Here is a 40,659-nt window from a genome sequence, read left to right as displayed (position 1 = left end):
AAACTATCAGGATTTGATTTTCGCCAATATGCTCGCACATCTATTTATAGAAGGATTTGCAATAGAATGCAGCTCTCTAATATCCCTACCATTTCAAAATTAATTGAAAAAGTAATTCATGAAGAAGGGTTTTTAGAACAGTTATTAAATGATTTCTCCATTAATGTAACTGAGATGTTCCGTAATCCTGCTTTTTTTAAAGCGCTAAGAGAGCATGTTATTCCTGAATTGAAAAAACATCCTGAAATTAGAATTTGGCATGCTGGATGCGCAACTGGTGAAGAAGTATTATCAATGTCCATCTTACTTCACGAAGAAGGATTAAGTGAAAAGGCTGTTATTTATGCAACAGATATGAATACAAATGTGTTAGAAAAAGCAAAACAAGGCATACTTTCATTAAATAAAATGCAAACTTACACGAAAAACTATTTACAAGCTGGCGGTACACAAGCATTTTCTAACTATTATTCGACGGATAGTCGTTTTGCTTATTTCAATCCATCACTTTTACAAAACATTATTTTTGCACAGCATAATTTAGTAACCGATCAATCTTTTAACGAGTTTCATATTATACTTTGTCGTAACGTTTTAATTTACTTTACAAGTAAACTTCAAAACCAAGTGCAGCAACTATTTTATGAAAGTTTAAGTCACAATGGATTTCTATGTTTAGGGAATAAAGAAACTCTTCGTTTTTCAGATATAATGCCGCATTATACCCAATTTAATCCTAGCGAACAAATTTATCAAAAAATACAATAAAGTGAAACTTTAATCAGATGGGGGGATTCCCCACTGATTATCAGCCCTCACCAATCGGGCGTTTACGGACAGTTGATCTCCCACCTGCCTTCTTTGCTTCAGACTAAATTTTTTGGTGGGAGTCTTACTGCCCGTTAATGCGGGATAAAAAGCGTATGAAATCCTCTGTTTGGATTTCATACGCTTTTTATTTTGCATTCGTTTGTATCATAATTAGGCACATATCATCTGATTGTGCTTTCTTCTGTTCTCCCTTATAAAACCCTTCTATCTCGCCTTCTAAATCTCCCCATTTTCTTTCTGTAAAAGTACGTAATTTCTCTTCAGCCTCAAATTCATCATTTGCAATTGCTTCAAGAACACCATCTGTAAACAATACGATTTGAGCGTTCTTCTCAAAAGGTATAACTGTCTTTTCAACTTTTATTTCATCAAAAAATCCTACCGCACAACTCCCGCGATTTAGTTCAACCATATTTGTTTCATCAACTAAAACGTATCCAGAAGGATGCCCTGCATTTACATATTCAATCGTTCTCTTTTCTGTATCTACTACTAAATATATCGCTGTAAAATAATATGGAATATCGTCATTCTCATTATGTAAAAGAGTCATATATTTATTTAAGTCTTTAATGACAAGTTCTGGATCGATTAAAGATTTAATCGTTTCACGTAATACAGACGAAATAAACATACAAACTAATGAAGCAGATATACCATGTCCCATCACGTCTAATAATATAATACCGTAGCGGTTTTCATCGATTTTATACCAATAATACATATCTCCAGCTAATTTAAATGAAGGTAAGTAACTTGCTTCAATTTTTATATAATCTTCTCTTAATGGGCTACTTAATAAGTTTCTTTGTACTTGCGTAGCTAAATCTAGTTCATTCCGAAGATTTTCTTCTTGTTCTTTATGCCAATTTAATTCCGATTTCAAGCGTAACGCTACACGCATACGTGCTAATAGTTCAACTTTATTTATAGGTTTCGTAATATAATCCATTGCCCCCATATCAAGAGCTTCGGCCAACTTATTTGCATCCTCTAAAGCTGTAACAAAAATAATAGGAATATCTTTAAACTTCTCCTCTTTTTGTAATCGCCTACAAACTTCAAGTCCATCAATTTTAGGCATCATAATATCTAATAGTATTAAGTCAATTTCATTATGCCTGGAAGAATCTTTTCCAAACTGTATGTATTCGAAGAGCTCTTGTGCAGAATTGAGCGATACAAGATCATGATATCCGGCTTGTTTTAAAATTTTCTCAATTACAAATATGTTAACCGGATTATCATCAACAATTAAAATGGACACAAGTTATTTCCCCTTTTCTTATTTAAAATGTAAATCTATTATCATTTTCTATTTTTCTAGTATTACATACTCAGTTACAAAATGAAAATTTCGTACTCAAACATATTTATACAACAAAAGAACAAACCCCTAGAAATAGGAATTTGTTCTTTCACTGTATAAATTTCTACTTTTAATTTAACACCATTGCTTTATCATTTAAAAGACGATCTAATTCTTCCATATGATTTGTTTCATCTGCAATCATATCTTCTAGTTTTACAACTAACTCTGTCATATTTAATTTCGCTGCCTGTTCTTTTCTCGTTTCATAACGCTTAATTGTTTCATATTCTGATTGTCTAGCGGATTCTAACATTTCTCTAACATCTTCTACTTGTTTCACTGGTAAAGGGATCGTAGTAGGTGTACCACCTAACGTCTTAATTTTCTCCGCTAAATATAGGGCATGTCCTTGTTCATCACTAATTTCAGATTCAAAGAAAGGTTTCAATACTTGTCTATATATACCAGAAACTGTAGCTGCATTATGGTTATACATAATAATTGCTGAGTATTCTCCTGCTAAATCTTCATTCAATCCTTCGATTAGTTCTTTCACATCGTGTGACATTTTTATATCTCCTCCTATACTTAATAAGTACCCCTTTCCTCATGTTTTAAACATAATTATTTAAAATTTTTATGTATCTAAAAATGCAGCTTGCTTCAATTTACTTATCGCTTGTCTTTTAATACGAGAAACGTGCATTTGCGAAATACCTAACCGTTCTCCTGTATCTTTTTGATTTAAATTTTCTCCAAATATATAATGAATAACACTCTTTTCCGTATCATTTAATACGTTAAAAATATCCTCTAAAACGAGACGTCTTTCTGTCTGTTCATATCCTTGCTCTACTTCACCTACAGATTCAATTCTCGCTACCGAACTTCCATCAGATGAATTTTCAACTACATCATCTAAGGAAGATACTCGATAATTATTTTTCGCATCCATAATCTCTAGAACTTCCTCTTCCGATAGTCCTAAATGATTTGCAATTTCTATTATCTTCGGTGAACGTTGCAGGTGATCTGTTAACTCCTCTATCGCAAGTTTAATTTTCCCGCCTAAATCTTTAATTCGCCTTGGAACATGAATACCCCAAGTTTTATCACGTAAATACTTCTTTATTTCGCCTACTATTGTAGGTATTGCAAACGGCTCAAAAGCATTCCCTATCGAATAATCATACCTTCTTATTGCGCCTAAGAGCCCTAACATCCCTACTTGTATAATATCCTCATGCATCGGCCCGCCTTTTGAATAGCGATATGCAATGGAATATACGAGATTTTTATAATGATCAACTAACCTTTCCTGCGCTTCATTACATTGGTTTTGTTGGAATTCTGCAATTAGCTTAATAACGTCTTCTTTAGTAAGAGTTGTAGGTTGAGATTGGATTTCCATCATTCTCCACCTGCTCTCTTTGTATATATTTTGTCATTAAAACTGTCATGCCCTCATCATGCATGATTTGTATATCATCCATTAACGTATTGATTAAATATAAACCTAAACCATTTTCCGGCAAATGTTCTACTGGTTTATTAATATCATACGGACCGACTTTACTTTTTAAGCTACTGAAATCAAAGCTAACTCCATTATCCGCAGCCATAATTTCTAATCGATCTTCATATAGACCAAAGACAATTGTAATTTCTCCAACGTCTTCTTTATATGCATGTTGTACAATGTTTGTACATGCTTCACTAATAGCAATTTTCATATCTTCTATATCGTCATAAGCAAAGCCCATTCGATTCGCAACACCAGCCATTGTTAAACGAATAATAGCCACATATTCTGCCTTTGCAGGAATTTTCATTTCTATCTTTTCAAATCTCTCCATCATCCCTAGTCACCTTCTTTCTACTTTTTCAAAATCGGAATTCAAATTTAATATTTCTGTTAACCCTGTAATATCGAATAATCTTTTTAATCTTTTAGATACACCGATAAACTCTAGTTTTCCATCATTTTTCTTAACTGCTTTTAATAGCGCTATAAAAACACCTAAACCAGTACTATCCATATAATCTACGTTATGAAAATCTACTACAATATGAACCTCTTTTTCGCTTGTAATAGGCATTACCTTATTTTTTAAATCTGATGCCGTATACGCATCAATCTCACCATTAAGTTGTACCGTATAACCTACATCATTTTGCAAAATATTTATTTCCAAATTCATCATTTCCGCCCCCTTATCTCAAACTTTTACTATTTAATTACCCATAAAAATTAGTTTTAAACATATTTTTTTATTTTCATTATAAATAAATTTTCTACACCTTTCTCAGCTTAACACTAAAAAAAATACTACCGAATGTTTAAACCTTATAAATTTGTGTATGTATAATGTATAAACATTATTTTTAGGGGGATCTATCTATGGAAGAGCACAACTTTAAAAAGGGAGATTTCGTTCAATTTTCTTATCGACACGATCATGCTACAAAGTTAGTTGGTTCCATTATTAATATACTAACAAATACAATTGTAGTTGATATAGGTAATAACGAGGACTTATCTCATATAGAGCCAAGGCAAGTCGTAAGAATAAATAATTGTGAAAAAGTAACGATGGTTTAATACATAATAAAAAGTGTAATTTCAATGAGCGGGGGCCTTCATCCCCCCGCTCATTCCTATGCAGATTACATTAAAAAAGCATCCAAATTATTTTCATTGGATGCTTTTTTATGTATATTTATCAGTTCATTAACCCTATCGCTATATATAACAAACTTAAAATTACTATTCATTATCATACTTACGCTTTCCGTAGCATTCTAGAGAAGAATGTGACGATTAAAATAAAGACGATTGCGCCTAATAAAGCTGGAAGAATAAAGATGCCTCCCCATTCAGGACCCCAGTGACCAAATAATGCACTACCAACCCAAGATCCGATTAATCCAGCAATTACATTACCAACTATACCTAAAGGAAAGTCTTTCCCTGTAATCATTCCAGCTAACGCACCAATAAGTCCACCTACAATACACGTAATAATAAGTCCCACAATTAAACCTCCTATATTATTTTTATATTGGATTCATCAAGCTTTGGTATGTAACCAAAGCTTGATGAAAATGTATTATTCTTTATTATCCAACTCATCGCTTATCTTTTGTTTCACTTTTCCGACTTTTTCTTTTATAGTTCCCTTCGTCTTCTCCCACTTCCCTTCATTTTTCAACTCTCTATCTTCTGTAACTTCACCAATTCCTTCTTTTATTTGTCCTTTTTTCTTTTCAACTTTACCCGTAATTTGTTCTTTTAGCCCGCTCTCACTCATATTTCCCATCTCCTTTTCGTAATAGATTTATAGATTTAAAGGATACAAATTTAAATAGAATACATGCATCTTCTTTCTTGTAACCATTCACCGACTCTTTCTAAATCCTTAACGAATAACAAGATTTTCCCTTCATCCAGCTTTTCTTCATAAAAGTTCGCTTCTTCCTCATTAAGCCCTAACTCCTGCATCTTATTTCTTAACTGATCTCCTGTTTTTTGAAAGACGTTAATAATGCTTGTCCCAAGTCCCTCCTCTTTTATCCCAATTGTATTCACGTCTGCATTGTCTGCAATTCTATCTGTCCTATCTTTCTCATGTGTTAATACGTAAATATCTTTTTGTTCTATTCCTTTCTTCACTAGATCATTCGCTGCATTCATGACCTCTTTCTCCGTAATAAATTCATATACAAAAGGTTTACTATACTTCGTTTCCATCTTTAACTTCCTCCTTTAAAATGAATTATTTGTTATATTATATGTAGTACACCTATTTTCGAAATGTTAAACATAAAATTCAAAAAAAGTTATGTGAATTTTGATTTTAATAGAAAATAAACAACATCATTTACCACTTTAAAACATCTTCTACTTACAATAACCTCCTAAATTAACGGAAAATTGTTATAATTGAACGTAAGGAGGGATAATATGAAAAAAATCATATCTATATGCGCTCTAACCGCTCTATCTTTCACTTTAATAGGTTGTACAAGTACCTCGGTTACAGATAAATCTTCACAAGTTAAGCAAGAACATACACAAAATACCTTTCAATTAAACTCCGCAAATATTACCGACATTGAAATACTGAAAACAACAAATAATACTACTTCCAAATCTCAAACAGATAATGAAGAAATGATAAAATCTATCGTTTCAGCAGTTCAAAATGGAACACCTAAAACTATCACTTTAGATCAAAAAAAGAAACAATCTGTGCATTCTACTATAACCGTTACATATAAAGATGACGAAAAAGAAGAGTTTCTTGTTTGGGTTGATAATAAGGAACAAATTACAATTGCCAAAGATGAGAAGAAAGATAAGGTAGAAAGTGTGATAGTGAATATTAAAGATACTAAAATGATGAAGGATTTCTTTTAAAATTCTAGTTAACATTAAAAAAAGAGTAGGATTACATCCTACTCTTTTGTTTAATCATACCCAATAAATAGACTTTTATAAGATCTATTTAAGGTCTAATTTTGCTAAATCATGTTGTAAAACATTATTTCCTTCTTGTGGGTTAAATACGATTGCACTAAGACCAAAAACATTCGTAACAACATCTCTATCTTTCGGACGAATGATTCTTACTTCATAAGCAAACAGTGCTGGAGGAAGAGCTGCTGAACGAAAAGTAACATATCGATTAGGTGGCAATGTTTGTGTTGAAGGGTCTATTAATGGTAACAATACCGGAGAACCAGATGACCAATCAAACATTTCAACAGTTACTCTACGAGTATCATCTGGATCAACATTCATAGCCTCCACAGTAAGAAACAACGTAGCAGAATGTCTACGTAATACACCCGTTGATAAAGTCTCATTGTGATGTTCACAACATTTTTTCGGAGGGTGACCATAGCCATAACTCATACCAATTCCCCCCTTTCATTTACAATTAAGGACAAGTATTCCTTATAATATATAATGTTAGTATTCTTTTAGTGCAAGGTATAAAAGCGGATTTCCATCTATATTTTTGGATATTTTATTTTTCATTTATTCGCTTTTAAAGAATAAAGTGAAACTTTAATTAGCCCTCACCAATCGGGGTCTTACTACCCAGCAAATAGCGAGATAAATCTATTTTGAAAAGGACCTGCTCCATTCATTCGTAAAAGCATAAAGTAAATGGAATCCGTTAAAACACATGAGTGACCCCTTGGTTTTCCCTTCCTATTAAAAGGAGGAACTGTTATGGGCTTTGGTGGTAGTTGTGGCGGCTGTGGCTTCGCTGGAGGATTTGCTTTATTAGTTGTATTGTTTATTTTATTAATTATCGTTGGAGCTGCTTGCTTCTGCTAAAAAACTATCGGAAAAGACACTCATGTGAGTGTCTTTTCTTTATATGTAAAAAAAAGCCCGCCTATTTCCGTAGGCGGGCTTTATCTTTATTACACAATACGAAAGTATACTCTCTTTTTCACTAAAATTTTATGTAATTATACATATTCATGAAAATAGAAGACTTAAATTATGCCAAAATAAAGTGAAACTTTAATCAGTGGGGGGTGTTCATCCACCACTGATTATTAACCCCCACCAATCGGACTTTTACGGGCAGCCCGCCCCCCACCTAACTTCTTTGCTTACGCTGAATTTTGAGGTGGGGGTCTTACTGCCCGTTAATGCGGGATAAAAAATATAAAAAAATATCCAAAAAAACTGTCACAAAATCCGTTTTTCTGGTTTCTCTATAATACAGGTATCAAATTGAAAGTGAGGTTTAAACGGACATGTTAACCATAGAAAATGAAGAAAGTCATGCTTCTGATATGACCTTTGAAGATTTATTTAAGCAGTACTATGCTTACGCTGTGAAACAAATCATCTGGATTGTTAAAGATCAATCTATCGCTGAAGAGTTAGCACAAGAAGTATTTTTACAATTATATCGTAGCGATTGGAAAGGAATTGAAAACATACCTGGATGGTTGATTAAATCTTCTACTTATGTAGCTTATAACCATTTTCGATCTGAAAAAAGGCAGCAAGCGAAGATTGATAAAGAAATACAATACCATGAAGTACAAAATGTTTCATCATTAGACGATGATTGGATAAGAAAAGAAGAAATTACAAAGGTCCAAACGATACTAAATAAAATGAATGATCGAGAACGAACCCTTTTACTAATGAAATTCTCTGGTTTTCAATATAAAGAAATTGCAGAAGTACTTCAAATTGAAATATCTTCTATTGGAACATTATTGGTCCGAGCAAAAATGAAATTCCGCAAGATTTATAAACAAATGGAGGAGGCATAACAAATGAAATGTTATGATATCGGGTTTATTCAAACATATATTGATGGAGAACTTTCTCATGATATAAGAAAGGAATTCACAAAGCACCTAGATACATGTGAAGCATGCCAAGATTTATTAGTAGAAATTAGTAAATTAAATCAATGGGAAAACGTAATGCTAGATGAAGAATCTGCAAATTCACCACAAGAAATCAAAATTGATATAGAACAAGCATGGAAAACATTTGAAAGCCTTTCCAAGTTAGACAATGTTTCTAATATAAATCACAAAAAGCACCAAAAGAAGGGAATGTTTACAAACATGAGTAAAAAATCAAAACGTTTCATTTATACAGCAGTAGCTGCAGCTGCACTTTTTACAACAGCAATGATTCCACAAGTACAAGTGGCGGCTACAAATGTTGCTTCATATTTTTCTGATGCAATTACAAATGATAAAGTTGTAAATGAAGGAATAGGAGATGAAAATGGTGTCATACAAGATATGATGAAGAATGGTAAATATATTCCTATTGATGAAAAAATTACAGATCAAGGTATTACTGTACATCTCAAAGAAGTATTTATCGCAGATGCACGTATATCAGTTCATTATAGAATGGAAAAAGCTGATGGTAATTTAGTACCATTTGAATTTGATACATCAGGATTAAATCTTGAAAATGATGGTAAAATTAATGGGCAACAAGAGGAAAACCCTGAGATTAAAAATGACGGGAGACTATCATTTATCCATGATTCAGATGATCGTCTTCCTTTTGAACTTATGGCAGCAGGTAAAAAACTAAATGATGTAGGCATTCGTGATAATGATAAACCTGAAGGTGTTGCTACATTTGTTATAGATTCTAAAGGAAAAGACGCTTTTAAACAGCCCCTTACTTTAGATGTAAATATAACTAGAATTGGAAAAGTAATTGGATCTTGGAAAGGTCAAATTCCAATTGATACTTCACATTTGAAAAACAATACGAATTAACATGAAAAAAAGAATAGAACAATATGTATCTAATTCTCAGTTTATATGTTTTCTTGTTTTCGTTATATTTATTTCTTATATAGTTTTTACTCTATCTTTTATTTATGATTTAAGTTTATAACCTTAAATCAATCATTTAAAACCATTACAAAAAAAAGCCCCCTAAAAAAGTAGGCAAATAAATAACCGGTTTCTTAACGTATAAGGAATCGGTTATTTTGTATTTAAAATGCGTCTAGACGTACAATTTTTTTGATATGGTGACCTCTAATAAACCATATCAAAAAAAGAATAGACAGCCTAAGGTGCCTTTCTCCGACTTGAACCATGTTTAATTGTTTTGTTTATTGAGAAATACAATGGTTTATTTATGCTGATCTTCTATATTAGGTCCGTTTGCAGTCCATACAGCAATTAACAAAAGAACAATAGCGATGAAAAAGTTGATGAGCATTTTTACTAAACTACGCATAGGTAGAAAAGCATATATACTTCTCTACCTATCTTAATGTTACTTGATAAGTACTTGTTTTAATTATATATACAAGGAAATTAAACCAGCTATAACAATCAATGGAAGAATTACTGCAAGTTTATTTTGTAGAGGGACACGTTTGTCTGGGACTCCTGGATGGATAACAAAAGCCAGTAAAACAATTGCTCCAATAATACCTAAAAGTATATTAATGATAATCATCCTCCTAAGGAATATTATTAAAATTATATCAAATTTAAACACAAACAAAAGGAATTAATGTTAACAATTACCAAACAACCTATTTATACATAAAAAAACCCCCAAAGTATCTACTTTAAGGGGATCCATCCTATCACCTTCTCTCTTCATACAACCGATTTGCTTTATACGAGCAAACAAAATACATACATGTCACAACGGGGATAAATGTCAAAAAAAGTCCTCTCATTAATGCAAATGGCGTTTCAAATAAGAATGACCATAGAAATGATACACCTTGCTTATCCCATAATCCTGGCGTCAAGTATAGTTCTTTCGGATTTACAAAGGCTCCTAAATTCATTGTATTACTATACATAAATAAAAATAATATCGGCAAATAACAGATCGCTAATTCTAAAAATGTTTTAGATAGACGCTTATACTTCCCTGCTCGTGACATTGGATCTGAAAAAATGTCATCTTCACTTTCTTCATCTACCTTTTTAAAATATTGCGTACCTGACCACCTATTACCAGCTATATGCTCCCAGCCACTATCTTCAAATAATGTGCAGTAATTAATAAAATCACTTTTTCTACTAAATACTCTATGGTCTATTTTAATCGTCGCATCTTCCGGTTCTGTATATCTAAATGTATAACCAAATGTATTGCTTTCTAGTTGATAGCCTTTCCAAGCCATCTCCTCTAACCATTTTTCCTCTTTCTCAAAGTCTAAAAAGAATTTCAATCTCCACATCATCGTTTCCCCCTAACTATACGTGTAATAAACTTTTTGTAACCGCAATAATGTGCTGCATTCTCATAAAGTCTAAATGCAATACTTCTTTCCCGCGTTCCGTAATGACATACACTTTTCTTCGTTTATCTTCGCTTTTTACCGATTCTATTAACCCTTGTTTTAATAAATTTTCAACCGCACCATACAATGTACCCGCTGCGATTTTCACTTGATGATTACTCAGTTCCTCCACCTTTTGCATAATTAAATATCCATGAGCTGGCTCTAATAAAGCTAAAAGAACGTAATACGTTGTTTCCGTTAATGGTAAATTTTTATCTCTATTCATAAAGACCTCCAATGTAACGATAAGTATATAGCTAAACTATATAGTTCAACTGAATAGTTTCATTTTATACAGTCAAACTGTATATGTCAAATGTAGGAATAACTTTATAACCCAAAACAAAAACGCTACCTTTTTAAAAGATAGCGTTTTTGTTTTATCCTTGCTTATTCTTCGCCTTCATTTGCTCTTCATAAACAAACTTCGCGGTCATAAAGTCGTTAGAAAAATCTTTCAATGCATTCTTCATTACATTTAATTCTTCTTGTGATTTAATTTCAATACTGTTTAAGAAATCAAATGCTTTTGATTGTTCCTCCGCAACAAAGTTTTGTGTCATATAATCATCTTGGAAGTCTTTCTTCGCCTTTTCTTTTACTTTATTCATTGCCTCTGTTTTGTTTATGCTTTTCATTGGATTTTCGAATGCTCCAGTAGGTTGTTCTGGTTTTGGCTCTTCTTTCTTTTCCGGCTGTTGCGCTGGTGCTGGTTGTTGTGGTTCCTGCTTTGGTTGTTCTTGTTGAACCGGCTGCTGCGCTACTTGTTGCTCTTTTTTCGCTAACTCATCTTTTAACTTCTTCACTTGCTCATCAAGAGATTTTTTTTCAGTTTCTAACACACTCATATCACTTTTCAACTTTTGCGTTTCTTCAAAATGTTCATCTACTAATTTATTATATTCTTTCTCAGAGTACATTTTTTCACTGGTTGATGTCGTTTTCTCTTTCATAACAACTACATTAATAATTATAAATAAGGCTACAATTCCTATTAACGCAGCGGAAATCTTCTTTTTGTTCATGATTAATCCTCCAAAATGTAAAATTTAAAAAATTATCATAACAGACCAATTCGCTTTCAACTGTCATATTTTGTCGAATCAATATAATAAAAAAAAGCATCTGAAACAGATGCTTTTTCTCATTCTTAATACGTAAACGTAATCGTCACTAAAGAATACCCTTCTTTCGCATTGTAAGGCTCCGCTTTATAAGAAACTCGGTTTGCCCCTTGCGGATAATCGATTTCGCCAATTACCTTTTTCACATCTTGCAGTGCACCATTCATTGATTGCTTGTACAGCACTTCAATTTTCTCTGGTTTTGCACTATAACGCTGCTGCATTTTATTTTTTAATTCGGTATAGTTATTTGCAATATATTCATTTCCTAAATAGTTTAACTTTGTATCTTTTAATATTTGCTGATATGCAGGCGTTTTCTTACTACCTGCCGCAATTTTATTTGTCAGTGTACTATAATAGTTTGTTGTAGCTTGCGGGTAATCTCCGCGGTTCCACTCATGATTTCTTGTTATTTGCTCATCTGATAAGTTAAAATACGAATACGTTACGCGGCCCTGCTCATCTGGCACCGGATCATCGAATGTTGTATCAAGGTGATACCATTTGTTTTCGATTTTCACTAAATTCCAAGCATGAGGTTGTCCGTCCCCAGTTCCTGTCACGAAATGATTTTCAATTCCTGCTTCTTTTAACAATTGATAAGTTAATAGTGCGTAACCTTGGCAAACCGCAGAACGATTTACAAGTGCCTCATATGCTGTGTAAGCTTTATAAGACGTATCATAAGAAACATGTTTTACTACGTAATCATGAATCGCCTTCACTTTTTCGTGATCATCCATTCCAACTTGAGTAATAGAAGAAACGATTGCTTTCGCTTGTTTCATGACATATTCCGTCTGTTCTTTCGTTTCACGATATGTAATCTTAAGCGTAAATGTATAATTTCCAGGTGATCCAGAAAGTCCATATGAAACATTCGATCTATTATAATTTGTATACTCATTTTTACTTGCAACTTCTTTATATGCGTTAAAAAGTGTATTCATCACTTCGTCTGTATTATTATTTTTCGTTTTATATGGAAGTGTAATAGTCGTTTCATACGTATTAATACGCTTTTGTACTTCCTCTTTAAACGCTGTTAATAATGCCGCATCTCCTGTATCTTTCACATCGGCATTTTTATATTTCAAAGTTTTATATAAAAACTGCGCATACTGTTCACGTGTTACTGTGCCATACGGTTCAAAATTCCCGTTCCCTGTGCCATCTGCGATTCCATTTGACTGCACCGCACTAATTGCATTTTCTGCCCAAAATGGATTTGGAACATCCTTAAATGTATGTTTTTGTTTAGCCGCAAGATGGAAAGCATTTGTAAGAATTTGTGCCATTTCCGCACGACTCACAGAAGCTTTCGGTCTAAACTGGCCGTTTTCATCACCTTTAAAAACTCCTAAATTCGTTAAAGTTAATACCTCTTCTGGGAACATTGTAGAACTTTGATTAATATCACCGTAAGGATTTTTAATCGTAGATCCATCCTTTAATACGTAACGAGTTCCATCATTACTAAACGAACCACCTTGTTTATTCGGTACTAACACTCGATAAATTAAAGCCGCAACTTGCTCCCTTGTCGCAACATCTCCAAAACCAAATATCCCATTTCCATAACCTGAAATAATATTTTTACTCGCTAAATCTTTAATCGCAGGATATGACCAATGTGATGTCGGCACATCAGAAAAAACACCCACTTCAGCAGCTTTTACATCGCTGCCATTTGTATATAACAACGCACCACCAATAAGTGATAGTGATGTAATTGATTTTAATAGTTTTGTGTACATAATTTCTTCTCCCAATATGTTCTCTATTTTTGTTGGTTTATGTCGAAAAATCTAAAAATATGACAAAATATATTATACAATTAAAAGTTTTTGAGGGATATATCGAATTTTAAAATATGCAAAAATTCATATTGTTATAAGGATTCATAGTGATATTATGTTGTTTTACTTGCGAATATACAAATAAAAAAACGCTCATCTGAGCGTTTCATCTATATACCTAATAATTACTTTTTCTACACTTCGAACTCTTCTTCGGTAATAATCCTTTAATCTAACAACTCTTTATACTCCAATATTTCTTCAGCCCGATGGCCCTCCATGCGTATATTGTATAACACTTGTTGTATTAACCTTTGATTGGTCTGTTGAAACATTTCATCCATTTAGAAATAGTTCTATTAAATTTTTCACCACTAGCCATAAAAATATCTTATAATCTTTATATAATAAATTATTGTATTAGGAGTAGATAAAATGCCAGTTACACTCGAACTTATTCTTTTCATTCTTATAGCAATTAGTGCTGTTGGCTATTTAATAAAAGAATTTCAAAAAAATAGGAAACGAACACTTGGAATTTCACTAGAATTTTTAATTCTTTTCTGGTCAATATGGAGAATATCAACTATCATAATCTAATTTATAAAACATGAATTCCTTTGAATAAAACTCAATATTATGTCCATAATGTTGATAGGCTGTATGCCAGAATCCATTTAGTCTTCTCTGTATCTCCTTGTATTAAGCAGTTAGCCTTTGCTAGCTGCTTAATACAAGGAAATATTTTTTATTTAAATTAACTATTTTGTTCACTTTTTTGATACATTTACGAAACATTCATATGTTACGTTATATAAGTCCTTTTTTAAATCATATTCATTCTAGAAAAAAGTCCTAGTCCCCCTAGGGCTTTTTTCATTCAAATAAAGAGTTTTATTGTTTCTCAATAACCGCAACTATTTAATGTGGTAAAATAATAATTGGATTGGCATCCAATACCATATTACGATGGATCAAATCGCAAGAAGGCACCTTAGGGTGTCTTTTTTATAGAAAATCAGTTTAAAAACTAAAAATAAAAGAACCTCAATAAATGAGGTTCAAAAAATCTACTATTTTAAATTACCTTCGTAAAAAGCAACTCCATTTTGAACATGTTTTAAATACCACGTAATCGTCCCGCCACAAACATTTTCATTAAAACTATTAGCATATACTCCATTTGAGTAATAAAGAGTTCTTTTGAACTTACCGTTAGAATACTCATAAGGAATTGAGCATGTTGCTTGTTTCGGAGAGCTCACAGCTTTTTGCGTATCAGCTGAAGCTGCCCCAATTCCTCCTGTTAATGCAATACCTGTTGCCAATAGCCCTACTACTAATTTCTTGAACATAATAAATCCCCCTTTAATAGTTTTTATAACTTACAACTTAAATGTACCACTTTTGTAATTTATGTAAATATATTGAATATGTAGAAATATTTATTTAATTATTAGTAATATTAGGATTTTATTTTATCAAATGGAAAATAGAGGGATTAGGAAGGTTTGTAAAAATCCATACTAAGTAAACTAAATATCACGATATATCATTTATGGGCTGATCCAAAATTTTTTCTGATTGGAAAACTATAGTCTCATATATCAATTGCGAGGATACCTTAAGGTATCTTTTTTGTACATATAAAAGTCTCAGCATCTTATTCCTTTAAAACAATAATTGCAACTATATTAATTTTACATTACATTAAGGTTAGGGAATATTCTTATATTAATAAAGTGAAAGTGCTAAATAGTAGGTGGAAGAATGGAATTTAACGATTTGGGTATTACCATTAAAGAACTTAGAATCAAAAAAAATATATCACAATCCGAATTATGTCATGGAATATGTTCACAAAGTCAAATTAGCAAGATTGAAAAAGGTATGATTTATCCATCTAGTATATTGCTATATCAATTATCAGAAAGACTTGGTATTGATCCAAATAATATATTTGCACTAACTCAAAATAAAAGATTAAAATATGTAGAAAATGTAAAATACGTAATAAAAGATTGCTTAAAGCAAAAACAATATAAAGAACTTTATGAAATAGTGAAAAAAGAGAAAAACTTAAATAATTTTCAAACAAAAGAAGAGAAACAATTTCTAATATGGCATGAAGCAATTGCTATATTTATAGTGGATAAATCATTAAAAAATGCTTTAGATTTTTTAAATAATGCATTAAAACTGACTTTAACTAATTCTGATTTTTTATCAGAAAGAGAAATAGATATTATGCAAACAATGGCTATATTTTATGCGGAAAATAAAGAATATGAAAAAAGTATTAATATATTAAAAAGATGTTTAAGTAATTTTAATAAGTTAGATTTTCCTAGAGATAAAGAAATTAAGTTGAAAATCATGTTAAATTTAGCAAAATCTTTGGACTTCACATATCAACATGAAGAGGCAATAAAATACATTGATAAGGGCATCAAATTAGCAATTAATCTAAATACGTTATACCTATTAGGTGAACTCTTCTATTTAAAAGGTCAGTTTTTATTAAAAATTAAACAACATAATGTAGAAGATGTTATTTATAACTGGAAAAAAGCATTATTTATATTTGAACTAACAGAAAAAGAATATTATACAAAAATGCTACCAGATGAACTTATTGAATTACAAAATAAAAAACACTCATAATTTCGTAAAAACTACTTACAAATCCCACAGAAAAAATCCCTATAGCTTTTAAACTTAGAACGATAATATTAAAATAATTTAAGTCGGCAGAATGCTCCTTTTGGTATCTTTTCTTTATTTTTACAAGTACCTACTCAATTAATTCTTAAAAACATAATAGGAAACATTGTTTTATTTATCCTATTTTCATTCATGCTATATATAAAATTCGTTAATAAACCCACCTCAAATACTAGTTCCTTTTATAAGTCGTTTTTTTGATGTAGCTGATATTATTCTCAATACAATAGAATTAATTATTGGAACATATTTAGCAATATATATCAAAAAACAATAATAAGAAGATCCCTTCCACCTTAAGGTAGAAGGGATCTTCTTATTTCTATTTCAAACTACTCGCAATCTCCGTAAAGATAACCCCAAGTGCGTCAACAAGCGTTTTTTCACCAACTACCGCTCCTCTACCGAACGATCTTTCACCGATAGATTGTATGCCTTGAAGTGCTGCTTGCTACATTTCAGCGAACTCTTTCACTGTTAGCTCACGTTTTTCGCCTGCTGCATTTACGGGCAGCCCGTTAATACGGAATAAATGTTAAATCAACTCCTATTTAACATTTCAATTCAGATATACGACCGTAAAGAATGCATCATCACGGTGTCAGCAAGCAAAAGTGTATTCTGCATTTCTGAAAACAGTAGATGGCAGATTATGCCCTACTGAATCTGCTAAGAAAGAATATACAAGAACATCCTTAACATCATCTTTATTTCCACTAATGATGACATCAAGGAAATCTTCTATTTGGAATTCTGGAGTAAACAACACAATCTTAGTTGTTCTGTTTGGTTCTAAAGAAACAAAAGTACGAGAGATTTCAACTAATTCATTTTGAGTTGGGAAAAAAGTGTTTCGGCTTCTCTTAACAGTTACCGTTACATTACTAGTATGGCAGCGTGAATCATTGTTTAACATAATGTTGAGAGCAGTTGGAATAATCCCATTTTCAGAGACTGGAACTCGAAACACTCCAGTAGATTTATGGGCCATATAATCACATCCTTTCAAAATAAAATCTATTTACAATATATTAGATGCAAAAAACGTTCATTTTGATATGGACAAATTACATGATTAATATATCTATAATTACCCTCGGTATTACTAAGCCAATGTTTTAAAAGATTAACAAATATCGTGAGAACCAATCGAATGTATATTAAAAGTAAAAAGAATAAGTTGTTTAAAATACCACCTATTTTGAGCCAATAATGAGACATTATGTTAATCTTATATGTATAGCTGCACAAAATTGAGAAACTTAAGGAGACAGATAAATTTTATGAGAAAATTATCTATATTACTTACTTTCATTCTAGTATTAGTCAGTGTTACGGCTGCTTGCACACAAGATAAAACAGATAGTGCCGTTGAAAATGCTCCAATAGAAGAACCAAGCGCAAAAAATGTAAATGAAGAATTAATAAACTTTGAAGAAAAGGAAGATATGAGCCGCTTGGAACAAGGTATTTTATTAGTTGGCGAGAGTGTTAAGGGAGGCTATTACTTGGCCGCTGTTCAAAGTGCATATTTAAATGCTAGCAACGATTCCGTCATGGTTAATGTCTCTGTAAAAAATGTACGAGGTCAAACGATTGGACTATCAGAATTAAAATATAACTTAAAAGATGAAAAAGACGGAAAGATCTATAAAGGAAAGGTGCTTGATCAAAACCCTTCTGATATACAAGTTAAACCAAATGAAACGGTAGAATTGAAAATAGCTTTTGAAGCACCAGGTACCGTAGATGAATATATGTTTTATATTGAAAGCTCTTTAGACCCTCTACAAACATACTGGAAAATTGATAAGCTGCAATCACAAAAAAACTAAGTCTAAAATACAATTTGATTGAAGAAATCTCTCAAATAAGCAAAAAGTACCGGAAAATTTGATATAGATACAAATGAATAATATATAAAGTGAAACTTTAATCAGTGGGGGTTTTGTTCATCCCCCACTGATTATTAGTTGAACCAATCGGGCGTTTACGGGCAGTTGATCCTCCACCTAACTTCTTTGCTTCCGCTGAATTTTGAGGTGTGGGTCTTACTGCCCGTTAATGCGGGATAAACATAAGACCATCGATTTAATGAATCGTTGGTCTTTTTCAAAAAATGCCCCATTAAAAACTAAGAGATAAAAAAGAACTAATCTCTAGAAGAGATTAGCTCAATATATCCAAAGCTATTATGGTACATAGTTTTATGAGCAAACGTTATATAATGTTGTATGGGATACATAACCTGTCATCCCTTTATATGTAACTTTTAACCACTGTTTAGAATTACTGTAATGACCTTGAACATATTCACCAGTTACCCATGTTCCAGTAATTTTCGTACCATCATTAAATGTATGTAAGACAGGTGAATCGACAGTATAACCACTGCGCATCTTTGCACCATATACACCTACCGTACCTCCCTTTGCACAAGCTGCTACTACATTTTCATTTTCAGTAGCATTCGTAGCCGCGAAAGCAGAGCCATTAAATGTAAATAAAGTAAATATAAAAGCTGTTAGTACTGTACAAATAGATAAACGACGTAACAAAATAAATTCCCCCTTTTTTTATAATTTACTTCTTCACAAATGATTATCTTAAATATTCTAACTATTTTCAATATATTAATGTTGAAAAATATTAGTTGTATTTTTGAAATAAGATTTTATCAAAAATAGTAACAAACTCATATTTTACAGGGAGAGCACCGAAAGAAGTCTTCTACATATCAACTATATAAAAGTCCCTCCACCTTAAGGCAGAGGGACTTGCTAATTCCTATTTCAAACTACCCGCAATCTCCGTAAAGATAACTCCAAGCGCATGTGCACCTGCATCAGGGTATCCTAAACTTCTTTCGCCAACTGTACCAGCGCGGCTCTTTATGCAGCTACTGGCGATGCAATTCCGAAAAAAGGGAATTTTTTAGAGTAGATGACAGCAGGTTGGGCTGTACTTCACCTAATTAACTAAAGAATACTGCACGGGCCAATATTTGTGCATGATCTAAAATATAGAGGGCTCTATTTTGTCATAGATTACTACAACACTAAAACTCATCCCCATATTTTAGCAATCAGAGTAATACCCCAAAGGATATATGCCAGTTGTGATATTATATACAGTGTGATTTCAAAACTAGTAAGTTTTCTTGTTAATTTAATTCTCTTTAAATACATATAAAAACAAAATGCAGATATAACTAATAATAATTGAGATGCGTTGTTTATGTTTTCTAAAATATTCATACAAAATCAACTCCTTACAGTAATTGTATAAAAATATACTTTAAAAGTATCATAAAAACTATTTAAATAAAAAGACCATTTGCAAATTTAATAATGCAAATGGTCTTTTTATTTAATATTTCTTCAAATAAATTCAAGTTATAAAAACACTATTTATTTGAAGAAAATGATGCTGGAGCTGGGCCACAAGTTAATGCGAAAGCAAATAAAACCGGAACAGAAAAAGCATAACCTGATAATGCAAGTAATCCTGCTGCTCCCCAATAATCTTCAGCTTTTATATATTTTTTCAATTGATTCCAGAAAGATTGTCCTATTCCAAGTGCATCTTGCCAACATCTTTCCCAAGTATTACTAGAGTAAACATTACTTGATAGATCTTCATCATTTAACATTTTAGTACTTGCTAAAATACCTGCTTTTTCTTCATTGTTATACGGAGATTTTTCCAACTCTTCTTTATTAACTATGTATTTACCAGTTGCCTTATCTTTTACAACAATCTTTGTAAAAACATACTCAAATTCTTTTGCTAATTTTTCTATTTGTTCAGGGTTAGCACTTTGCGCTTGTCTACTATCAATTGTCGCTGCTGAAGACAACGTAGGAATAAGAAATAGAGTACAAGCCATCATTAAAGCAAAAAACTTTTTAAACATAAAACAATTCCTCCCTTTGGGATATTTTGTAATTCCATTACAGAATACAACATAATTTTCCAAAAATAAACACTTTTTTATCAATTTAAATATTAAGTTAATTAAGGACATTAATTAATTAACTTAATATTTTTAATAAGGTTTTCTTGCTTTTGGGTGGAATGGTGAAGACTGAGGTGAAGCGTAGCGAGGAGTTCACCACTTTATAGCGTTGATCATTAAAGAGGTAACACCACATCGCTATCAAGCTAAGATTATGCAAAGTCAATGTTAGGCGAGATTGTTTTTTTTCTAAAGGGCAAGTGCAGGTGATTGAAAGATTTGCATACGAAATAAACCCTAACGGGTTTCACTTTTTTGAATTAAGCGGCTTGATTATCAAACATGGTACAATTGTAAAAGACACCTAATATATCAAAGACCGTTTTTTCTCATATCGATGAGATTTCCGCTCATTTTGTTGTAGGAGATTGAACAGCCGAAGTAACACCTTTGATAGCTCTTGGGTGTGTTTTTGTATGGTTTGGAATATAAAAAAATAGTCTTTAATCATATATACAGCTTTATACTCATTAAGCTCTCGTTTTTTCTTCAAGAGGAGCAATTGGCGCATTTGAAACATAATAGAAGAACAAATAAGTAAATTAATAATTGGTATTTTTTCGAAGTGAACTATTGAGAAAGTTTATTTTACGAATAGGAACCGTAGTGTAATTGTTGTCGAAAAGGAAAATTATTAATAGCAGAACTTCCTTATTGAGAAACTTTTATTTTTAATATTTTATAAAGTTTTTTTATAAATAGTAATGCGATCAGCTCACAATTACAAATCTAACTATTCTGATTATTATTGATAAATAAAATATTAAGGTAAAAATATGGTAAAATTATGAAAAAGTTGTAAAATATTAATTAATCGCGATTAGTTTATAGAATAATAAATGGAGGTTTTTATTTATGAAAAAATCATTAATGTTATTAACGGGTGGTTTAGTATTAGCAAGCGGGATTGGTTTTGGGGCAGATGCATTCGCAAGGGACATTACACCTTATAGCGAAGTGACTTATGGTGGATGGCACGCTCAAGTAGCGGCGAAAAAATTTAGAGATAATGTAGACGGAATTGATAACAATGATCATATTTCCACTGGTTCTCAACGCTCTGTAATTCTTAACAGTGATGGTGAAGCTAGAAGTGATAAGATTACTGTATATAGTGGGAATCGTGAGCATTTAACTAATAATACTGGAAAAGGTGGTTATACTTACAGACTAAATATGACTCCTCCAACTACATGGGATCGTTTTAAAACATCAGGTAGCTTTAGCCCTGACGAATATTAATAATGTGTTAGGTTGATTAAATCCGAAATAACTAATTCAATAATCTTATATATTAAATATATAAGATTATTGAATTTAACTATTTATCTTTGTAAAAGGAGATTGGTTATGGGAATTATAGTTGCTGAAATGAAAAAGGGTATATGTAATAAAATGTTTTTATTATCTATCCTCTTGGGAATAATTATGATTTGTTATAGTGCTTATACTAGTTTAAAACCTTATTTATTTCTGTCTAGCGCATCTGATATCACTGAATCTCAAGTTAATTTATTAAAGGAATTGGCATTTAATAGATATGAGGTTTGGGTGTATGGTACAGATTTTTATGTGCTTATTTCACCTTTATTAGCATGCTTAGCATATTCGACATCATATCGATTGGATATTGAAACAAATTTTATCAACTGTATTCTTGTTAGAACGAAGAAAAAATATTATCAAATAGCAAAAATTTCAGCAACTGCCCTTTCGGGAGCACTTTCTGTTAGTTTTCCGTTGATATTGTTTTTTATTATTATTAGTATTTTTCTTCAAGGAGATATTACGAAACCTTTAAAGATTTATCCTTTTGGGGTATTAAGTGAGATTTATAATTATAATCCTAATCAATACATATTATTTTTTATAGTTGTACACTTTGTTTTTGGAGCGGTGTATTCTATATTTTCTTTAGCCCTTTCTTCTGTTATTAAAAATCGATTAATTGCGTTAATTACTCCTCTAATATTTTTGTATGTAGGTACTATTACATTTCATACAATTGGCTTACCTAGATTTTCACCTGGAGTTGTTAATTCATTTTATCAAATGAAAACTGTTACTTTACTAGACATTACACTACATTTATTGGGAATGTTAATTATTAGCTTGAGTGTATTTTTTATTTCTTCCAGAAAGGAGCTTGAAGAAATTTAATGGGAAAATCAATTCTTTGGCGATTAACGTATTACAATTTAAATCAAACATTATTCCAAACAAAATTGTATGTATTTATTAGCATTTCAATTTTTCTTGCTTTTATGTCTAGCAAATTAATGTCCAATGAACTGCCAGACAGTTCTACGCTTAATCTTTGGGATGGTGTATTTTCTTTTATAGGTAATTATCAAATCAATTTGTTTTTACTTGTTTTATATTTTTTATATTCTATTATTAAAGTTTTATACGACAATGATGAAGTAAATATTTTCATAAGACTTATTAGTAAAGAACAATGGTTATTCTCTAAGATAATAACTATTTGTATACATAGCTTGGTAGCAGTACTTTTATTTTACCTTATCCCTCTTGTAGTAAATCTGATTTTACTGCCATATGATGCATCTTGGAGTGAAGAAGTGGCAAATGTACTTGCAGGAAAATCACCATTAATTTCTTTACCACATATGGATTTTTCAAAAGCTTTTTCACCGATATTTGCTTTTATTTTATCTTTTTTATTAACCATGATGGTATTGAATATTGTTGGATTATTCAATATTGTTTTATTTATGATGTTTAATAAGAAAAAAACAGTTGTTATTGCAATTAATATTGTATATTTGATTTTTTGCTATATTTGTTATCATTATATAGATTTAGGTTTTTTAAATTTTATTTCAATATATGATTTTATGGTATTAGAATTCTTTTATTACAAACCACATCAATTGGATTTTTTAACAACTTTTATTATGCTGTATATTATTTACATGTTACTTTTTATTTTTGGACGTTTGTTGGCTCGAAAATGGTCCGTTTTATGAAGGAGAGATTTAATGTTTCAAAGTATATTATTTAGAATTACTTGGATTAATTTAAAGTCTTTTTGTAGAATTTGGAAAATTACACTTTGTTTCACTGTATTTTTTTTAATTTGTATATATAATAGGCAGGAAATGAATAATATGATGTATTCTTATCATAAGACGTACTCGTATTTTGATTTTGCATTTTTTATGCTAGGCAGTAAATATGATCCAATTCACTATAGATTACTTGAAACAATGGTAATGATACTTCCTTATGTATTATCTAGTTATCTTACGGCTATTTATTCTTTGGAAGAAGGTATTTTAAAATCTTATATGACCATTCCTAGGGTGAAATCATTATTCAAATGGTATGTTGGTCATATTGTTACTTTAATAATTACATGCTCTGTATATATAGTTATAGAGCATATTTGTATATTTATAGTTTCATTAGATTTACCAAAACATGTGTTAAATTCAGATAATGAATTATTACCTGTTATCACTAACCCAGTAACTACAATGTTAACTGTGATAGGTATACAAATTATCAGTATGCTTTTTTTTCAGATATTACAACTGGTAATAACGTTACTTACCCAAAATCCAATTTATGGGTTTTTATTCGCGATATTTTCTTATGTAATGGTATTTTTTACGAACACTTTAAATGCAGGAGCTTTAAAGTGGATTCCAGGTATCCAACTTATATTGAAAAATAATAGTGTTTCTTCAGATTTTGTTAATACTATTTCTCCATCTTGGTCATTTATGTATATGTTTATTTTAGAATGTCTAGTTATAGGGATTGGTTGGTTTTTTTATAATCGTAAGGAAAAATTACTTTATAAAATTATGTGAGATGTTTAAAAGGGGGGGTTATCATGAATGATAATACAGTAGTAGTACAAGTAGAGGGATTTAGTAAAAAAATAAAAGGAAACAACATATTGACAAATATTAATTTAAATTTATACAAAGCGAAAATATACGGGTTTGTGGGGCATAATGGATCGGGAAAGAGTATGTTATTTAAAGCCATATGCGGATTAACAAAAGGTGAAACAGGAACAATAACAGTAAATGGGAACATCTTAGGTGAAAAAACTGATTTTCCTGATCGAACAGGCGCTTTAATTGAACATCCTGGTTTTTTACAACAATTAAGTGGTTTTACTAATTTAAAATGGTTAGCAAGTATTCAAAATAAAATTAGTAACGAACAAATTATTAATGCAATTCAGCTAGTGGGGTTAGATCCGAATGATAAAAGAGCTGTAAAAAAATATTCATTGGGTATGAAACAAAGGTTAGGAATTGCCCAAGCTATTATGGAAAATCCAGATATCCTTATACTGGATGAACCAATGAATGGATTAGATTCTCAAGGTGTTTCTTCAATTAGGAATTTACTTTTACAATTGAAAAATAAAGGTGTAACTATATTATTAGCCAGTCATATACAAGAAGATATTAAACTCTTATGTGATGAAGTGTTTATAATGAATAATGGGGAAATAGTCAGAGAATAGTGTAAGAAAACTGATCTACTTATAACGATAATAGCATTAAAACTTATTATATATTTAATTTCTTATGCAGACGCTAAAAAAGATGGTATATTAATTTAGCAAAGAGTTATACAAAGTAACTCGGCCGATCTTAACCGCTGAAGAAAAAGAACTGATTGAGAACATGTTGTTATGTTCCTTATTATCTGAAGAAGAAATACTAATTACATATTACGAAGGTGGTTATTTACTCTCTAGCTATATGACTGTTGTTGGTATTGACCTGCAAAACATTGCTGTCATATGAACTGATGCTTTTTATAATAAAATGAAATTACAGTTTTCTAACATAATCGATGTAGAATAATCCATCTAAAGAAGCCAATTCCTTTCAGGAATTGGCTTCTTTGTTTTTTCTATTATATTTTTAGTGGAAAATACATTCTTTGCTTCCACTATAAAAATCCATTCTCCCCATTGTTCATCTTCCGTATTATAAATTTAACGTACTCTAAGGGCAATATAAGGCTTCATTCCCCAAGTAGTGGATACTGTCTTACCACAAACTATATTTTTACCAGCATATTTTATTGCACCTGCTTTAAAATCGATTGTACCAAATTTATGAACAGCTTCTAATGGATTTTTCCCTTGAATTGCTTACCTAATAACATCTGCCACTATTCCATTAGCTACTCTTCTCGCCTCAGCTGTGAACTTATTTGTGCATCTGTTGTTAACGATGATATAGTACGATTTACTAAATCATTTATCCAAGCTAGGAAAGAACCTGGATTAGCGCTAAATACAGATACACCTGGAGCTAATACTCCCTGTAATACATCTTTTTCTGAAATATCTTGAGACCAAGCTGCAACTCACCCACCATTTTGAATGCTATGTTCTAATTCAAACTTATTTGTCTTGTATCCAGAAAAACCGTGACACAAAGTTGGATGCACTGGATGTATTGGATTATGCTCTATCACATCACTCAACCAACTCATTCAGTCCAATTCTGAATTATAAATATCATTTTTTACCATTTTGGTGTATTCGCTATTCCCTCCTCCATAATTCCAATCACTATAATAATCATAATGATAAGCTAGATAAGGTAATGGATACAAATAGGTTGATCTAGTGGAGAGTAGTTACTAAATTGGCCAAACAGGTCTATATATGAACAATACGGATTAATGATTATGAAATTCCCCCCTATATTTCTATTTATAAAAGTAATATATGATATCAAAGGAATGTAGGTACTTGTCTAAATTTAAATAGGGGATTTATCACAAATTCTCTTTTTATATTCTTTATCCCTCCCAAACCACTCCATAAGGTGTCCAACCATAATTTTGAAGTACGAAATAATAAATACCGCCTTTTGAAGTGATTTCTATCGATTGGATAGTTTTGCAAAAATACAATTAAACAACCTGAATTCCATATTTATAGGAACTCACGTTGCTTCTTTTAAAACTATTATCTTAGTATTTATAAACATACATATCTTTACAGAGAAAACATCTAACGAAATTATATATTAATAAATTATAGAAAAATCCCTCCACCTTAAGGCAGAGGGACTTTCTAATTACTATCTCAAACTACCAGCAATCTCCGTAAAGATAACTCCAAGCGCATGTGCACCTGCATCAGGATATCCTAAACTTCTTTCACCAACTGTACCGGCGCGGCCCATGCGAGCTACGATTTCTTTCGTATACTCTGCTCCTTTAACTGCTGCTTCTGCTCCTTTTTCAAAAGCAGTTTTCATGTCTTCTTCGTTTGAAGCGCTATTTAACCAAGAATCTACACATGGAGCAAGCGCGTCAACAAGTGTTTTGTCACCAACTACCGCTCCTCTACCAAATGATCTTTCTCCGATAGATTGTATACCTTGAAGTGCTGCTTGCAACATTTCAGCGAATTCTTTCACTGTTAGCTCACGTTTTTCTCCTGCTGCTTTGCTAGCTGCGCGGAATGCACCACCCCAAATTGGACCAGATGCGCCGCCGCAATGTTCCATAATAATCATTGAACAACCGTCAAGGAATGACCCAATCGTTACGTTCTCTTGATCTACAATAGAATGCCACTCACGTTTTAATTGCTTAAATCCTTTTGCCACACTCATTCCGAAGTCGCCGTCACCTGCGTGTGTATCTAACTCACAGAACGGTACTTCGTTTTTAATAATAACGTCGCTCATTTTATCAACGAGATAAATCATGTTGTTTAATGTAATAACATTATCCTTAATCACAGCATGCTCTTCCGCTGTTTCTATTTCAAAGGAAACTTCCTTCTCTTCTTTCTCTTCAAGTACATTCACGTACTCTACACTTTCAACTGACCCATCTACTTTAAACGCTGGTGTATTACACTCTTTTGATAGTAATGTTTTTAACTCATCATCTAACTTCATCACTGTTAAAGACATGCCAGCCATATCGATACTTGTCATATAGTTACCGACGAATACTCTATTGATTTTAATGTTTCTAGCAGCTAATTCTCTCGTCACTGCGTTGTTAAATAAGTAAAGTTCTTGCAGTGGTGTTCCGCCAAAACCGTTAACTAGAAGTGCGATTTCCTCGCCATCTTTTACTCCTAAATCTTTTACAAGATCATTTGTCATACGGTTAGCTAGTTCATCTGCTGACAGCATTTTTTCACGCTTAATTCCTGGTTCGCCGTGAATACCTACGCCGTATTCCATTTCATCTTCCGCAAGTGTGAAAGTAGGTGATCCGCTCGCTGGAACTGTACAAGAAGTTAACGCTAAACCGATTGTGCGCACGTTAGCCGCTGCTTTTTCCGCTACAGCTTTCACCGCTCCTAAATCCATACCTTCTTCCGCTGCTGCGCCGGCAATTTTATGAACGAGAATAACTCCCGCAACGCCGCGGCGTCCTACTGTATATAGGCTATCTTCTACCGCAATATCATCATCCACTTTTACGTAGTCGACTTCAATTCCATCTTCCGTCGCTAAATGAGCTCCGTTTTTGAAATTCATAATATCGCCGCTGTAATTTTTAATAATTAATAACGTTCCTTTTTTACTAGCTGTCTCTTTAATCGCTTGATACACCTGAATTTGTGAAGGTGACGCAAACACATCTCCGCACACCGCCGCATCTAACATTCCTTTTCCGACTAATCCTGCATGTGCCGGCTCATGGCCACTACCGCCGCCACTAATTAACGTTACTTTGTTTTCGTTCATTTCTTTCTTCTTAATAACTTTATATTTTTTCAAAAGTTCAAGCTCTGGGTGAGCCATAACCATTCCGTTACACATTTCCATTACTAATGTTTCTGGTTTGTTTATAATCTTTTTCATTGTGATTATCCCTCAATTCCTTTAATATATTGTGATATATTTGAAATCTTCTTCTTACTACTCATGTTAAAATGAAAGCGTTTTATAGTAAACGGACAAAATGGACAATCTGTCTAAAGACACCGCTCTCATTTATAGATAGGATTTTTATATTACTAACATTCTAGGGATGATTCAGATGACCTCTTCTATAATTTCTAAAAAAATAATCGCGAACTCATTGAAATATTTAATGGAAACAGAGTCGTTTCATAAAATATCAGTGAGCGATATTATGTTACACTGTCAAATGCGTAGGCAAACTTTTTATTATCATTTTAAAGATAAATTTGAACTATTAAGCTGGATTTATAGAGAAGAAACGAAAGAAAACATTATCGACTTTCTCGATTATGAAACATGGGAAAACATTTTCGATTTATTATTTGATTACTTTTACGAAAATCAAAAATTTTACCGAAATGCTTTTAAAGTCATTGAACAAAACTCGTTTAATCACTATTTATTTGAGCACACGAAAAACTTATATATGAAGATTATTGATGAACTATCCGTGAACTGTGGCTTAACTCTTTCTATTGAAACGAAAAATACGATTGCCTCCTTTTATAGTCACGGCTTCGTTGGAACGATAAAAGATTGGATTGAAAGCAAGTGCGAAGTAAATCCATCCATTATGTCTTCTCTCATGAAAAATATGATAAACAATCAATTACTACTATTACTGGAGCAGTCAGCAAAGTAATTAAAGGGTGGCAAAAGCAATGAAAAAGATTATGAATGATGTACAAAATATTGTTCAAGATATGATGCATGGCTTTTATTTTGAACATAACGACAAAGTAAATTACGACGAAACAAATAACATCATTTATGTAAAAGATATTGAAAAACTGAAGCAAAACGTTGCTATAATAAGCGGCGGTGGTAGCGGACATGAACCCGCTGATATTGGCTATGTAGGAAAAGGAATGCTTACGGCAGCAGTAAACGGAAGCATCTTCACTCCGCCTACAGTGGAACAAATTGTGGCGGCAACTCGCCTCATGCCGAAAGATAAAAATATTTTATTCATCATTAAAAACTTTAAAGATGACGTTGAAAACTTTCTAGCGGCAAAGCAAATTGCCAAAGAAGAAGGAAGAAAAATTGACCACATCATCGTAAATGACGACGTTTCAATTGAAGATGATGCTTCTTTTAATAAAAGAAGACGCGGCGTAGCTGGCACTGTTTTCGTTCAAAAAATACTTGGTGCGGCCGCTCTTGAAGGACATTCTTTAGAAGAACTAACAACACTCGGCCGTTCTATTACTGAAAACTTACACACATTAGGAGTTGCCCTTTCCCCTGCCAACGATCCAGTGAAAGGAAAAGCTTCATTCACATTAAACGATGATGAAGTGTTTTATGGCGTCGGCATTCACGGAGAAAAAGGTTACCGTAAAGAAGCACTATCCTCTTCTGAAATATTAGCGATTGAACTGATGAACAAACTAAAAAGTATTTACCGCTGGAGAAAAGGAGACAACTTCGCTATCCTTATTAATGGACTCGGCGCAACTCCATTAATGGAACAATACATTTTCGCAAATGACATTCGCCGTTTGTGTGAACTGGAAGGATTACATGTGGAGTTCGTAAAGGTTGGTACGCTGTTGACTTCTTTAGATATGAAGGGTGTTTCTCTCAGTTTGCTTAAGGTAGAGGATTTGGATTGGGTGAAGTGGTTGAAGGCGGATGTTAGAGTGGGTAATTGGTAAGTAAAAATTATGATGATAAAAGCCTTTAACTATAACAAGTTAAAGGCTTTTTACAAATTGAAATATCGCTCGAGCGTTCAAAAGAAATTCATACTCACCTCACTGAATGATTACAGGTCTTCCAAATAAAGCTGGATAATAAATGAACATCGCACCTACAAATGAACACACTAAACAAAAAACAGCCTCGTATTTTATGACTAGAGACGAGTTTGTATCAAGCTTTTTTTCCTCTCTTTTCAATATCAATTTAAATAACGCTGTATATAATACTTTATATAAGACATACCCAATAATTGCCCCAAGGGTATTCGTAAATAAATCATCAATATCTGTAATTCTATTATTTAGTAATTGATTTAACTCAATTGCCAATGAAAAAAAGAATCCCGCGCATACGGTGTTTTTTATCTTTCTAAACTGCGGCCAAATAGTCGGTAATAAAAAACCTAACGGCATAAACAGTACAATGTTCAAAAGATACGTAGTACTACCTACCGTATCAAATAGAGTCAAGTTGATTTGACTTACACGAATCCACGTTTCATATCTACTTATATCCCATACAGTCGCGATTTGCGTCACCTTATACACTAGCGAAAGGTAGAATAGAAAAACATACACCCATAAAAAATGCCGAATAGATATATTGTTTTTCGCTTTAAAATAAAATCCAATTTGAAACACAATACAAAAAATTATAGTAAAAAAATACGTATACAAATAACTAATCAAAACTCCTGTATGCATGTAGAATCCCCTAACTTTACATTTTCATCTATGACTTTGTCTTTTTTAGTCTCCTTCATGATGTAAGTCATTTATAGGATAGGAAAAACTTTTAAAATAAAGAGTGGGATAAACATAAAATTTTTCTTAAATCTTCAGTTGGGTTTTATTATTACTCTTCTTAGGAATCCGCCATTGATAGCTAGGCAACAACATGCTTAAACCTAACAATACTATCATTTTTGCCTGTAATACTTTAACCGATGCAGCATATATAAACTCATGTGAATCGTTTGTTCAGTTAACACATGAAATTAAGAAATATATGACGTACTATAATCACTCTTGCTATCAATAGAATTTAAAGAAAATGACTCCTGTTTGCATACAGAAATCATCTTTTTTAGGTTGCCTAACTTTTTTTAGAATGTCCTTTACAAAAGGTACAGATCAAGAGCACCCTGTTCCTATTCGAGGGGATCAACTATACCTTCTTCCCTTAAAATCACACAAACCCATTTACAAATCTATAAAAGTAGATATAATATCCTTATGGAACCTTTATTAATTTATAAAGCATTGTCAAATGAAACAAGATGTCAAATTTTATCATGGTTGAAAAATCCAGAAAACCATTTCGATGAAAAAGCTTATCTAGAGCAAGGCCTTAGTTTTCAAGTTGGAGTGTGCGTAGGAGATATCCAGCTTAAAACTGGCTTAGCCCAATCGGTTATTTCTAGTTATTTATTAACTATGAAAAAAGCAGGTTTACTACAATCTGACCGAATTGGAAAATGGACCTACTATCGCCGAAATGAAAAAACAATACGAGAGTTTTCTGAATACGTTCAAAACGAATTATAAAATGAAAGCAAATAATCAACCTACCAATTGATTATTTGCTTTCCCACATTCTACTTTTATATAGCTGTCCAATACATTCTTTTTAAAACTTCGCTACCTATAAAAGTAAGAAACATAGAAAGGAGCATTTTTTTAACATATCATATCTAGTTATTTAGATATATGTCTTTGTATTTAACATTACATAATTCTAATACTATTGACATCCAATCATGCTCATTTCTTTGTTAATAAATCGATTTTACTTTCAAAATAATAATAAGAATGGAGAGTTTTACAAATGAAAAAAGTAAGTCCTTTACTTATTCTTACACTAGCAATAGGGGTGTTTGGAATTATTACTACCGAGATGGGTATTGTCGGCGTATTACCACAAATCACTCAGAAATTTGGCATTTCAACTGCACAAGCAGGATTTTTAGTAAGTATATTCGCACTAGTCGTTGCTATTTCTGGTCCGTTTTTAATTCTGCTCATTTCTAGTATTAATCGCAAAATAATTTTATTAACAGTCATCTTTGTTTTTGTTATTTCAAATATAATCTACGCTTATACAACACAATTTGAAATCATGCTTGTTTTTCGTATTTTACCAGCAGCACTTCACCCACTCTTCTTTTCAATCGCTCTTGTAACAGCTGCTAAACTTGCCCCTCCTGAAAAGAGTGGTCAAGCGGTTACAAAAGTTTTCATGGGAATTACGGTTGGCTTTGCACTAGGTGTACCATTAACCTCTTACCTTGCAGATCAATTTTCATTAGAAATTGCTTTCTTATTCGGAGCGCTTATTAACGCCCTTGCATTTATTGGAATGCTAATCTCACTTCCTTCTATGCCCGTTAAAGAAAAAATGTCTTTCGGCAAACAAATTCGTATACTCGGCAAACCAGGATTATGGTTAAATATTTTAACCATCACATTCCTTTTTGCAGCTATGTTTTCCGTATACAGCTACTTCGCCGAGTACCTTGCAAAAGTAACTTCCATGAATGGATCTCTCATCAGTATCATGCTATTCATATTTGGTATAGTTATGATTTTAGGCAATCATTTATTTGGTAGTCTCTTGCAAACAAGCATAGTAAATACAGTAATATCGTTCCCTATTTTATATTCTATTGTTTACATATTGGTTTATTATTTAGGTTCTTATCTTGTTCCAATGATTTTTATGGTATTCATTTGGGGAATCGTGCATGCTGGTGGATTAATTGTTGGTCAAACATGGTTAATAAGTGAAGCAAGAGAAGCACCCGAATTTGGTAATAGCCTATTCGTTTCATTCTCAAATCTCGGAATTACTCTAGGAACAACTATTGGAGGCTGGTTCATTTCAAACTTAGGTATTCATCAACTTATTTGGAGTGGATTTATATTTACACTACTTTCATTTCTATTAATTATAATAAAACTAAAATTTTTCACTTCTAATAACCTAGCTTCATTATCAAGCTAGTACATTTTCAATTCCAAATTGGATAAAAAACATTATAAAGTGAAACTTTAATCAGCTCTCACCACTTGGGCGTTTACAGGCAGCCCGGCAAATAGCGGGATAAATTCTATATAAAATACTGGTTATTCTTCTTATAAGATTTTATAAACTATAAAGTATGACACTTAGAGCCTTTAGCTATAATTACAAGTTAAAGGCTTTTTATATAAAAACAGCTCTAAAAGGTGCTAATCTTATGGAACATCATCAAAATAGAATACTAAAAAAAGGCTCCATTGCTGGAGCACTCAAAAAATAATATAACTAAACGAATTAAAACAAGGAACAGACAATTAAAATATACAAATAAAATATAAATAAATCTATATATATGTAATATTACATATAAAAACCCTATTTATCGCTGCTATAATAAACTTACTCGATGATTGTTATATTATTCATAGGTTATACCTTCTTAACACCAATTTTACAAAGAAAAAAGGACATCTTAATTGATGTCTTTTTTCTTATATGATAACGACGCAATACAATTAAGATGATTCCAATCGAAAGAAGGCACCTTAAAGTGTTTTTTCTTCATTACACAATACGAAAGCATACTCTCTTTCGCCTTCAACTTTATGTAATTATACATATTAACAAAAAATACACTTAATGAATATTAAATATAGTAAAATATAAACTGTGGACACGTTCTATAAAGCAGATTCTTTTGATAGGCGTAACATATCAATCATTTTAGGGGATGTGGCGTTACTCCGATACTAATCTCAAATTTCTTGTATTTTATGAACTAACAATCTGGTGTATATAGATGATTCTGTTTTATAGGGTGTGTTTACATTTATAACAAAGGGGTAATACGGATAGATTCGTATTAAATGAAAATGGTTCAAGTCGAAGGAAGGCACCTTAGGGTGTCTTTTCTTTATTCCTCCGCATCCCTCATACTGTAATACCCTAAATTAATAATAACCAAGAAATATCCCCCCATAATTCCAGCAGCGAATGTCCACATGAATTCATGGTGTTCTATTTCATACATAATAATCGCACCGAGTATTGCGGCTGCGAACCGATTCATCATTCCGAGCATCGGTGCTTTTTCTTTTTTTACAATGCTATCTCCGAACTTTTCAATACGCCTTCCTAAAATCCAGGCGCAGTACATACTCACCAAAAGGCCAATACTTATCCCTACAAACTGGGCTGAAAAAGGTGTCAGCAACCATCCCAATAACATTACGCCTAGCAAACAATACATTTGTATGTTGAACGTTCTTAGTGCCATACGAATCATGTTATTCTCCTTTATCTTTCTCATTGTAGTTCCGTATCATCAATCCAAGCTTTCAGGCTTCAAGCTTTCAGCTATATCTTTTTTAAAATGAGGAAATTTGATTTTGCTCACCATTAAATAAGCGAGTACGCATGTACCAAATGCCACGGAAACTGGATTATTTAGGCGGCATAAAATGAGGATACACATCGCCGCAAATGGAATGGGCATTCCGATGAATGTTGGGAGTTTGCTTTGCCGTGTGTTAAACCTCGCAAGCCGAAGCATTCCACAAATACTATACGCGAGGGCACATATCATCCCGATAGACTGTAAATCTTTTAACGAAGCACTATATGCAAGAATAGACGGTGCCACACCAAAAGTAACTAAATCCGCAAATGAGTCTAGCTCTCCGCCTATTTCCGAAACAGAATCAAGTTTCCGAGCGACCATGCCATCAAAAAGGGCAAACAACATACCCGTAATAATAAAAACTGCTCCCAAATAAATATCGTGAACGAAAACAGCGTGAATAGCCAAAAGCCCACACACAAAATTTGCTATCGTAATCATATTCGGTATGTAACTCATCACATGCTTCCCCTCCTTTCTACTAATTGTTTCATCTTGCTTCTTACTCATTACAATCAATATCCTTCTGCTTTTCTTCCAATATCACTTTATTTATTTTCGTTAACGTATCGGTCATTTGCTCTAGGGCATTTATATCGATTTTGGAAAAGTATTTCTCAATTAATACATCATCTAACTCAGACAACCGCTCTATATACTTACTACCTTTTGGACCAAGTGTAAGAAAATACTCCCTTTTATTATTAGGGTTTACTTGTTTTGAAATCATCTGTTGTTTTTCCAATTTCGATAAAACTTGGCTCACAGCACTTTTCGTTATATTAAACGTACTCGCAATGTTATTTGCTGTCGTGTTTTCATTTAAATGAATATGAAATAACATGCTCTCTTGCTGCCCAGTAAGACCGAACTCATCCTTTAAATCTTGAAATAGTAAAATATAGAGTTCCGTATAGGCTCGATTCATTTCATTAATTACTTCTTTATACGTTCTAGTCATAGCATCCTCCATGCTTTTATTTCGTTTCACTTAATAGTTAAGTTTACTTAACTTAACTATATTATACCGTTATGTTCGTGTAAAGGGAAATATAACTCTACACTTTATCAGCTGTGCTTTTAATGTATGTAAAACTTTCTCTCTTCATAATCTTCTACATCAGCTTCTTCCCAAAGCTCACGATTTTCCCCTCGCTCGATTAATGCAAACCTCCCCTTTCTCCAGTTGTATTGCCGCAAGACCAATGTATAAGACATAGCACCTATATCAAGTTCATCTAAATACTCTTCTAAAACAAGCTTAGTTCCTTCATCTAAACACTTAACAAATAGTTATGAATAATCAAAATTAAAATCAACTAAATTCCATATAGACCCATTACTGGTTAAAATGTTATAATGAAATCACCCTACATAGTTACTCATAGCCAGACTGAGGAACTAGCGTCTTATTAAGTAATGCGCATAACTAAAATAAAAAAGACACTTTTTAAAGTGTCTTTTTTATTTATATTCTATTCCTAGGAATTATCTCTTTTATAAACAGAATCTATCAAACAGTAAAGGAGACTAACAGATGGAACATCCTGTTGCAAGAGAATTACGTTTTATACGTGTATGTCTTATCGTTTTGATTATTGTCATTGCATTCTGGGATCGTGAGAAAACTGTGGAAATCACTGATCACGGTAGTGAACCTATCGTAAACACGAGCAATATGACCCAAGTTGGTGAGAATACATTTGCATACAAAGACGAATCTAATCAAATTAAAATATTTAAGTTTAATCCAGATACAAATGAAATAAAATTAATAAAAGAGTTTTATGCTAACGAATATTAATGAAATTACATTGGACAAAAGGCACCTCAAGGTGTCTTTTTTATTTTCAAAAGGACCCGCTCATGTTTATACTTCAAAACATAAAGTAAATGGAATCCGTTAAAAAACACGAGTGACCCTTTGTTTTCCCCTCTTATTAAAGGAGGAACTATTATGGGATTTGGCGGTAGTTGCGGTGGAAGCTGCGGTTTTTCTGGAGGATTTGCACTATTAGTTGTATTGTTTATTTTATTAATCATCGTTGGAGCTTCTTGCTTCTGCTAAAAAACTATTGGAAAAGACACTCTTATATGGGTGTCTTTTCTTTGTAAACTAAAATGTATGTGAAATGAAAACATAGTAAGAATAGAATACTCACTTAAATTATTTTTCACTTCACAAACTACATCCAAAAAGTTGGATAATTTCTTTTACTACTCATATTATTAATGAATAAAGCAATAACTACAATAACAACGGAGCCAATTAAAACTGGTGTTACTAAATAACTCCAACTATTTGCCCCTAAAATAACGATAATCGGATCGGCGCCTGCTGGAGGGTGCGTCGTTCTCGTTAACATCATAACGGCTATTGCCATCCCCACCGCTAAAGCAATTGTCCAATATTCATTCCCAAACAAATGATATATTGATAGACCGATGAAAGTTGAAATCAAATGTCCTCCAATAATATTACGCGGCTGAGATAATGGCGCATTCCAAACTCCAAACGCTAATACACAACTCGCCCCAAATGGAGCCATTAATAATTCTGTAGAGGTTATGCTCGTTAAATATGTTAAGGTAAGAATTGTTAAAAATCCCCCTAGTAGTCCCGTTAAAGAGTCCTTTACATTTACTTGTAATGGGCTTCTTCCTTTCCCTTTCATTTTTGTAAAATATCGTACACTTATTGGTTGAGGATCTTTCTGCTTAGTTGCTGTTATATTATCCATCGTTCTCCTCCTTTATTTACCAAGAATTATAACCTGACATAACTAACCTGTAAACGTTAATTTTAAGAGTTAGTTCAAGAATACAAAAAAAGAATCAACTGTTATAAGTTGATTCCCTAAACTTCTTCACATTTTCGATTCTGGAATTTTGCTACCTTTTTCCGGTTCCCACATATTTTCATAGAACACCATTTTCGTTTTCCACTCTTATCTATAAATAATAAAACACAGTCAGGGTTTGAACACCTTTTAAGGGAAATAAGCTTATTTTCTACTATTAAAGTTAAAGCATCAAATGCAATTAACGATGTGAGTACATCCTCGATTTCTCCAACCGGGATAGGTACTAGCTGCTGTTCAATGATTTTATATGTAAACGGTGCTTTCTCAATTTGTTTTTCTAAATACGTAATAAAATCATTGGAAATTTCGTGCTGATCAGCAATTGCCTCAAACTGCTTTCTCATTATATTTCTTATTTCTAATATACTAGATGTAACCAGCTTCATTCGCTCTTGAATCCCTATAAATGTTTTTCCATTCAAAAAAGGAAGATTAACCTTTATTACATATAGCCATTCTAATACATCTTCATCTGTTATTAATAAATCATAATATTGTCCACGCTTAACTAACTCTGTATTTACTAAATCTAATGAGAGATTTCCCGATATAAGTGGGAATTGTTTTGTTTCCTGCATGTACTCATCACCTTCTCTTTAAATAATCATATTCCAAATTAATACAGAAGTACAACTTTTTTATAAACTACAAAGTATGAAGATTAAAGTCTTTAGCTATAATTACGACTAGAGGCTTTTGCATGTAAGTAAATGAAAAAGGAGCTAATTTTATGGAACATAATAAAAATGGAGTGCTTGCTTTAATTGTTTTATTTTTAGGATTAGTGTTTTTTGTTAGTGGAATGGTTTATCATTTATGGGGCTCATTTTAATTTCAACTTTTAGACAGATAAATAATTCGAATCAGAGAAATGCACAATATTTTCCCTTTTCCTTCCAAAATCAATATAATAAGATATAAAATGTAATACATATAAAGATAAATATATATAGCACTCATTAAAAGTGCTTCTATTTTGGAAGGAAGAAACAAACGATGAACAAAAAGTTATTAACATCATTATTATGTAGCACATTCTTGTTTGGAGTATCAGCTTGCAGTTCACATGATACATCTGCGAAAAACGAGCAAAAGACTTCAAAAAAAACAGAGAATAACGAACTTAATCGTAAGGTTCCGCAAAAAGAACTTCCTACCAATGTAGATTCCTCTGATGTATACATGTCAATGGGATCTGCCGAGTCATTAGATGTTCTAGGGACTGGAGAAGTTAAAGCACAAGGTGTCTTTAAAGTATTAGATATCGCAGTTTATAATCACAAAGAAGAACCCATTACACTAGATATCAACAACTTTAAATTAATTGATGGATTTGGAAGAGAATATCACATTTCCAATGAATATCAGTCAGTACTTAAAGCTGCAAATATCTCCACATTCAAATTTAATATTGTTAATCCTAATGAAAGTTCGGAAGGAAACATTGTATTTGATGTACCGAAAAACACGCAAGGATTAACTTTAAAAATTAATAATGATAAGTTAGATAAAGAACTCCAATTAAAAGTGGAATAGGCCAAATAAATACGTCTACCTTAACATTCTCTACTGACATAAAAAAGTACAGTCTTTTCTACAGCAGACTGTACTTTTTTACTTATCATTTCACATAACATTCCCTAATTTTTTTGACTAGATGCTCTCCAATCACGAAAAGATGTTGGGCGTCCAGAAAAAGCTCTTTGCTTTGTAACAGATGATTTTTCTTCAGGAGTCATTGTTTTTTCTTTAAGAGTCGCTGGTTTTTCTTTAAGCGTCACTGATTTTTCTTCAAGAATAGTCACAGCTGTTTGCATTTTTTCTAACTGTTCTTTCAACAATTGTTGTTCAATCTTTAAATCCGTAAGTAAACGTAAAATCATCTCAGAATTAGCCATAAGATCCTCCTTCCCCCAATACACAGAATAAAATACAATATGTAGAAGACAAAATACCGGTGACAAAAATAAGGTCGTCAACTCTTTTTAACTTCCAAAATCCTTTTATTTTTTTAAGGACCTGCTCCATTCATCCTTAAAAACATAAATTAAATTAAATCCATTAATAAATGGTCTTTATGGAAGGAGGAGTTAATATGGGCTATGGCGGTAGTTGTGGTGGAGGCTGTGGTTTCGGCGGCGGATTTGCCTTACTTGTTGTGCTCTTCATCTTATTAATCATCGTTGGCGCTAGCTGTTGGGGCGGCGGATTCGGCTGCTAAGGAGAGGCACTCTTGAGAGTGTCTTTTTTTTGATATGCGGCTCGTATACATATTGTTCAAATCTATATATTTTTTAAAAATATAGATTTAAAACATATTTCTCAATGAATAAAATAACTTAACATGGTAAAATAATATTTGGATGGGAGTCCAATATATTATTAAAATTAAGATGGTTCAAGTCGAAGGAAGGCACCTTAGGGTGTCTTTTCTTTTTTATAAATAATTATAAATTAAAATCGCAAAAGATACTTACTACTTATAAGGAACATTTTGTTTAGTCCAACTATCCCCATATTTATTTGAAACTAATTACTATCATAAATATAAAGAAGTTATGGATAAAATAGTGAGGTAAATAAAACAAAATATAGATTTGATTCATATTTCTCAACGAGGTACCACCAGCGTTTTTTTTAAAATAAGCTAAGCAAAAAAATAATCAGCTGCCCATATGGACAGCTGATTTACATCATTACATTTCTATTATTTATCTTACCACCTGAACAGATGCTGGTTTCCACCCCTGATTTTCTACCCAATCAATATTAACCTTATATTTTTTATTATTTTGCTTATCTCGTACATTACCGTAGGCTTTATTATTACCATTATTCCCAATAAAATCGAAAATCAATTGGCTCTCTGGAACATCAACAGCATAAGAAATTGCTTTTTTCATCTCACTCCAATCTACTGTTCCTTCTTTAAATTTCATTTCAGGTTTTGCTCCTTGCTCGGTACCAATTGGCTTCCAAGAAGGATTAGTTTGAGAACCCTTTTCTTGAGATGCCGCTTTTTCTTCCTCATTATTTTCATTTCCGTTTGTTTTTACCGATTTTTCTGCTTTTGA

At 32.2% G+C, this 40,659-nt stretch carries 51 protein-coding genes and 4 pseudogenes; 23 read left to right on the top strand and 32 right to left on the bottom strand.

Annotated features, from left to right (window positions below):
- A partial coding sequence (locus MR160_RS19215) for a CheR family methyltransferase (protein WP_242297872.1) occupies positions 1–768 on the top strand: 768 nt, incomplete at its 5' end.
- A gap of 187 nt (positions 769–955) precedes the next feature.
- Here MR160_RS19215 and MR160_RS19210 read toward each other — a convergent pair.
- From MR160_RS19210 to rsbV, 5 genes are all read right to left on the bottom strand, one after another.
- Entirely contained in the window at positions 956–2,098 is a 1,143-nt protein-coding gene (locus tag MR160_RS19210) for a fused response regulator/phosphatase (RefSeq protein WP_000025524.1), read from the bottom strand.
- Positions 2,099–2,270: 172 nt separating this feature from the next.
- A complete protein-coding gene (locus MR160_RS19205) occupies positions 2,271–2,711 on the bottom strand; it encodes a ferritin-like domain-containing protein (protein WP_000017755.1) in 441 nt (146 codons plus the stop codon).
- 69 nt (positions 2,712–2,780) lie between these two features.
- On the bottom strand, positions 2,781–3,557 hold the full coding sequence (sigB, locus tag MR160_RS19200; protein ID WP_002083014.1) for an RNA polymerase sigma factor SigB: 777 nt from the start codon (positions 3,555–3,557) through the stop codon (positions 2,781–2,783).
- Positions 3,520–4,002 (bottom strand): anti-sigma B factor RsbW, encoded by a 483-nt coding sequence (gene rsbW / locus MR160_RS19195; RefSeq protein WP_000970581.1) that lies wholly within the window; start codon positions 4,000–4,002, stop codon positions 3,520–3,522. The genes sigB and rsbW overlap by 38 nt, the downstream gene beginning before the upstream one ends.
- Positions 4,003–4,008: 6 nt before the next feature.
- Positions 4,009–4,347 carry an anti sigma b factor antagonist RsbV gene (rsbV, locus tag MR160_RS19190; protein ID WP_002106052.1) on the bottom strand — a complete coding sequence of 113 codons (339 nt, stop codon included), beginning with the start codon at positions 4,345–4,347 and terminating at the stop codon, positions 4,009–4,011.
- A gap of 197 nt (positions 4,348–4,544) precedes the next feature.
- On the opposite strand from rsbV, the gene MR160_RS19185 reads away from it, so the two are divergent.
- Positions 4,545–4,745: a hypothetical protein gene (locus MR160_RS19185; protein ID WP_000390994.1), complete on the top strand. Its 201-nt coding sequence runs from the start codon at positions 4,545–4,547 to the stop codon at positions 4,743–4,745.
- A gap of 181 nt (positions 4,746–4,926) precedes the next feature.
- Here MR160_RS19185 and MR160_RS19180 read toward each other — a convergent pair whose 3' ends face one another.
- The 3 genes from MR160_RS19180 to MR160_RS19170 form a co-directional block, all read right to left on the bottom strand.
- Positions 4,927–5,178 (bottom strand): GlsB/YeaQ/YmgE family stress response membrane protein, encoded by a 252-nt coding sequence (locus MR160_RS19180; protein ID WP_000522902.1) that lies wholly within the window; start codon positions 5,176–5,178, stop codon positions 4,927–4,929.
- 75 nt (positions 5,179–5,253) lie between these two features.
- A complete protein-coding gene (locus MR160_RS19175) occupies positions 5,254–5,454 on the bottom strand; it encodes a CsbD family protein (protein ID WP_000004259.1) in 201 nt (66 codons plus the stop codon).
- Between the two features lie 50 nt (positions 5,455–5,504).
- Complete coding sequence (locus tag MR160_RS19170; RefSeq protein ID WP_000448818.1) at positions 5,505–5,894, bottom strand: YflT domain-containing protein; 390 nt, start codon at positions 5,892–5,894, stop codon at positions 5,505–5,507.
- A 213-nt stretch (positions 5,895–6,107) separates the two neighbouring features.
- On the opposite strand from MR160_RS19170, the gene MR160_RS19165 reads away from it, so the two are divergent.
- Positions 6,108–6,563, top strand: a complete 456-nt coding sequence (locus tag MR160_RS19165) for a hypothetical protein (protein WP_000720869.1) — start codon at positions 6,108–6,110, stop codon at positions 6,561–6,563.
- A gap of 84 nt (positions 6,564–6,647) precedes the next feature.
- On the opposite strand, the gene MR160_RS19160 is transcribed toward MR160_RS19165, so the two are convergent.
- On the bottom strand, positions 6,648–7,061 hold the full coding sequence (locus tag MR160_RS19160) for a hypothetical protein (protein WP_000120211.1): 414 nt from the start codon (positions 7,059–7,061) through the stop codon (positions 6,648–6,650).
- A gap of 324 nt (positions 7,062–7,385) precedes the next feature.
- Between MR160_RS19160 and MR160_RS19155 the strand changes: the two genes are divergently transcribed.
- The 3 genes from MR160_RS19155 (at position 7,386) to MR160_RS19145 (ending at position 9,436) form a co-directional block, all read left to right on the top strand.
- Positions 7,386–7,493 (top strand): YjcZ family sporulation protein, encoded by a 108-nt coding sequence (locus MR160_RS19155; RefSeq protein ID WP_000505670.1) that lies wholly within the window; start codon positions 7,386–7,388, stop codon positions 7,491–7,493.
- A 431-nt stretch (positions 7,494–7,924) separates the two neighbouring features.
- Positions 7,925–8,455, top strand: coding sequence for an RNA polymerase sigma factor SigX (locus MR160_RS19150; RefSeq protein WP_000955505.1), 531 nt, complete (start codon positions 7,925–7,927; stop codon positions 8,453–8,455).
- A gap of 3 nt (positions 8,456–8,458) precedes the next feature.
- Positions 8,459–9,436: a DUF4179 domain-containing protein gene (locus MR160_RS19145; protein ID WP_242297870.1), complete on the top strand. Its 978-nt coding sequence runs from the start codon at positions 8,459–8,461 to the stop codon at positions 9,434–9,436.
- 535 nt (positions 9,437–9,971) lie between these two features.
- Here the strand turns inward: MR160_RS19145 and MR160_RS19140 are convergent.
- The 6 genes from MR160_RS19140 to MR160_RS19115 all read right to left on the bottom strand — a co-directional run bounded on the left by MR160_RS19140 (position 9,972) and on the right by MR160_RS19115 (position 15,261).
- Positions 9,972–10,133 (bottom strand): hypothetical protein, encoded by a 162-nt coding sequence (locus tag MR160_RS19140; RefSeq protein ID WP_000583951.1) that lies wholly within the window; start codon positions 10,131–10,133, stop codon positions 9,972–9,974.
- Positions 10,134–10,266: 133 nt separating this feature from the next.
- A complete protein-coding gene (locus MR160_RS19135; RefSeq protein ID WP_002083001.1) occupies positions 10,267–10,878 on the bottom strand; it encodes a DUF2812 domain-containing protein in 612 nt (203 codons plus the stop codon).
- Between the two features lie 13 nt (positions 10,879–10,891).
- Entirely contained in the window at positions 10,892–11,206 is a 315-nt protein-coding gene (locus tag MR160_RS19130) for a PadR family transcriptional regulator (protein ID WP_001078063.1), read from the bottom strand.
- 154 nt (positions 11,207–11,360) lie between these two features.
- Entirely contained in the window at positions 11,361–12,005 is a 645-nt protein-coding gene (locus MR160_RS19125; RefSeq protein WP_001035230.1) for a hypothetical protein, read from the bottom strand.
- 125 nt (positions 12,006–12,130) lie between these two features.
- On the bottom strand, positions 12,131–13,864 hold the full coding sequence (locus MR160_RS19120) for an S-layer homology domain-containing protein (protein WP_081143649.1): 1,734 nt from the start codon (positions 13,862–13,864) through the stop codon (positions 12,131–12,133).
- 1,115 nt (positions 13,865–14,979) lie between these two features.
- Positions 14,980–15,261 (bottom strand): LCI fold-containing protein, encoded by a 282-nt coding sequence (locus MR160_RS19115; protein ID WP_000473837.1) that lies wholly within the window; start codon positions 15,259–15,261, stop codon positions 14,980–14,982.
- A 415-nt stretch (positions 15,262–15,676) separates the two neighbouring features.
- On the opposite strand from MR160_RS19115, the gene MR160_RS19110 reads away from it, so the two are divergent.
- A complete protein-coding gene (locus MR160_RS19110) occupies positions 15,677–16,570 on the top strand; it encodes a helix-turn-helix domain-containing protein (protein WP_000395471.1) in 894 nt (297 codons plus the stop codon).
- 661 nt (positions 16,571–17,231) lie between these two features.
- On the opposite strand, the gene MR160_RS19105 is transcribed toward MR160_RS19110, so the two are convergent.
- Positions 17,232–17,621 carry a hypothetical protein gene (locus MR160_RS19105; protein ID WP_000940658.1) on the bottom strand — a complete coding sequence of 130 codons (390 nt, stop codon included), beginning with the start codon at positions 17,619–17,621 and terminating at the stop codon, positions 17,232–17,234.
- Between the two features lie 292 nt (positions 17,622–17,913).
- Between MR160_RS19105 and MR160_RS19100 the strand changes: the two genes are divergently transcribed.
- A complete protein-coding gene (locus MR160_RS19100) occupies positions 17,914–18,465 on the top strand; it encodes a hypothetical protein (protein ID WP_001228900.1) in 552 nt (183 codons plus the stop codon).
- 372 nt (positions 18,466–18,837) lie between these two features.
- On the opposite strand, the gene MR160_RS19095 is transcribed toward MR160_RS19100, so the two are convergent.
- The 5 genes and pseudogenes from MR160_RS19095 to MR160_RS19075 all read right to left on the bottom strand — a co-directional run.
- Entirely contained in the window at positions 18,838–19,188 is a 351-nt protein-coding gene (locus tag MR160_RS19095; RefSeq protein ID WP_000946191.1) for an SH3 domain-containing protein, read from the bottom strand.
- A 229-nt stretch (positions 19,189–19,417) separates the two neighbouring features.
- Positions 19,418–19,561, bottom strand: a complete 144-nt coding sequence (locus MR160_RS19090) for a DAK2 domain-containing protein (protein ID WP_136804073.1) — start codon at positions 19,559–19,561, stop codon at positions 19,418–19,420.
- Positions 19,562–19,695: 134 nt separating this feature from the next.
- Positions 19,696–19,887, bottom strand: a complete 192-nt coding sequence (locus MR160_RS19085) for a hypothetical protein (RefSeq protein ID WP_001022918.1) — start codon at positions 19,885–19,887, stop codon at positions 19,696–19,698.
- A 149-nt stretch (positions 19,888–20,036) separates the two neighbouring features.
- Positions 20,037–20,546 (bottom strand): hypothetical protein, encoded by a 510-nt coding sequence (locus MR160_RS19080; protein WP_098617805.1) that lies wholly within the window; start codon positions 20,544–20,546, stop codon positions 20,037–20,039.
- Between the two features lie 362 nt (positions 20,547–20,908).
- Positions 20,909–21,198: pseudogene (locus tag MR160_RS19075) on the bottom strand (IS4 family transposase); the annotation flags it as partial.
- Positions 21,199–21,503: 305 nt separating this feature from the next.
- Here MR160_RS19075 and MR160_RS19070 point away from each other — a divergent pair.
- From MR160_RS19070 to MR160_RS19045, 6 genes and pseudogenes are all read left to right on the top strand, one after another.
- A complete protein-coding gene (locus MR160_RS19070; protein ID WP_073524757.1) occupies positions 21,504–21,890 on the top strand; it encodes a hypothetical protein in 387 nt (128 codons plus the stop codon).
- A gap of 108 nt (positions 21,891–21,998) precedes the next feature.
- Positions 21,999–22,808: a hypothetical protein gene (locus tag MR160_RS19065; RefSeq protein WP_098617806.1), complete on the top strand. Its 810-nt coding sequence runs from the start codon at positions 21,999–22,001 to the stop codon at positions 22,806–22,808.
- Entirely contained in the window at positions 22,808–23,638 is an 831-nt protein-coding gene (locus MR160_RS19060) for a hypothetical protein (RefSeq protein WP_097890756.1), read from the top strand. Before MR160_RS19065 ends, MR160_RS19060 begins: the two co-directional genes overlap by 1 nt.
- A 12-nt stretch (positions 23,639–23,650) precedes the next feature.
- Entirely contained in the window at positions 23,651–24,487 is an 837-nt protein-coding gene (locus tag MR160_RS19055; protein ID WP_097890754.1) for a hypothetical protein, read from the top strand.
- Between the two features lie 23 nt (positions 24,488–24,510).
- The gene (locus MR160_RS19050; protein WP_097890752.1) at positions 24,511–25,158 is read left to right on the top strand and encodes an ATP-binding cassette domain-containing protein; all 648 of its coding nucleotides are present in this window, start codon (positions 24,511–24,513) and stop codon (positions 25,156–25,158) included.
- Positions 25,159–25,258: 100 nt separating this feature from the next.
- Positions 25,259–25,444 (top strand): annotated as a pseudogene (locus MR160_RS19045) (YolD-like family protein); the annotation flags it as partial.
- A 571-nt stretch (positions 25,445–26,015) separates the two neighbouring features.
- Here MR160_RS19045 and MR160_RS35155 read toward each other — a convergent pair.
- A complete protein-coding gene (locus MR160_RS35155) occupies positions 26,016–26,144 on the bottom strand; it encodes a hypothetical protein (RefSeq protein WP_254893931.1) in 129 nt (42 codons plus the stop codon).
- Between the two features lie 596 nt (positions 26,145–26,740).
- Positions 26,741–28,492 carry a dihydroxyacetone kinase subunit DhaK gene (dhaK, locus tag MR160_RS19035; protein WP_098425433.1) on the bottom strand — a complete coding sequence of 584 codons (1,752 nt, stop codon included), beginning with the start codon at positions 28,490–28,492 and terminating at the stop codon, positions 26,741–26,743.
- A 178-nt stretch (positions 28,493–28,670) separates the two neighbouring features.
- On the opposite strand from dhaK, the gene dhaS reads away from it, so the two are divergent.
- Entirely contained in the window at positions 28,671–29,237 is a 567-nt protein-coding gene (gene dhaS / locus MR160_RS19030; RefSeq protein ID WP_000204218.1) for a dihydroxyacetone kinase transcriptional activator DhaS, read from the top strand.
- A 19-nt stretch (positions 29,238–29,256) separates the two neighbouring features.
- Entirely contained in the window at positions 29,257–30,255 is a 999-nt protein-coding gene (dhaQ, locus tag MR160_RS19025; RefSeq protein WP_098900005.1) for a DhaKLM operon coactivator DhaQ, read from the top strand.
- 99 nt (positions 30,256–30,354) lie between these two features.
- On the opposite strand, the gene MR160_RS19020 is transcribed toward dhaQ, so the two are convergent.
- The gene (locus MR160_RS19020) at positions 30,355–31,005 is read right to left on the bottom strand and encodes a VanZ family protein (RefSeq protein WP_000556849.1); all 651 of its coding nucleotides are present in this window, start codon (positions 31,003–31,005) and stop codon (positions 30,355–30,357) included.
- 235 nt (positions 31,006–31,240) lie between these two features.
- Between MR160_RS19020 and MR160_RS19015 the strand changes: the two are divergent.
- The 3 genes and pseudogenes from MR160_RS19015 to MR160_RS19005 all read left to right on the top strand — a co-directional run.
- Positions 31,241–31,342: pseudogene (locus tag MR160_RS19015) on the top strand (TetR family transcriptional regulator); the annotation flags it as partial.
- Positions 31,343–31,536: 194 nt separating this feature from the next.
- The gene (locus MR160_RS19010; protein ID WP_000433538.1) at positions 31,537–31,848 is read left to right on the top strand and encodes an ArsR/SmtB family transcription factor; all 312 of its coding nucleotides are present in this window, start codon (positions 31,537–31,539) and stop codon (positions 31,846–31,848) included.
- A gap of 280 nt (positions 31,849–32,128) precedes the next feature.
- On the top strand, positions 32,129–33,304 hold the full coding sequence (locus MR160_RS19005) for an MFS transporter (RefSeq protein ID WP_000757912.1): 1,176 nt from the start codon (positions 32,129–32,131) through the stop codon (positions 33,302–33,304).
- 931 nt (positions 33,305–34,235) lie between these two features.
- On the opposite strand, the gene MR160_RS19000 is transcribed toward MR160_RS19005, so the two are convergent.
- The 4 genes and pseudogenes from MR160_RS19000 to MR160_RS18985 all read right to left on the bottom strand — a co-directional run.
- On the bottom strand, positions 34,236–34,607 hold the full coding sequence (locus MR160_RS19000) for an ATP synthase subunit I (protein WP_098900004.1): 372 nt from the start codon (positions 34,605–34,607) through the stop codon (positions 34,236–34,238).
- 39 nt (positions 34,608–34,646) lie between these two features.
- Complete coding sequence (gene pssA, locus MR160_RS18995) at positions 34,647–35,231, bottom strand: CDP-diacylglycerol--serine O-phosphatidyltransferase (RefSeq protein ID WP_242297868.1); 585 nt, start codon at positions 35,229–35,231, stop codon at positions 34,647–34,649.
- The gene (locus MR160_RS18990) at positions 35,224–35,682 is read right to left on the bottom strand and encodes a MarR family winged helix-turn-helix transcriptional regulator (RefSeq protein WP_000198951.1); all 459 of its coding nucleotides are present in this window, start codon (positions 35,680–35,682) and stop codon (positions 35,224–35,226) included. Before MR160_RS18990 ends, pssA begins: the two co-directional genes overlap by 8 nt.
- Positions 35,683–35,751: 69 nt before the next feature.
- Positions 35,752–36,011: pseudogene (locus MR160_RS18985) on the bottom strand (hypothetical protein); the annotation flags it as partial.
- A gap of 247 nt (positions 36,012–36,258) precedes the next feature.
- Here MR160_RS18985 and MR160_RS18980 point away from each other — a divergent pair.
- Entirely contained in the window at positions 36,259–36,525 is a 267-nt protein-coding gene (locus MR160_RS18980; RefSeq protein ID WP_000400973.1) for a YmzC family protein, read from the top strand.
- Between the two features lie 153 nt (positions 36,526–36,678).
- On the top strand, positions 36,679–36,789 hold the full coding sequence (locus MR160_RS18975) for a YjcZ family sporulation protein (protein ID WP_000505686.1): 111 nt from the start codon (positions 36,679–36,681) through the stop codon (positions 36,787–36,789).
- A gap of 118 nt (positions 36,790–36,907) precedes the next feature.
- Here MR160_RS18975 and MR160_RS18970 read toward each other — a convergent pair whose 3' ends face one another.
- On the bottom strand, positions 36,908–37,462 hold the full coding sequence (locus MR160_RS18970) for an HPP family protein (protein ID WP_000368843.1): 555 nt from the start codon (positions 37,460–37,462) through the stop codon (positions 36,908–36,910).
- 116 nt (positions 37,463–37,578) lie between these two features.
- Positions 37,579–38,163, bottom strand: coding sequence for a CGNR zinc finger domain-containing protein (locus MR160_RS18965; RefSeq protein WP_242297866.1), 585 nt, complete (start codon positions 38,161–38,163; stop codon positions 37,579–37,581).
- Between the two features lie 418 nt (positions 38,164–38,581).
- Between MR160_RS18965 and MR160_RS18960 the strand changes: the two genes are divergently transcribed.
- On the top strand, positions 38,582–39,121 hold the full coding sequence (locus MR160_RS18960) for a DUF4352 domain-containing protein (RefSeq protein ID WP_001035632.1): 540 nt from the start codon (positions 38,582–38,584) through the stop codon (positions 39,119–39,121).
- A 104-nt stretch (positions 39,122–39,225) separates the two neighbouring features.
- Here the strand turns inward: MR160_RS18960 and MR160_RS18955 are convergent, their stop codons facing one another.
- Positions 39,226–39,483 carry a hypothetical protein gene (locus MR160_RS18955; RefSeq protein WP_242297864.1) on the bottom strand — a complete coding sequence of 86 codons (258 nt, stop codon included), beginning with the start codon at positions 39,481–39,483 and terminating at the stop codon, positions 39,226–39,228.
- Between the two features lie 197 nt (positions 39,484–39,680).
- Here MR160_RS18955 and MR160_RS18950 point away from each other — a divergent pair, with 197 nt between their 5' ends.
- The gene (locus MR160_RS18950; RefSeq protein ID WP_000540377.1) at positions 39,681–39,806 is read left to right on the top strand and encodes a YjcZ family sporulation protein; all 126 of its coding nucleotides are present in this window, start codon (positions 39,681–39,683) and stop codon (positions 39,804–39,806) included.
- A 490-nt stretch (positions 39,807–40,296) separates the two neighbouring features.
- Here MR160_RS18950 and MR160_RS18945 read toward each other — a convergent pair.
- Positions 40,297–40,659 (bottom strand): DUF1510 family protein (locus tag MR160_RS18945; RefSeq protein ID WP_242297862.1); only part of this gene is annotated, 363 nt, incomplete at its 5' end.

It is taken from the genome of Bacillus cereus group sp. BfR-BA-01382, assembly GCF_022663475.1.
Taxonomy (GTDB): Bacteria; Bacillota; Bacilli; order Bacillales; family Bacillaceae_G; genus Bacillus_A; species Bacillus_A thuringiensis_S.
Note: the sequence above shows the minus strand (reverse complement) of the source record. Positions and strands in the feature narration are given on the sequence as shown.

Bases quoted from the DNA above. Each gene is read 5' to 3' on its own strand.
- MR160_RS18975 (WP_000505686.1), top strand. From the start codon at position 36,679: ATGGGATTTGGCGGTAGTTGCGGTGGAAGCTGCGGTTTTTCTGGAGGA.
- MR160_RS19000 (WP_098900004.1), bottom strand. From the start codon at position 34,607: ATGATTCGTATGGCACTAAGAACGTTCAACATACAAATGTATTGTTTG.
- MR160_RS19125 (WP_001035230.1), bottom strand. From the start codon at position 12,005: ATGAACAAAAAGAAGATTTCCGCTGCGTTAATAGGAATTGTAGCCTTA.
- dhaQ (WP_098900005.1), top strand. From the start codon at position 29,257: ATGAAAAAGATTATGAATGATGTACAAAATATTGTTCAAGATATGATG.
- rsbV (WP_002106052.1), bottom strand. From the start codon at position 4,347: ATGATGAATTTGGAAATAAATATTTTGCAAAATGATGTAGGTTATACG.
- MR160_RS18970 (WP_000368843.1), bottom strand. From the start codon at position 37,462: ATGGATAATATAACAGCAACTAAGCAGAAAGATCCTCAACCAATAAGT.
- MR160_RS19005 (WP_000757912.1), top strand. From the start codon at position 32,129: ATGAAAAAAGTAAGTCCTTTACTTATTCTTACACTAGCAATAGGGGTG.
- MR160_RS19020 (WP_000556849.1), bottom strand. From the start codon at position 31,005: ATGCATACAGGAGTTTTGATTAGTTATTTGTATACGTATTTTTTTACT.
- MR160_RS19150 (WP_000955505.1), top strand. From the start codon at position 7,925: ATGTTAACCATAGAAAATGAAGAAAGTCATGCTTCTGATATGACCTTT.
- MR160_RS18960 (WP_001035632.1), top strand. From the start codon at position 38,582: ATGAACAAAAAGTTATTAACATCATTATTATGTAGCACATTCTTGTTT.
- MR160_RS18950 (WP_000540377.1), top strand. From the start codon at position 39,681: ATGGGCTATGGCGGTAGTTGTGGTGGAGGCTGTGGTTTCGGCGGCGGA.
- MR160_RS19110 (WP_000395471.1), top strand. From the start codon at position 15,677: ATGGAATTTAACGATTTGGGTATTACCATTAAAGAACTTAGAATCAAA.
- MR160_RS19135 (WP_002083001.1), bottom strand. From the start codon at position 10,878: ATGATGTGGAGATTGAAATTCTTTTTAGACTTTGAGAAAGAGGAAAAA.
- MR160_RS19085 (WP_001022918.1), bottom strand. From the start codon at position 19,887: ATGAATATTTTAGAAAACATAAACAACGCATCTCAATTATTATTAGTT.
- MR160_RS19140 (WP_000583951.1), bottom strand. From the start codon at position 10,133: ATGATTATCATTAATATACTTTTAGGTATTATTGGAGCAATTGTTTTA.
- sigB (WP_002083014.1), bottom strand. From the start codon at position 3,557: ATGATGGAAATCCAATCTCAACCTACAACTCTTACTAAAGAAGACGTT.
- MR160_RS19055 (WP_097890754.1), top strand. From the start codon at position 23,651: ATGTTTCAAAGTATATTATTTAGAATTACTTGGATTAATTTAAAGTCT.
- MR160_RS19050 (WP_097890752.1), top strand. From the start codon at position 24,511: ATGAATGATAATACAGTAGTAGTACAAGTAGAGGGATTTAGTAAAAAA.
- rsbW (WP_000970581.1), bottom strand. From the start codon at position 4,002: ATGATGGAGAGATTTGAAAAGATAGAAATGAAAATTCCTGCAAAGGCA.
- dhaS (WP_000204218.1), top strand. From the start codon at position 28,671: ATGACCTCTTCTATAATTTCTAAAAAAATAATCGCGAACTCATTGAAA.
- MR160_RS19155 (WP_000505670.1), top strand. From the start codon at position 7,386: ATGGGCTTTGGTGGTAGTTGTGGCGGCTGTGGCTTCGCTGGAGGATTT.
- MR160_RS19145 (WP_242297870.1), top strand. From the start codon at position 8,459: ATGAAATGTTATGATATCGGGTTTATTCAAACATATATTGATGGAGAA.
- MR160_RS19010 (WP_000433538.1), top strand. From the start codon at position 31,537: ATGGAACCTTTATTAATTTATAAAGCATTGTCAAATGAAACAAGATGT.
- MR160_RS18980 (WP_000400973.1), top strand. From the start codon at position 36,259: ATGGAACATCCTGTTGCAAGAGAATTACGTTTTATACGTGTATGTCTT.
- pssA (WP_242297868.1), bottom strand. From the start codon at position 35,231: ATGAGTAAGAAGCAAGATGAAACAATTAGTAGAAAGGAGGGGAAGCAT.
- MR160_RS18965 (WP_242297866.1), bottom strand. From the start codon at position 38,163: ATGCAGGAAACAAAACAATTCCCACTTATATCGGGAAATCTCTCATTA.
- MR160_RS19120 (WP_081143649.1), bottom strand. From the start codon at position 13,864: ATGTACACAAAACTATTAAAATCAATTACATCACTATCACTTATTGGT.
- MR160_RS18990 (WP_000198951.1), bottom strand. From the start codon at position 35,682: ATGACTAGAACGTATAAAGAAGTAATTAATGAAATGAATCGAGCCTAT.
- MR160_RS19175 (WP_000004259.1), bottom strand. From the start codon at position 5,454: ATGAGTGAGAGCGGGCTAAAAGAACAAATTACGGGTAAAGTTGAAAAG.
- MR160_RS19170 (WP_000448818.1), bottom strand. From the start codon at position 5,894: ATGGAAACGAAGTATAGTAAACCTTTTGTATATGAATTTATTACGGAG.
- MR160_RS19130 (WP_001078063.1), bottom strand. From the start codon at position 11,206: ATGAATAGAGATAAAAATTTACCATTAACGGAAACAACGTATTACGTT.
- MR160_RS19160 (WP_000120211.1), bottom strand. From the start codon at position 7,061: ATGAGTTATGGCTATGGTCACCCTCCGAAAAAATGTTGTGAACATCAC.
- MR160_RS18955 (WP_242297864.1), bottom strand. From the start codon at position 39,483: ATGGCTAATTCTGAGATGATTTTACGTTTACTTACGGATTTAAAGATT.
- MR160_RS19080 (WP_098617805.1), bottom strand. From the start codon at position 20,546: ATGTTTAAAAAGTTTTTTGCTTTAATGATGGCTTGTACTCTATTTCTT.
- MR160_RS19070 (WP_073524757.1), top strand. From the start codon at position 21,504: ATGAAAAAATCATTAATGTTATTAACGGGTGGTTTAGTATTAGCAAGC.
- MR160_RS19100 (WP_001228900.1), top strand. From the start codon at position 17,914: ATGAGAAAATTATCTATATTACTTACTTTCATTCTAGTATTAGTCAGT.
- MR160_RS35155 (WP_254893931.1), bottom strand. From the start codon at position 26,144: ATGAGTTGGTTGAGTGATGTGATAGAGCATAATCCAATACATCCAGTG.
- MR160_RS19065 (WP_098617806.1), top strand. From the start codon at position 21,999: ATGGGAATTATAGTTGCTGAAATGAAAAAGGGTATATGTAATAAAATG.
- MR160_RS19185 (WP_000390994.1), top strand. From the start codon at position 4,545: ATGGAAGAGCACAACTTTAAAAAGGGAGATTTCGTTCAATTTTCTTAT.
- dhaK (WP_098425433.1), bottom strand. From the start codon at position 28,492: ATGAAAAAGATTATAAACAAACCAGAAACATTAGTAATGGAAATGTGT.
- MR160_RS19205 (WP_000017755.1), bottom strand. From the start codon at position 2,711: ATGTCACACGATGTGAAAGAACTAATCGAAGGATTGAATGAAGATTTA.
- MR160_RS19165 (WP_000720869.1), top strand. From the start codon at position 6,108: ATGAAAAAAATCATATCTATATGCGCTCTAACCGCTCTATCTTTCACT.
- MR160_RS19105 (WP_000940658.1), bottom strand. From the start codon at position 17,621: ATGGCCCATAAATCTACTGGAGTGTTTCGAGTTCCAGTCTCTGAAAAT.
- MR160_RS19115 (WP_000473837.1), bottom strand. From the start codon at position 15,261: ATGTTCAAGAAATTAGTAGTAGGGCTATTGGCAACAGGTATTGCATTA.
- MR160_RS19060 (WP_097890756.1), top strand. From the start codon at position 22,808: ATGGGAAAATCAATTCTTTGGCGATTAACGTATTACAATTTAAATCAA.